Origin of the sequence: Janthinobacterium goodfellowi (assembly GCF_051380695.1) — a bacterium.
Lineage (GTDB): Bacteria > Pseudomonadota > Gammaproteobacteria > Burkholderiales > Burkholderiaceae_D > Janthinobacterium.
In genome coordinates this window covers 222235-277656 of the sequence record NZ_JBNYXN010000007.1, presented here as the reverse complement: position 1 = coordinate 277656, position 55422 = coordinate 222235, and the positions used below count along the sequence as shown (strand labels likewise).

Below are 55422 nucleotides of genomic sequence, written 5' to 3'. Positions count from 1 at the left end.
CTGCACAGGGACAGCCAATAAATGGAGGAAGGTAGCGCGCGGCGGCGCGGCGTAACGTTGGACATGGCATTCCCGACAATCAAAACGCCATGCTGGCCCTTGGGCCTTCATCTGTAAAATATCTTATTTATCTTGAAATGAGACTATATACATCTCATTGAGCAGCGGACCGCCGCAATTGCGCCAGCAGCCGTTCGCGCACGGCGGACGTGCGCTGCGGGTCCCACGCCATGTACAGGTCGAGCTGGCGCAAGGCCTCGGGCGCGCTGCTTGCCAGCGGCAGCATGACGACACCGGCCGGCGCGCACGCCGCCAGGCTCGCCGGCAGCAGGGCCACGCCAAAGCCGGCCGCCACCAGGCCCAGCACCGTTTGCAATCGGCGCGCCTGCTGCGCCACGTGCGGCACGAAACCCGCATGCAGGCACAGGCTGGCCAGCTGGTCATGAAAACCCTGGCCCAGCTCGCGCGGCGAGGCGACGAAATCGTCACCGGCCAGGTCCGCCAGGTCCACGCGCGCCTGCCCCGCGCAGCGGTGGTGCAACGGCAGCGCGATCACGATGTCTTCGCCGGACAGGCGCTCGAAGCGCAGGCCGGGCGTGCTGCGCCCGGGGGCGCGCAGCAGGGCGATATCGACCTCGCCCCGCTCCAGCCACTCGACCTGCTGCTGCGTCGACGCCTCGCGCAAGGTAAATTGCACGGCCGGCGAGGCGGCGCGGAAGGCGCGCAAGGCGTCCAGCACGTGGGCGTAGGGCGTAATGTGGATGAAACTGAGACGCAGATGGCCTTCGATACCCTGGGCCACGCGGCGCGTGGCGGCCACGCCCTCTTCCAGGCTGGCCAGCACCTGGCGCGCCGTGGCCAGGAAAGCATCCCCCGCCGGCGTCAGGCTGACCTTGCGGTTGGTGCGCTCGAATACGGGGTAGCCCAGCGCTTCTTCCAGCCGCAGGATCGCCTGCGACAGGGGCGGCTGCGCCATGTGCAGCCGTTCGGCCGCGCGCCGGAAATTGAGTTCCTCGGCGACGGCGATGAACTGGCGCAGCAGCCGCGTCTCGATCATGGGCCTTTTTTGGCCACTGCCAGGATATGCCGCGCGATGCCGCGCAGGATATTGACTTCTTCCGTCTCCAGCCCCGTGCGCGAAAACAGGCGTTTCAGACGGGGCATGAGCTTTTTCGGATTGTCCGCGTCGAGGAAATCGATGGCGACCAGCGCCTGTTCCAGGTGCGCATACATGCCGTCGACCTGCGCCAGGCTGGCCGCGTCGCCATGGAAGCCGACGGGGCTAGCCGCCTGGGTATCGCCGAGCGCCGCCACGCGGCACTCATAGGCGACGACCTGTGCCGCCTGCGACAGGTTCAGCGAGGAATACTCGGGATTGGCGGGGATGTTGATCAGCACATTGCACTGCTCGACGATCTCGTTGGGCAAGCCGAAACGCTCGTTGCCGAAGATGACGGCCGCGTGCAGGTCTTCGCTGGCCGCTAATTGCGCCGCGATGGCGCGCGGGGCCGTGACGGGCGGCGAGAATTCGCGCAGACGGGCCGACACGGCCGCCGCGTAATTGCAGCCTTCGAGCGCCTCGGCGATCGAGCCGACGATGCGCGCACCGGACAGAATATCCTGCGCGCCGCTGGCGAAGGCCACCGCTTCCGCATCCGTCAAGGCGTCGGGAAAACGGGGATTGACCAGCACCAGATCGGAAAAACCCATCGTTTTCATGGCGCGCGCGACGGCGCCAATGTTGCCAGAGCGACTAGTTTCGACAAGAATAAATCGCAGGCGTTTGAAAAGAGACGTGTTGATTTCGGGCAGATTCATTTAAAATAGCGCTATTGCGCGGTATCGATACAGGAAATTTCGGGGAAACGGAGTCACAAAACGCTGACTCCAGGCCGGGATTTTAACCACTTCGGCACCGCTCCGCTCTTTAATTCATTCTTGCACTCTATCGTACCGGCGCCGCAAGGCAGTCATGGGCGGTCGCGTGCTTTTAACGGAAGCTCACATGCACCCAATGCTCAACACGGCGATCAAAGCCGCCCGCCGCGGCGCCGCCGTCATCAATCGCGCCTCTTTTGACCTCGACCGCGTCGTCGTCACGGAAAAACAACATAACGATTTCGTCACCGACGTCGACCAGGCGGCCGAACAAGCCATCATCGAGGTGCTGTCCAAGGCCTACCCGGACCACGCGTTCCTGGCCGAGGAATCGGGAGCTTCCGCCAACTCGCACGACGAGAATGAATATCAGTGGATCATCGACCCGATCGATGGCACCACCAACTTTATCCACGGCTTCCCGCAATACTGCATCTCGATCGCCCTCGCGCATCGCGGCGTCGTCACGCAAGCCGTCATCTACGATCCGGTGCGCAACGACCTGTTCACGGCCACCAAGGGCGCCGGCGCCTACCTGAACGAAAAACGCATCCGCGTCACCAAGCTGGACCGCATTTCGAATGCCATGCTGGGCACCGGTCACGGCGCCGGCCCGCGCGCGCTCGACGAATACCTGAAGATGTACCAGATCATGGCCGAACGCAGCCAGGGCGTGCGCAGTGCCGGTTCGGCCGCGCTGGACCTGGCCAACGTCGCTTGCGGCCGTCTGGACGGCTTCTACGAAAAAGGCTTGAAGCCTTGGGATATCGCCGCCGGCGCCCTGATGATCACGGAATCGGGCGGCATCGTCGGTGAATTTTCCGGCGAATCGGACTACCTGTACAAGGGCGACGTCATCGCCGCCAGCCCGAAGATCTTCGGCCAGATGATCACGCTGCTGGCGCCTTTCGCCTGATAGCGCAGGCTTGTCGGATTACGCTACGCTAATCCGACCTACGTACAGCGCGAGCGGCACCCACAAAAAAACCGGCCTTGGCCGGTTTTTTTGCATTCAGGAGCCGAACTGCCCCGCCACCACAAACCCCAGGGTCATGGCCACCACCATCGCCGCACCCGTGGGCGTGGGTGGCGTGGGCGACGGCAGGTCGAACCAGCGGCATACCGCGCCCACCAGCAATCCCAGCACCGAGCCGGCCAGCATGACGTTCATGGCGCCTCCCGTTTTTCTGCCTGCTCGCGGCGCTGCAGGTACAGCCCCGTGAGCCAGTAGCCGCAGCTGGTCAGGAACACCAGCAGCGCGGCGCCGAGCACGGGCGGCGCCGGCACGGGAATGCGCGCCAGCTGGCACACGAAGCCCACGACAAAGGCCAGCAGCAGGCCCAGGATGACTTTCTTGCAGCGCATGATCCTCTCCTCTTTCAGAAAGCGAAGCAGCTGCAGCCCAGCGTGCCCCAGAAACCGGAAAAGTCACTGATTGGCACGGCCGACTTGCGCGCCCGGTCGTGCGCATGCGCATGCACGCCGCAGGCACCCGCGCACTGGTGCGGCAGCATGGCTTGTGCCGGTTTGGCCGCGGGCCGGTAATGGCCGGGCACCGTGCGCACGGGCGACCACTCGGGCAGCACGGGAATCGGTGGCGGCGCCAGCGCCGTGAATTCTCCCTGGCCATAGACAACCTTGCCGCCCACCATGGTCAGCACGGACTCGATCGACTTGATCGATTCTTCCGGCACCGTAAAGTAATCAGCCGACAGCACGCTCAAATCGGCCAGCATGCCCTCGCGGATGCGCCCCTTCTTGCCTTGCTCGCTCGAGAACCAGGCGCTGCCCGCCGTCCACAGTTCCAGCGCCGTGTCGCGCGACAACCTGCCCGCCGCATCCGTCAAGGCCAGGCCGCCCACGGTGCGCCCCGATACCAGCCAGTACAGCGCCGTCCACGGGTTGTAGCTGGCGACCCTGGTCGCATCCGTGCCGCCGCCCACGGGCACGCCCGCGTCCAGCATGCGCTGCACGGGCGGCGTGGCCTTGGCCGCGTCGGCACCATAGCGCTCGACGAAGTACTCGCCCTGGAAAGCCATGCGGTGCTGGATGGCCAGGCCGCCGCCCAGCGCTTTCACGCGGTCGATATTTTTCGGGCTGATGGTTTCCGCATGGTCGAACAGCCAGTGCAAGCCGCCGAACGGCGTGTCGCGGTTGACCTTGTCAAACACGTCGAGCATGCGGCCGATCGATTCGTCATAGGTGGCGTGCAGGCGGAACGGCCAGCGCTGCTCGACCAGGTGGCGCACGACCTTTTCCAGCTCATCCTCCATGCCAGCCGCCAGCTCGGGGCGCGGCTCGAGGAAATCCTCGAAGTCGGCGGCGGAAAACACCAGCATTTCGCCGGCGCCGTTGTGGCGGTAAAAGTCGGTGCCGTCGCCGGGTTTCACCATGCCCGTCCATTTCTGGAAGTCCTGCAATTCCGCGCCCTTGTTTTGCGTGAACAGGTTGTAGGCGATGCGGATGGTCAGCTGCTCCTTTTGCGCCAGTTCCTCGACCACCGCGTAGTCTTCCGGATAATTCTGGAAGCCGCCGCCCGCATCGATGGCGCTGGTCAGCCCCAAGCGATTGAGTTCGCGCATGAACTGGCGCGTGGAGTTCACCTGCAATTCCAGCGGCAGCTTCGGGCCTTTCGCCAGGGTCGCATACAGGATCATGGCGTTCGGCCGGGCGATCAGCAAACCCGTGGGGTTGCCGGCCGCGTCGCGCACGATTTCGCCGCCGGGCGGATTCGGTGTGTTCTTGTCGTAGCCGACGGCGCGCAGGGCGGCCCGGTTCAAGAGGGCGCGGTCGTACAGGTGCAGGATGAAGACGGGCGTGTCGGGCGCGGCCGCGTTGATTTCATCGAGCGTGGGCATGCGCTTTTCCGCGAACTGGAATTCCGTCCAGCCGCCCACCACACGTACCCATTGGGGGTTCGGCGTGCGCAAGGCTTGCTCCTTGAGCATGCGCAAGGCGTCGGCCAGCGAGGGCACGCCTTCCCAGCGCAGTTCCAGGTTGTAGTTCAAACCGCCGCGGATCAGGTGCAGGTGCGAGTCGTTCAGGCCGGGAATGACGGTGCGGCCAGCCAGGTCGATCAGCTGCGTGGCGGGACCGCGATGGCGCATCACGTCTTCGACGTCGCCCACGGCGAGGAATTTGCCATCGGCGATGGCGACGGCGGACGCCAGCGGCTGCGTCCGGTCGACCGTGTGGAAACGGCCATTGAGCAAGATCGTGTTTGCGTGCATGAGAACTCCAGAATCAAATGAAAACACGGCCCCGCCGGCGGGCGGCGGAGCCGGAGTCAGTGAAAAATCAATGGCCTTCGCTGGCGTTGAACATGGATTTGGCGTAGATCAAGCCCAGGCCATAGCCGCCGCCGTGCGCCACGGCCGTCGCCACCGTCTCGTTGTAGGTCTCGCCGCGAGCCCAGTCGCGCTGCAGTTCCAGCAGGTATTGCACGGACGTCATCGGCTGCGCGCCCGCCTGTATCATGCGCTGCATGGCCATCGCATGGGCTTCGTCGGAGACGTCGCCGCTGGCGTCGGCGATCACGTACACTTCGAAGCCCTGCTCCAGCGCCGACAAGGCTGGCCCCACGATGCAGACGGAGGTCCACAGGCCGGCCAGCACGATCTTGCCCTTGCCGTAGCCGTTCACCTTGTCGGCGATGCGCGCGTCTTCCCAGGTATTCATGCTGGTGCGGTCGATCGGCGCCTGCTCGGGGAAGACGGACTGGATTTCGTCGAAGATAGGGCCGGAGAAGGATTTGGCGGCCACCGTCGTCAGAATCGTCGGCACCTTGAATTCCGCCGCCGCCTTGGCCACCAGGGCCGCGTTGTTGCGCAGCAGGGCCAGGTCGATCGAGCGGGTGGCGAACGCCATCTGCGACTGGTGGTCGATCATGATCAGGGTATGGTCGTTCGGGGTCAGCAGTTTTTGGGCGGCTTGGGCGGTGGCGATAGGCATGATGTTTTTCTTAGTGAAAATAATTGAATATGAAAAAAGCGAGGTCCTTGTACGGTGTTTCTGCTCCTGCCCTTGCGTCACGCTGTGTGTGCCGGGCCAGTGCTATGCAGTATGGACGAGATACTTTGAAAACAAAAACGGAAAGAATGCCAAGCTATATGCAATTTTTTCGATGATATAAAATAAGCGCACCGGCATACGCACAAGGGGAAGAACATGGGATTTGAATTCAGGATCACGGCCAGCCTGGCGCAGGACCAGCGCCAGCACATCGCGCAGTTGCTCGAAGCGTCGGCGCCGCGCGCGCCCGGCGCCGCCATGCCCGACACCGACGCCAGGCTGACGGACGCGGGCCTGTATATATGCCAGTACCTGCGCCCCGACCCGTGGCACGGCCTGGATGCCGTGCGCGGCTACCTCGATGCCCAGAGCGTGCGCTACGCCGTCGACGAGATCGACGACTAGCCACCCTTTTCTTTACTTGCGGCATTGCAAACCTGAAACAAAACAGGCGCGTTTTTGCCAGGCTGTTATACTTCGCGTGTGCGGCACATATGACCAGTCCCCTTGCCGCTGTCTTTCGACCCCTAATCTGATTGCCTGCGACTGGCGCCCCACGATGGCGACAGGCCGATCTCACAATAAAGTTACCATGTCCTTTTCCTCCCTCGGATTGTCCGACGCTATCGTACGTGCCGTTACCGAACACGGCTACACCGTGCCGACCCCGATCCAGTCGCAGGCGATTCCCGCCGTGCTGGCTGGCGGCGACTTGCTGGCCGGTGCACAAACCGGTACCGGCAAGACGGCCGGCTTCACGCTGCCCGTGCTGCACCGCCTGTCGACCGACACGAATGGCGCTGCCATCACCAGCAACACCTCGACGCGCCCGATCCGCGCCCTGATCCTGGCACCGACGCGCGAACTCGCCGCGCAGGTCGAGGAAAGCGTGCGCGCCTACAGCAAGTACACCAAATTGAACTCCACCGTGATCTTCGGCGGCGTCGGCATCAACCCGCAAATCAAGCAGCTCAAGCACGGCGTCGACATTCTCGTCGCCACGCCGGGCCGCTTGCTGGACCACATGGGTCAGGGCACCGTCGACCTGTCGAAAGTGGAAATCCTCATTCTCGATGAAGCCGACCGCATGCTCGACATGGGCTTCATCCGCGACATCAAGAAAGTGCTGGCCGTGCTGCCGCCGAAACGCCAGAACCTGCTGTTCTCGGCCACGTTCTCGGAAGAGATCAAGGCCCTGGCCGACGGCTTGCTGAACAAGCCGGCCATGATCGAAGTGGCGCGCCGCAATTCGACCGTGGAAGTGATCAAGCAAAAGATCCATCCCGTCGACCGCGACAAGAAGCACCCGATGCTGTCCTACCTGATCAAGTCGAACAACTGGACGCAAGTACTGGTATTTACGCGCACCAAGCATGGCGCGAACAAGCTGGTCGAGCAGCTGGGCGCGGACGGCATCGGCGCCCTGGCCATCCACGGCAACAAGAGCCAGTCGGCACGCACGCGCGCCCTGTCCGAGTTCAAGGACAACACCCTGCAAGTGCTGGTCGCCACCGACATCGCCGCGCGCGGCATCGATATCGACCAGTTGCCGCACGTCGTCAACTACGACTTGCCGAACATTCCGGAAGACTATGTGCACCGTATCGGCCGCACGGGCCGTGCCGGCGCCAAGGGCGAAGCCGTGTCGCTGGTCTGCGTGGACGAGCACGAAATGTTGAAAGACATCGAAAAGCTGATCAAGCAAACCTTGCCGCGTGAAGTCATCCCAGGCTTCGAGCCGGACCTGAACGCCCGCGCCCAGCCTGTGCAATTGCGCAGCGGCACCGGTGGTCACCGCAACAACAGCCGCGCGCCAGCAGGCGCCGTGGTGCGCGTGAAAACGGGCGGCAGCGGCGCCAAGCCACGCAGCGCCGGCCCATCGGGCGGCGGTGGCGGCGGCAACCGTTCCGGCAATGCGCCGCGTTCGGCAGCGTCGCATCGCTCCGGCGGCCGCGGCCGCTAAAACGCGGCCTTAAAGCTACTGCGCGGGGCGCTATTGCGTTTGCGTTGCTCGCCGTACTTCGGTACGGCTGCGCGACTCGACGCAATATCACTCCCGCTCGCTACGCTTTCAGGCGGCGTTTGTCTGTGTCAAAAAGACGACAAAACCGTTCCAGGACTTGCTTCTGGAACGGTTTTTTCATGCACGCCACCTTTTGCCGATTTGGGCTAGGATAGTGTCCATCTTCCACACCTGCGTGCCGCCATGCCGAACTTCGCTGCCAATCTCAGCATGATGTTTACCGAACTGCCCTTCCTGGACCGCTTTGCCGCCGCCAGGGAAGCGGGCTTCGATGCCGTCGAGTTTCTATTTCCCTATGCCGTTGAGGCGCGGCAGATCGCCATGCGGCTGGAACGCCACCATCTGCAGCTGGCCGTCTTCAACTTTCCGCCCGGCGACTGGGAACACGGCGAGCGGGGCATCGCCTGCGACCCGCGCCGAAACGAGGAATTCCGCAGCAACGTGCAGCTGGCGCTCAACTATGCACTGGCGCTGGGGGCGAAACAGCTGCACTGCATGTCCGGCATCGTGCCACCCGGCATGAGCCTGGAGCGGGCGCGGCAAAGCCTGATCGGCAACCTGCAGTTTGCGGCCGACGTCTGCCGTCCGCACGGCATCAACGTGCTGATCGAGCCGATCAACCGTTACGACATGCCCGGTTACTTTCTGAACCATAGCCAGCAGGCGGCCGACATCATCGCCGACTGCCAGCGCAGCAATATCTTCCTGCAGTACGACATTTATCACATGCAGCGCATGGAGGGCGAACTGAGCAATACCATCCGCGCCCTGCTGCCCCTGATCCGCCACATCCAGATCGCCGACACGCCAGGCCGCCACGAACCGGGCACGGGCGAGATCAATTACCGCCACCTGTTCAAGCTGCTCGACCAGGTCGGCTACGCGGGCTGGGTCGGCTGCGAATACCGTCCCGCCAGCGACACCGCGGCCGGACTGGGCTGGCGCGAGCAATTGACGAGCACAACGGGCACGATGGGCGCCTGATCGCAGCGCGCTTGCGCCCGCACAAGGCGGGCAGCGCAGGCCGGCACGACAATACCTTTCCATACAGTACTCCCTGTCGAGAGGTGACGTGTCCGCCCTGCCCGCCCGCCTTCGCCGCACCCTTTGCCCTAGCCTCGGCCTGCACCTCTGCCTGGCCATGCTGCTGTGCGGCTGCGCCAGCCCGCGCACCGACCTGGCGCAAGTGCGCGCCCTGGCCGCCCGCGCCGATGCCTTGACCGCCTTTGGCGAACTGTCGCAGCGCCACGTGGACAGCTACCAGCGCGCCCGCCCCTATCTGTCGCCCGCCGAAGATGCGCGCGAACGCCTGCTCGATGCGCAGCGCCGCGCCGCGCAAGCGGACGTCGCGCGCCTGACGCAAGCCGTGCGCCTGTACCTGCAGGCGCTGGGCCGGCTGGCGAATGCCGATGCATATGACGTGCAGCCGGAACTGGCCGGCGCCGGCGCCGCCATCCGCGCCTGGCCGGGCAGCGGCATCGACGACCGCCATGTCAGCGCCTACACCGTATTGCTGCAGCAACTGTCGCGCCTGGGCGGGGCGGCCAGCCAGCAGGCGCACCTGGCGCAAGTGCTGCACGACGGCGACGCGCCGCTGCAAGCCCTGCTGGCAGCGCTCGACAGCTTGCTGGCGCTGTACGACAAAAGCGGCGATAACGAGCGCGACATGGTGCTCGGCCTGCTCGACGTGGAAATCGCGTATGCCGATACGCCGCAGCAGCGCCTGCTGGCCGTGCTGGCGAAAACCCTGCAGCAAAGCAAAACCGAAGAATACCGGCTGCTTGGCCTGCGCCACACCCTGGCGCGCCGGCAACTGGCGGCATTGGCGCGCGACCACGCACAGCTGGCCGCCGCCCTCACCACCACGGAGGCAAGATGGACGGATCGGTAGGCAGGAGCAGCAGCGAACGCCGCGAAGCAGCTCTCAGCAGCGCCATGCGCGTCGAACAACTGGCCGACAGCCTGTCGCAGGCGGCGGTCACCCTGCACGGCGCCGTCATGCGCGCCATCCGCAAGCGCGCCAGCCAGGGAGAAAACGGCATCAGCCACAGCCAGGCACAGGCTGTCTTCGCCCTGGAAGTGGCCTTGCGCCAGCAAGCCAACCAGCTGTATGCCGATGCCGCCGGCCATACGGTGGCGGGACTGGAAACGGCGCAGCGCCAGCTCAGCGGCCTGCTCGACATGGTGCGGCTGCGCATCGCCCGCAACGACGACGTGCGGCACTGGATCAGCCTGGCGACGAGTTTGTTGCACCTGGGCAGCGCCGTCCTCGCCGGCAATCCCGAGCGCATCCTCAGTACCTTGGGCAAGGTGCGTGAGCGGCTGCAAGTGATGACGCCGGACTGATTGAAATCGGCCGGCGAGCGCCTATACTGGGACGTCCCCGCCTGGCAATCGTGCCGGCGGGACCACCAGAGGAGGCCAATATGCGTATCGAACCGTATTTGCAATTCAGTGGAAATTGCGCGCAAGCACTGGAATACTACCGGCAGCACCTGCATGGCACGGACCTGTGCCTGATGCCGTTCCGCGGCTCGCCGGGCCAGGAGCAAGTCAAGGAAGACTGGTACGACAAGATCATGCACGGCTCCGTGCAGCTGGGCCCCACCATGCTGATGGGCTCGGACGGCGGCTGCCAGGAAGATGGCGCCAAGGGCATGAGCGGCAGTTCGATCTGCCTGACCGTCGATACGCCGGAAGAAGCGGAACGGGTCTTCGCCGCGCTGGCGCGTGACGGCACCATCCAGATGCCGCTGGAAGAAACGTTCTGGGCCAAACGCTTCGGCATGTTGAAAGACCAGTTCGGCGTGGCCTGGATGGTCAACTGCCTGAAAGAGCCAGCATAGAACGGCCCGCGCCTGCCTGCGCCGCATCAAACGCGGCGCGGGTAGTAGCGCAAGCAGAGGCGCCCATCCTGGACTACCATAGAGGAGAAACTCCTATCGGGGACAGCCATGAATGGATTGCCGCAAGACCAGCTACAGCGCCTGCAAGGCGTGCTGGAGCAACGCAAGCTGGCGTTGCTGGAACAGATCGAGAACGAAGCGGCCGAAGCGGACGCGCGCGCCTCGCTGCTCAATGAAATCGAAGCCTCGCCGGCCGACAACGCCAGCGTGCGCACCTTGAACGCCCTCGTCAGCGAAGCGGCCGAGCACAATCAGGCGCAGCTGGCCATCATCAAGCACGCGCTGGCCAAGTTTGCCGACGGCAGCTACGGCCTGTGCGACAACTGCGGCGAAGCCATCGGCCTGTCGCGCCTGAACGCCCGCCCCGAAGCGCGGCTGTGCATCGATTGCCAGACGCGGCTGGAAAAAGCCCGGCGCCCGGTACCATGACGGCAGCATGACGGCGGCACAACAACAAAGGGAAGGCATCGCTGCCCTGCCCCCTGTTTTCCAGCGTGACGACCATACTGCCTGCCGTCCTCCGCCAGCGTCTATGCGCCGGCTGGGTGGACGGGTCTCCTCTACTGCCATTGCCCTGCTTCAATTATCCAGCTGCACGCCCCATCAACTCATGTGCTGTCCGCCATTGATGGCGATGTTGGCGCCCGTGACGAATGCCGCCTCGTCGGAGGCCAGATAAGCCACCAGGGCCGCCACCTCGTCCGGCTCGCCCAGGCGGCCCAGGGGAATCTGCGGCAGGATCTTCGTTTCCAGGATGTCGGCCGGCACGGCCGTCACCATCTGCGTGCGCAAATAGCCGGGCGACACCGTGTTGACGGTGATGCCGTGGCGCGCCACTTCCAGCGCCAGCGCCTTGCTGAAGCCATGCACGCCCGCCTTGGCGGCCGCGTAGTTGCACTGGCCAAACGCGCCCTTCTGGCCATTCACGGAAGAAATGTTGATGATGCGGCCCCATTTCTTTTCCAGCATGGGTTCCAGCACCTGCTTGCTCATGTTGAACAGGCTGTCGAGATTGGTCCGCATGACCTCGGACCAGTGCGGCAATTCCATCTTGCGCATGCTCTGGTCGCGCGTGATGCCGGCGTTGTTGACCAGCACGTCGATGCGGCCGAACTGCGCCAGTACCTTGCCGACGGCTTCGCTGCAGGCAGCGAAGTCCGTCACATCGAGTGCCAGCGGGTGAAAATAATACTGCTGCGCCTGCTGCTCGTCGAGCCAGCTTTCCACCCGTGTATTGCCCGGCGTATGCGCCGCCACGACGGCAAAGCCCGCCGCATGCAGGCGACGACACAAGGCCGTGCCCAGGCCGCCCATGCCGCCCGTCACCAGCGCTACCTTTTGCTCTTTCATTGCTGTCTCTCCCCGCTTGTTATGGTTGTTCTGCGTGGGATCAAGTGTAGGTGGCACTTTTGAAGCTGGCATTGCGCCAGATCAAAGGCTCGGCCTGCTTATAGCCGCGTTCGTCTGCGCTGTGTCCATATGTAAAAAATTATCAAAATTACACTCATCAAAGAGGTGATGGCACCTCGGCAGGCAAGGCGGACAGTCCTTGCCTGATGGCATGATCCAAAGGAGAACGCGATGGAAATCCAGGACGACACAGAAGCATTGAGGGACTTGTTCAACGAGATCAATCCCGGCATGAGCGACGTGGAATCGCTGCATCAGGCGGAACTCGATCCCCACCATGCGCTGGCCCTGATGGCCAACCCGAAGGCGGCGCTGAAGGCCATGGGCATCCCCGTCAGCGACGCCTCGCAAGTGCAGGTGACGATGAAGAACCGCGCCGACCGCGCCATGATGGAGGTGGCGCAGCGGGCTGCGCAATTGCGGCGCATCATCATTATCGTGATTCATTACCGCAACTGCGACGCCGACATCATCATCATTGGCATGAGCTGAAACGCCAGGCGCCGGCCGCACGCGTGCGCGGCCGGCGCCCCGGACTGTGCCAGAATAGGGCTTACTCCACAGCGAGAGGCCAGGCCATGACGTACAAGACCGTATTGCTCCACATCGACGACAGCGCCGGGCGCGCAGCGCGCATCGAAGCGGCGGCCAGCATCGCCCAGGCATGCGGCGGCCACCTGACGGGCGTGGCACTGACGGGCGTGTCGCGCCTGCTGTACCAGCACCAGCCCGACCTTGATGCCGACCCGAACCTGAGCTTGCATCTGAGCTTCCTGCGTGACCGTGCCACGCGCGCCCTCGACGGTTTCGAAGCGCAGGTGCGGGCGGCCGGCGTCGCCTCGTTCGAACAGCGCGTGCTCGACGACGAGGCGGCGGGCGGCATCAGCCTGCTGGCGCGCTATGCGGACCTGGTCGTCATCAGCCAATACAATGCCAAGGATAAATCGCCGTCCGTGATGCGCGACTTTCCCGCCTATGTGCTGCTGCATTCGGGCCGTCCCGTACTGATCGTGCCGTATGCGCCGCCGCTGCCCCTGCTGGCGCCGCCGGCAGCGGCGCGCAATGTGCTCATTTCCTGGAACGCCAGCAAGGAAGCGAGCCGCGCCGTGACCGCCGCCCTGCCCCTGCTGCAGCGCGCCGGGCAAGTCCACGTCGCCATCTTCGACGCCCAGGTGCATGCCGCCGAGCACGGCGAGCAGCCGGGCGCCGAACTGGTGCACTACCTGGCGCGCCACGGCGTGGAAGCGCGGCTGCATTTGCTCGATGGCGGGGGCGTACGGCGCGGCGATATCGGCGAGGCGCTGCTGTCGCATGCCGCCGACCTGTCGGCCGACTTGCTGGTGATGGGAGCGTATGGCCATTCGCGCCTGCGCGAAACCATCCTGGGCGGCGTCACGCGCACGATTTTGCAGAGCATGACGATCCCCGTGCTGATGGCGCACTAGGCCTTTGGCAAGACGACAGGGCTAGCCGCCCTGCCAGGGCTGGCTGCGGATCTTCGCCACCTGGCGCTGCGCCAGCCATTGCCACAGCTGCAGCGCGTCGTCCTGCGGCAGGGCCGACATGTGGCGCGGACTGGCCAGGGCGATTTCGCAATCGCGGTCCGACCATTCCTCGAAAGTGACTTCGCCTCCGCTAGCGACTTCGACCTGATACATCAAGCCATCGTCGTAGCCAAAGCGCAACAAGACGGCGGCCGGACTGCCATCCGGCGTGACGGCGCCGCCGCGGTACACCTCGGCCAGCGCATCGGCCAGCTGTGCCGGCGAGGGCGCGCAGATGTCGCGCCCGTCGGCCCGTGTCAGAATGAACCATGCCTGTGTCATGACGCGCCCTCCTATCCATACTCGTTAGCATGCGAGGCAAGTACTACGGGCAGTCACCTTGGTCCAGTGTCACTTCGGGCACGCGGAAACTATCCCTGTCGGCATTGTTTACCAATAATTACTAATACTAACAAGGATCATACCTAAATTTCGTGCAGCGCGGAATTTATGCATATGGCACCACAGAGGGGTTGATTCACGCCACCAGCACGGGAATACTGAGCGGATCGAAGTCATGCCAGTCGCCATTGGCGATCGTGCCTTCCGCTTCCTCGATATGCTCGGCGCCCAGCCGGTGCAGTGTCTCGAGCGCCCGTTCACGCTCCTCGAGGCCGCCCAGCGCGACGGCGATCAGCATGCCCGGATGCCGCGGCTGGCGGCGGTTTTCACCGTTGTTTTCGCCATTCTTCTCGGCTTCACCCGCCTCCTTCATCTTGTTGAAACTGTAGAGCGAGCCCACGTGGGCGCCCACCAGCGCGCCCACCACCGGGCCCAGCGGCCCCGTTGCCAGGGTAGTGGCCGCGCCGATGCCGGCACCGACGGCCGCCCCGACGGCCACGCCCTCGACCACGCCTTCCGGCGTCTCCTTGGCGCCGGGCGAGATGTCGCGGTCGCCGCCAAGCGCATGCAAGTCATGCTGGCCCGGCTGGTTGACAAAGAAGGCGCTGATGCGGCTGTCAGGAAAGCCCGCCTGGTTCAGCGCGGCGCGCGCGGCGTCTATCTGCTCCTGCAACTGAAAATGACCTGCGATGATGCGTGACATGATATGGCCCTCCTGGTCGGCTGCGGGCGCCCCGTGCGCCCCCCAATAGCGTGCGCCGGACGGCGCCAACAGACCGTTCGCTTGCGCACACAGCCACACCATCATGCGCTCATTCATGCGCTCGCGCTGAACGGGCTGCGGATATCGGCCAAGAATTGCTGTGCGCGTGCATGTTGCGGCCGCACAAAGAACTCCTCGGGCGTGGCCCGTTCCAGCACTTGCCCGTGATCCATGAACCAGACACGGTCCGCCACTTCGCGCGCGAAACCCATCTCGTGCGTCACGCACACCATCGTCATGCCGCCGTGCGCCAGGTCGCGCATCACTTGCAGCACCTCGCCCACCATTTCCGGGTCCAGCGCGCTGGTCGGCTCGTCGAACAGCATCAGCGGCGGCTGCATGGCCAGCGCGCGGGCAATCGCCACCCTCTGCTGCTGCCCGCCCGACAAGGCCGCCGGCATGGCGCCCGCCTTGTGGGCCAGCCCCACCCGCTCCAGCAGGGCCAGCGCCCGCTCCTCCGCTTCGCGCCGGGTGAGGCCGCGCAAGCGCTGCGGCGCCAGCGCGCAATTGTCCAGCACGGACAAATGCGGAAACAGGTTGAATTGCTGGAACACAAAACCGATATGCGAGCGGAAGGCATTCACGTCCAGCCCCGGTGCGTGAATATCCTGGCCCGCCACCGTGATGCGGCCCGAGGCGATCGCCTCCAGGCGGTTGATGGTGCGGATCAGGGTCGACTTGCCGGAGCCGGACGGCCCGCACACGACCAGCACCTCGCCCTTGGCGACGTGTTCATTGATCTCGCGCAAGGCGTGATAGTCGCCATAATATTTGTTGACGTTGTCAAAGGTAATCATGCTGCCGCTTTCAAAAGACGCGCCTGGCGCCGCTCGAGCCAGAAGGCGGCGCGCGACAGGCTGAAACACAAGACAAAATACGTCATGCCCAGCAGGAAATACACTTGCACGGGCTTGGTCAGCACGAGGCCGTTCACTTGCGAAGCGATGAACGACACCTCGGCCAGGCCGATGATGTAACCGAGCGAGGTTTCCTTGATGGTCGAGACGAACTGGTTGACCAGCGAGGGCAGCATGTGGCGCAGCGCCTGCGGCAGCACCACCGAGCGCATGCTGTCCAGATAATTCAAGCCCAGCGAGCGGGCCGCCTCCACCTGCCCGCGCGGCACGGCTTGCACGCCGGCGCGCACGATTTCCGCCAGATAAATGCCGTCGAAGATGACGAGGGCCGCCAGCATGGTGCTGAATTGCCCGCTTTCATGTCCCGTGATGCTGGGCAGGAAGAAATACGCCCAGAAGATGACGAGCAGCAAGGGAATCCCCCGCACCACGTGGATCAGTACGGCGACGGGCCAGCGCAGCAGCCGCCAGGGACTCAGGCGTGCCAGGCCCAGCAGCAAGCCGAACGGCAGACTCAGCACCAGCGCCAGGCTGGCCAGCACGACCGTCAGCGCCAGGCCGCCCAGCGGCCCCTCGGGATAGCGTCCCACGAGAAAATACAGCCAGTAATCATGGAGGAGTTCCAGCATCAGGACACCTTCCTTTGCAGCAAGGCCGCCAGGCCCGCGATCAGCAGGGAGACGGCCAGGTAGGCCGCGCTGGCAAAGACGAAGGCATCGACGCTGCGGAACGAGGCCGCTTCCACGCGCTGCGTCTGGTACATCAGCTCGGCCACGCCGATGACGGTGGCGATGCTGGTGTTTTGCCACAGGGTCAGGGTTTGCGACAGCAGCGGCGGCGCGGCCAGCCGCAGCGCCTGCGGCACGATGCACAGGCGCATGGTGGCGAGAAAGCTGAAACCCAGCGCCCGGCCCGCCTCGAATTGCTGGGCGGGGATGGCGCGGATGCCGCTGCGGATGTCTTCCGCCATGTAGGCGGCCGTATATAAAGTCAGGGCCGTGACGGCGCTGGCGGCTTCGATATTGCCGGCATACAAGCGCTCCTTCCACGCATCGGGCAGCAATTCGGGCGCGCCGAAATACCAGAACAGGAAGTGGGCCAGCAAGGGCACGTTGCGGATCAGCTCGACATACGCGGCGCCCAGGCCATTGAGCAGGCGCGACGGGGCGAGGCGCAGCATGGCCACGCCGCAGGCCAGCGGCAAAGACAGGAGCAAGGTGATGCCCATCAGTTGCAAGGACAGCAGCAAGCCGGAAACGAGCCAGTCGCGATAGTCGCCGGACAGCAAAAAGGTCAGATCAAACATGCGGCAGCATCAACCGAGGTTCAGGCGTCGATCTTGTCTGACTCAATCTTGAAATTGCGCTTCTGAAATTTCACATTGCTCGTCGGGCCATACCATTTGAAGAACAGTTTTTCCGCCTCGCCCGATTTTTCCAGCCCGCGCAGCACCTGGTCGACGGCTGTTTTCACGCCCGTCTCGCCCTTGCGGATGCCGAAGGCAAACACTTCCTGGCTGATGTTTTGCGGCAGCACAAGGTAATCGTGTTGCGCGGCGCCCAGCTTGGCGTAATTGTTGAGCAGCGAGACTTCATCGTCGACATAGCCAACGCCCTTGCCTTGCTGCAAGCCCAGATAAGCCTGGCCCGCCGTCTCGAACGTCACCACCTCCACGCCGGGCACGGCCTTGCGGATATTCGGTTCCTGCGTGCCGCCCTTGACGGTCAGCACTTTCTTGCCGGCCAGGCCAGCGACCGTCGTGATATGGCTGCTTTTTTTCACCAGCACGCGCTGGCCCGTGTAAAACGTGGACAGGGAAAAATCGACGAGCGCCTCGCGCTCCTTGTTGTGCGTCAGGGACGCCGTCAGGATATCGACGCGGCCCTGCTGCAATTCGGGAATGCGGGCAGCCACGGCCAGTTGCTTGATCACCGGTTTGACGCCCAGGCCCTGGGCGATGGCGCGGCACAGATCCACTTCATAGCCAACCAGCTGGCGCGACTTGGCATCGATGAAACTGTTCGGTTCGTCCGTGCCCAGGGTGCCGCAGACCAGCTCGCCCTTCGCCTTGATGGCGGCCAGCTGGTCCGCTTGCGCCACCTGCGTGAAGGCGATGCTGGTGAATAACAGGGCGGCGAAATGAAGGCGGGTCTGCATGGGATTCCTCTGGTGGATAACGAATGCCGCCATTAAACCGCAGCGCCCTTATTTCCAAAAAGGAATCTTTTCAGCCTTGCTTATAAAGAATTCATCTAAGGCGTCGTCTAAGGTGCCAGCGCCTTCGTCTCGCCGCCCAAGCGAATGATCGCCGCCCTGGCGCCCACGGCGCCCGGATAGCGGGGATCGAGCTGCAATGCCTGGCGGTAAGCCTCGACGGCCTGCGGGCGCAAGCCTTGCCCCACATAAAACTCGGCCAGGCTATCGTGCAGATTCGCGTCGCGCGGATGCAGGCTGACAGCCGCCTGCAGCACGGCCATGCCTTGCGTCACGGCGCCGCAGCCTTTCAAACGATAGGCTTCCTGGTTCAGCGCCGCCGGGCTGGCCGCGCCCAGCGGGTCGCGGGCCAGAGACACGCGCAGGGCAGCGAGAGCCGGTTCTGTCTTGCCGGCGCGCAGCAAGGTCAAGCCCTGGAGCGCATGCGCGCCGTCGCTGAGCGGATACAAGGCCACGGCCAGGCGGCCGGCCGCCAGCGCTGTATCTGTCTCTCCGCGCACGGCCGACGCTTGCGCCAGCTCAAGCAGCTCGGGCACGAAATCGGGATACGCGCGCTGGCCGCGGAAGGCCGCGCGCAGCTGGCTATCGAGTGCAGAAATGGACGCGGAGGCGGGTGCGGCCTGCCAGGCGATGGCAGCCGTGCGGTCCCAGCTGGCCGCCAGGGCCACGATGGCGTGCTCGAAGGCGGGATCGAAGCGGGGCATGGTGCCGGCCGTCGCGCCTTGCGACAACACGATATAGTCGCGCGCAAACGCCAGCGCGCCGCCGCGCGAGTATTGATGCAGGTCGGCGCCCGATGCGCGCAGCGCCTCGGCCATGCTGGCGCCGGCCGTGAGGAATACGCGGCCGCCGGCGGGATGGCGGGCCGCCTCGATGTAGGGGCGCGCCGCCTGGGCGTCCGGCGCCAGCGCTTGCAGGTTGATCTGCGTGAAGGCCGCGCGCGTGGCGGCCGCACCGGCATAGGGTTCATGCGTGCGCTCGGCATGGGCGCGTCCCTCCTCGAACAAGCCTAGCGCCACCTGGTAGGCACGCTGCGCGCCCGCATCGGCGATATACGTCTTCAGCTGCCACGCTTCGCCCGTGACCACCTCGAACAGGCGCTGCACGAAGCCTTGCGGATTGACGCGCTCGAGATTGGCGGCGACGGCGATGGTGAGCTTGCGCGAGGGGAAACTGTACAAATAGGTGACGGTTTCCGGCTGCTGGCCGCCGTGGGCGATGGCGTAGCGCCCGCCCGTGGGCAGGATTTCCCAGCCCATGCCATAGTCGGTCAAGCGGCCGGCGCGCGTGGCCATCGGCTGCACCATGGCGGCCACGCTGGCTGGCGACAGGATCTTGCCTGCATGGATGCCCCTGCCGAAGGCCAGCATGTCGGGCACGCTGGCGCGCGTGCCGCCGGCGGAAAAGCGGCTGCTGATGTCGACGAATTCCGAGTTTTTCAAGGCCTGACCGTCGAGCCGGTAGCCGCGCACGCGGTGGGCGATCACGGCGTCCGGGTCGTCCATCACGGTGGCGTCCATGCCCAGCGGCCCCCACACGTGGCGCCGCATGTAGCCGCCATAGCTTTCGCCCGACGCGCCCTCGATGACGGCGCCCAGCAGGTTGTAGCCATAGCTCGTGTAGCGGAAGCGCGTGCCCGGTTCGGCGATCAGGTCGAACTGCTCGAAGACGGCGAGGGACTGGCGCGTATCCTTGTGTTCCTTGAAATGCTGTTCCGCCTGGCTGTTGCGGTAGGCATCGATGCCGCCCAGGTGGCCCAGCAGCTGGCGCACCGTCACGGGAAACGGCTTGACGGGAAAATACGGCACATAGGTTTGCACGGGCGCATCCAGGTCGACCTTGCCCTGCTCGACCAGCTGCAGGACGGCCACCGCCGTCATGGGCTTGGTGACGGACGCCAGCCGGTAGCTGGAGCTGGCCATGGCCGGTACGCGGTTTTCCAGGTCCGCATAGCCATAGCCTTTTACCCATTCCACGTCGCCCTGGCTGAAGCCGACGGTCACGCCCGGGATGCGCTGCATGGCCATACGCCGGGCCACCCAGCCATCGAAATCGGCCAGGCGCGCGGCCAGCGCGGGAGCGGGAGCGGGAGCGGCCTGCGCCACGCCGCACAGCAGCGCCAGCACGCCGGCGAAATATATCTTGCCTTGCATAGTCGTTATTCCATGGTGAGGCCGCGTCCACCACGCGGCGCTGATGCATGATAAGCATCATGACAGCGCCATAGGCGGCCGGTGCACGAAATGCACGCGGACTGCATGAACGGCACCGGAGAGCATGAAAATGTTGCAAAAGAGCAGCTACAATGCCCGCCATGCCCTCCTTCTTCCGCTACCTGCCGCGGTATTGCCTCGCTTGCTGCCTGGCCTGGCCCTGTTTCGCCATGGGCATGGACAGGCTATCGCTGGGCGAAGGCTGGCGCGCCTGCGGCGCGGGTCCCTCCGCGCCCGCCGCCGCGCTGCACCAGTTGCTCCGGCCGGGCCAGCTGCTGTGCATCGAGCGCGAACTGGTCCTGGCCGCCACGCCGTCGTCGACGCAGCTGCTGGTACTGTCGGCGCTCGCCTCCAGCGAACTGTGGCTGGATGGCAACTTGATCGGCAACAATGGTCAGCCGGCCCGCCAGGCTGTCGATGACAGGCCGGGCGACATCGATTTCGCCATCCACCTGACGCCACAGCAGTTGACCGCAGGCAAGCACCACCTGCGCTTGCTGCTGTCGACGCAGCAGGCGCCGGCCCGCCTGGCGTCGCCATTCTATGCGCTGTACCTGGTCGACCGGCAAGACTACCGCGCGGCGCTGGCCTGGTACCGGCTGCCGCCGCTGCTGCTGGCCGGCGCGCTGGGCGCCGTCGCCCTGCTCTTCCTCGCCTTGACGGTGCTGTACCAGCGGCAGCGGCACTGGGCCATGTTTGCCGCGCTGTGCCTGGTGGCGGCGCTGCTGCTGGTGGTGGAACTCTGGCGCAGCGTTAGCGGCTACGCCTACCCCTGGCACTTGCCGCGCCTGTATGCCGTCAGCGCCCTGACCTGGCTGTTTTCCGCCCTGCTGCCCCTGTATTTTTATACGGCCTGGCGCCTGCCCCGTTGGCCGCTGGCGGCGGCGGTGTTGCTGGCGTGCATAGCACTGGCCGGCGCGCTGCCCGCGCATTTCGATGCCCGCTGCTGGCTGATGTTTCTGACGGGCCTGGCAGCGAGCCTGCTGCTCAACCTGGGCGCCCTGTGGCGCCGCTTGCCGGGCAGCCGCGGCGGCACCTTGATCGCGCTGGCCTCGTGCGTCCTGTTCCTGCTGACGGGCAGCCAGTTTGCCGAGGGCGGCTTCGCCCTCGTCGTGTGCTTCTTGCTGCTGCCCCTGTGCGCGCAATTGCTGGCGCAGCTGCTGCAGGAACGCAGCAAGGCGGCGCGCGCCCGGCAGCTGGAAAACCAGCTCTTGCGCAAAAGCATGCAACCGCATTTCCTGATGAACTCCTTGAGCCTGATCGGCGAACTCAACGCGCAATCGCCGCAGGCGGCCGAAACCTTCATCGAGGCGCTGGGGGCCGAGTTGCGCATGCTCAATGAATTTGCGCAGCAGCCAAGCATTGCCCTGACGCAGGAACTGGCCCTGTGCCAGAATTACCTGAGCATCATGGGCACGCGGCTGCAGCAGCCGTGCAGCCTGCAGCTCGATGGGGAGGCAGCGGGCATCACCGTTCCGCCCGCCATCTTGCTGACGGCGCTGGAAAATGGGTTCAGCCACAACCGCTACCGCCACGGCGCGGCCTTTATCCTGCGCATCGCAAAACATGCGCAAACGCACGTGCTCACTTTGCTGATGCCCGAGGGCGAAGCGCGCCCGCACGCGGGCAGCGGCGTGGGCGAACAGTACATCCGCGCCAGCCTGCATGCCGTGTTTGGCGAGAGCGCCCGCTATGACATTGAGCAACAGCAACAAGGCTGGCTCGTCACCTTCACCCTGCCGGCGGTCCCATGAACGTATTGATACTGGAAGATGAACCGCTGATCGCACAAGGCCTGGAACGCGAGGTGCGCGCGCATTTCGGCGCGCGCCTGGCAACGCTGGCATTGCACGACAATGTGCCGCAAGCGCTGGCCGCCCTGGCACAGGACAAGATCGACTTGCTGCTGCTGGACTTGAACCTGCATGGCGCGGACGGCTATGACCTGCTGCGCCTGGCCCAACAAGCCCCGTTCCAGACCATCATCGTCTCGGCCCACGCGGAACGCTCGATCACGGCCTTCGAGTTCGGCGTGCTCGACTTCGTTGCCAAGCCCTTCAGCCGCGAACGGCTGCACAAGGCGCTGCAACGCTATACGGGGCGGCATGCGCAAGCGGCCTCGCTGGCCGTCAAGAAACGCGGGGCGCTGGAATGGATCGCCATGGCCGAGATCGACCACGTGCAAGCCGATGGCCACTACAGCAACATCGTGCTGCGCAGCGGCGAACAGTGCTTTCACGACTTGCCGATCGACAAGCTCATGGCCCTGCTGCCGCCCCACTTCCTGCGCGTGCACCGCTCCTACATCGTCAACAGCCTGGGCTTCAGGCGGCTGCAGATCGCCGCGGGCGGAAAATACGCGCTCGATACGCAAACCAGCACGGGCATTCCCGTCTCGCGCAGCAGCTATCCCGCGCTGAAACAGCGGCTGCTGGGCTGAAGCCCCCGCTTACCAGTGGGGCGCGTAATTGGGAAACGGCGAGGCCATGTGTTCGGCTTCCACGGGTGGCGCCATCCAGTCGCGCGGATCGACCTTGTAGTACTGTAAAAATTGCGCATACAGTTCTTCGTGGTGCTCGGCCATCTGGTACGGCTTTTCAAAGAAGGTTTCCGTGGCCACGGCAAAGAATTCGGCGGGATTGGTGGCGCCGTAATGGTCCATCACGCTGTGCTGCTGATAGATGGCGTCGTGGCGCAGGTTATCGAAGTCGCGCGACAGCACGGTGGCCCAGCTGCGGTAGCTCGATACGCTGGGCAGGTAGGGCGCGCCATTCGCGGCGCCCGATTCGCTGTCGAGCTGGTGGGCGAATTCATGCAGCACGACGTTGTGGCCATCGGTCCAGTCTGCCGCGCCGCGCTGCACGTGGTCCCAGGCCAGCACCACGCGGCCATCGCCCCAGGATTCGCCCAATAAACCATTGGCCGATGGCGTGACCACGCCGCCCGGGCCCACTTCATTGCGCGTGACGATGAATTCTGTGGGATACACGAGGATGGTGTCGAGCTCCGGATACACCTGGGTCTGGCGATTGAGCAGCAGCAAGCACGCCTGGCCGGCGATGGTGTAGCGCATCTCGTCCGTGATTTCCAGGCCGCCGCAACCGACGAATTTCTTCTGGTACAGGAATTGCACGACCAGACGGCGCAATTGCTGCTGCAGCGGCGCCGGCATGCGCGGATACACGGGAATATTTTTTTCCAGCACGGCCAGACCTTCCGGCGGCAAGGGCCTGGACAGGGCACGCTTCAAGCGCCAGCGGGGGAACCATAATGAAAAGACGATGGCGACCGTGACGAGGGCGATCCACAGCAGCGGGTTCATGCGGCGACCCGTTTCAGGCAACGCAATGGCGGGAACGATAACAGGGCGGCGTAGGCAGACAAGGACAAGCTCTTTCAAGTGAACCCGCGCGTTGCGGGCAGCAGTCCAGCCCACATGGGGTTGATTAACATCTTTTCAATCCGCCAAGATGAACGGGAGAGCACCAACGCCAAAAGCCGGGTCGCAACCCGGCTTTCATTACAACATCACAGCGCCCGACAACGATGTCGGGTGCTACTCGGCCGACTTTTGCTGCGGCGCACCGAACAAGGCGGCGACCAGCGGATCGCGCGTCACGGGACCGCGGTTGACGCGGATGGCGTAATGCGTGTCATCGGCCAGGATGTGGAAGTGGCGGCCGCTGCCTGCCATGCTTTGCTCGCGCAGGCCGGGACGGTCCTTGCGCGGTGGCGCACCTTCGCGTTTCGGCTGGACGATGGCGGCCAGGAAGGCGCGCACGCGCTCAGGATCCGGCGTCAGCTGGTACACTGCCTTGCCCAGGTAGGTGGCGGTGCCTTCGATGTAGCGGGCCAGTTCGATCACGCCCGCTTCGCGCAGGTCGCGGATATATTTGCGGGCGCCCGATGGCGAAAACTTGAGGAACCAGGCGATTTCATCGGCCAGCATCTCGTGCAGCGACAATTCGCCGATCAGCTTTTGCATGTTTTCGATGCGGCGCAGGGTGGCCGACGTCGAACGCACGCGCTCGATCGGTGCCATGGAAATGGGATTCATGCGTTCCGGGGGGATGGGTGCTGCGCGTTCGACCATTTGCGAGCCTTTTTCGGGGCTACGAAGTTCCTGGTGCGCTGCCTTTAATTCGCTCTTCACGTGAGACTGAGTCATTGCATGCATTTGAATACTCCTTTTAAACGATTGCCGGTAGCCCGGATTGTTAAGTTCTTGGCAATTTTTATACCAAGACATCACGAATCCTGAGCGTCTGGGCACAGAATGCCATCCTGCTCCTCACTGGTCTGTGCGTTAACGAACATTAGAAGCAAGAAAGTGAAAAATATTGCCTTGCTGAATTATTTCCCTCGGGACATCTATAAAAGACATCTCACAATGCCGTACTCCCATGCGCGCACAAAGTGAAATGGCGAACAGAAGCGTCGGCATTCTTGCAATAAATTCAAGCTTCGCGCGCGGCACCCGCCGTCCGCATCGCGCCAATCTTGATACTTTGCAAAGGAACCATCATGAACATGCCTACTCTGCTGGCCGCCGCTGCCCTGGTCACCCTGTCCGCCTGCAAAAAACCGGCCGAGGCGCCGCTGCCTGAAACGGCGCCCAACCCCGCTTCCGCCCCGCAGGTACTGCCCGCCCCCGTCACGCCGCCCACGCCGGAAACGGGCCCGGGCAGCACGACGCCGCCTGCCCCGCTGACCGATCCGGCCACCGCGCCGGCCCTGCCGCCCGCCACGGCGCCGAAATAAGGCCGTCAAAGCCCACCGATCAGGCGCCCGCGCGGCGCCGTCCCTACTCCACGGGGGAGTTACGCGTTGCCAGCCTGTTTGCAACGCGTTTTTTTACGATTGGAGTCGGCCGCGCCATTTAGGTTCACCCGCATGCGCGGCGCCGGCCAGCATCGAATCGCTCCTCCCAAAATGCGGTAATCCGCACAGCTTTTCCCTGCGCCGTGCGGAAAAGCGGAATCTCACCATTTCCCACTTTCAATAGATTCAAATTAAACCTTTATAAACAATCACTTGCAATAAACGCCAAAATGCGCTCCACTGGCACGGAAGATGCTTTTATATTTTCATAACCGCCACCAGAGCGGCAGCCTTACCCAATATAAAAACCATCTACCTTTTTTGGAGACAACAGCATGGCAAGCACCTTCCGCATCTCGTCCTTCCTGAACACCAAGGCACTGGCCGTGGCCGTCGCACTGGCCGCGCAATTCCCGCTGGCCGTCCATGCGGCCGACCTGGTCCGCCTGGGCAACCTGAAATTCGCCCATTACGGCGCCGTCGCCTACATGAAGGAAATCGCACCGAAATACGACTTGAAGATCGAAGAGCGCATCTTTGCCAAGGGCCTCGACATCGTGCCGGCCATGATCGCCGGCGAAATCGACGTCTCCGCCAGCGCGCTGGAAGCGGCCATCACGGGCCGCGCCACGGGCTTGCCCGTGTACCTGGTGGGCGGCTTCGCCAAGGGCGGCGTGCAGATCGTCGGGCGTCCCGACCTGAACATCAAGGATATTGCTGGCCTGAAAGGCAAGAAAGTCGGCGTCACGCGCGGCGGCCCGCAGGAAATCCTGCTGTTTGCCGAATTGACCAAGGCCAAGCTGACCTGGTCCGACAAGCCGGGCAAGGACGTGCAGATCCTGTACATGGGCTACCCTGACCTGAACCAGGCGCTGCTGACCAAGGATATCGACGTCATGAGCCAGTCCGAACCGTATTCGACGCAGGCGATCCACAAGAAATACGGCGCGGCCATCATCAAGCCCTACGACACGCCGCTGGGCGAGCCCGTGCGCGCCCTCGTGATGACGGAAAAGATGTACAAGGAAAAGCCGGCCGTGGCGCAGCGCTTCATGGATTGCTTCGTCGCCGCCACGCGGGCGTTTTTGGCCGACCCGAAACTGGCGGAAAAATACGTGCGCGAATCGATGTTCAAGAACCAGATCACGAGCGAGGATTACCGCGATGCCATCGACAACGCCATCTTCACGGAAGACATCACGCAAAGCCACGTGCAGCTGACCACCGACTACATGATGAAATTCGGCGTGGGCCGCATGGCCAAGGCGCCCGCGGCACAGGATTGGGTCAAGCTGGATCTGCTGGAAAAAGCCAAGAAATCCTACGCACCTCGCTAATCTGAAAGTGTCACGATGAATATTCAAATGATGAAACGCTTCGCGCACGGCGCCGCCGTGCCCGCTGCTGCATTGCTTCTTTGGCAAGCCATGTCGACCTTCGGCTGGATCAACCCGCAAATCCTGCCCTCGCCCGTGGCCGTGCTGGTGAAGTGGTATGAATACCTGATGCCGATGCAAGCCTACACGCCCGAAGCGGGCAGCTACCTGGTATGGATGTTCTCCGGCGAATTGCCGCATGACGCCTGGGCCAGCCTGTCGCGCGTGCTGGGCGGCTTCGCCATCGGCGCCGGCCTGGCCTTGCCGCTGGGTCTGCTGATGGGCACCAACAAGACCATCTATAAACTGTTCGACCCGCTGGTGCAGGTGCTGCGCCCGATTCCGCCGATCGCCTACATTCCGCTGGCGATCCTGTGGTTCGGCCTGGGCAACCCGCCCGCCTTCTTCCTGATCAGCATCGGTTCCTTCTTCCCCGTACTGATGAATACCATCGCCGGCGTGCGCCAGGTCGACGGCATCTATATCCGCGCCGCGCGCAACCTGGGCGCCAGCCAGATGACCATGTTCCGCCGCGTCATCCTGCCGGCGGCCACGCCGTATATCCTGGCCGGCGCGCGCATCGGCATGGGCACGGCCTTCATCGTCGTGATCGTGGCGGAGATGATCGCCGTCAACAGCGGCCTCGGTTTCCGCATCCTGGAAGCGCGCGAGTATTTCTGGTCTGACAAGATTATCGCCGGCATGTTCACCATCGGCCTGTTCGGCCTGGCCATCGATATGGCCATGAATGCCCTGAATAATCATTTGCTGCAGTGGCACCGCGGCCTGGAACACTGAGAGGAACGGCCATGACCACGATCAATATCAATGCAGTCAATAAAATCTTCACCACGGGCGGCGCGGACGTCATCGCCCTGAAGGATATCAACCTGGAAATCGCCAGCGGCGAGTTCATCTGCCTGCTGGGGCCGTCCGGCTGCGGCAAGTCGACCCTGTTGAACGCCATCGCCGGCTTTTCACAGCCGACGTCGGGCCAGATCCTGGCCGGCGGCAAGCTGATCACCGAGCCTGGTCCCGACCGCGGCATGGTGTTCCAGGAATACGCGCTGTTCCCATGGATGACGATTGAAAGCAATATCGCCTTCGGCCTGGAAATCGCCGGCAAGACGCCTGCCGAGATCAAGGAACGGGTCGACATGCTGCTGAGCATGCTGGGCTTGACGGAATTCCGTGCCCGCTACCCGAAAGACTTGTCCGGCGGCATGCGCCAGCGCGTGGCGATTGCCCGCGTGCTGGCCCTCGATTCACCGATCATGCTGATGGACGAGCCGTTCGGCGCGCTGGACGCCTTGACGCGGCGCAACCTGCAAGATGAATTGCTGAAAATCTGGAAAGTCTTCGGCACCACCATCGTCTTCGTCACGCACTCGATCGAGGAATCGATCTACCTGGCCGACCGCACCATCGTCATGACCTACCGTCCCGGCACCGTCAAGCGCGACGTGGCCATCGAACTGCCCCGCCCGCGCGACCCGAGCGACCCCGAGTTCAACCGCCTGAAGCGCATGCTGGGCGAGATGGTGATGGAAGAGCAGCAAAGGCACCATAACGCGGAAACCATGGCCAGCACTGCTGATTAATCACCGCGCAAGCTAACCCGAAAGCAAGTGCCGGGGTCGGACCTTAAGGTCCGACCCCAGTCTTTGACTTGCGGGTTTCAGCCTTACAATACCGTCGTAATTAACCCGACACACGGAGCACCATGGCATTCGGCAAATGGACCCTGAGACCCGCGCTCGGCCCCCTGCTGGCCGTGGGCTCGCTGGTCGTGCTGACGTGGGCCTCGTATGCCTGGGTCAAGCAGCGCCAGCTCGATGAATTGCACCGCACGCTAGATTCGCGCGCGGAACTGTATGCGGCGTCCATCGGCGGCGCCCTGAACAAATACGAATTCCTGCCCCTGGCCGTGGCCCAGAGCGATGCCGTGGCGCAATTGCTGGAGCAGCCCAGCGCCGATAAAGTCACGCAGATCAACGCCTACCTGGTCGACATGAACCGCCGCGCGGGCGCCTTTGCCGTCTACGTGCTCGACGACAAGGGCACGACCCTGGCGTCGAGCAACTGGCAAGACCGCAGCTCGTACGTGGGCGTCAATTACGGCTTCCGTCCGTATTTCAAGAACGCCATCGCGGGCGGCATCGGCCGCTTCTACGGCATCGGCTTTTCCACCTTCGAAGCCGGCTATTTCATTTCGCAGCCCGTGCAGCGCGACGGGCGCATCATCGGCATCGTCGCCGCCAAGGTCAACCTGGACTGGATCGAGCAATCGTGGCGCACGCCGGGCGCGGGCGAACAGATCTGGGTCAAGGATGCGAATGGCGTGATCATCCTGGCCACCACCCCCGCCTTCAAGTTCAAGACCCTGGCCCCGCTGTCGCCGGACGCCAAGAAAGACATCAGCGAACAGCGCCAGTTCCTGCAAGAAAATCTACCCATCCTGCCGCACAAGGTGCAGCGCCAGTTCGCCGATGGCGCCAGCGTGATGACGCTGGAACGCCCGCAGACGAGTGACTCCCCCGCCCTGTCCGGCAATGCCGACTACCTGGCCGTGAACCGCGCGCTGGGCCCGCTGCAATGGCAGATCACCGTGCTGGCCGAGCTCGACCAGGTCAACGAGGCGGCGCGCAACGCGGCCATCGCCGCCGCGCTGGGCTGGGCCTTGCTGCTGCTGGCCCTGATGTATGCGCGCCAGCGCCGGCGCCGCATCGCCGACAAGCTCAATGCACAACAGACGCTGGCCCGCGCCTACGAACAGCTGGAAATCAAGGTCGAGCAGCGCACGGCCGACCTCGTGCACGCGAACGGCCGCCTGCAGGCGGAAGTGGCCGAGCGTGAACGGGCCGAGCAGACCTTGCGCTACGCCCAGGCGGAACTGGTGCAAAGCGGCAAGCTGGCGGCCATCGGCCAGATGGCGGCCGGCGTCACGCACGAGCTGAACCAGCCGCTGGCGGCCCTGCAAACGTTTTCCGACAATGCCAAGGTCTTTCTGGCACGCGGCCAGATCGATGACGCGCTCGACAATCTGTCGACCATTTCCGACCTCGTCAAGCGTCTCGGCTATGTGACGTCGCAATTGAAAGGCTTTGCGCGGCGCAGCGACGATGCCCGCAAGCCCGTCAGCGTGCGCCAGGCGTTTGCGCAAACCATGCTGCAGATCCGCACGCGCAAAGGCTCGCAGCGCCTGACCCTGCATGAAAGCTGGCTTGAGGACGACATCATCGTGCTGTGCAACGCCATCGGCCTGGAACAGGTGTTTACCAACCTGATCACGAACGCCATGGATGCCGTGCCGGAAAGCGAGCCCGTGCAGATATGGTTCCAGGTGCGCCGCGAAGGCGGCCTCGCCGTGCTGCATATCACCGATAATGGCCCCGGCATCCCGCTGGCCTCGCTCGACAAGATCTTCGACCCTTTCTATACCACCAAGGAACACGGGCTGGGCTTGGGATTATCGATCAGCGCTGGCATACTGCGCGCGGCCGGCAGCGCCCTGGCCGTGCGCAACCGCAGCGCGCAGGAAGGGGGCGGCGCGCAATTTACCATCACCCTGAGCTGCGACCCGGGAGTGAGAGACAAGGAAACATCTGATGCACGAGAATAATTTTGAAGGCATGCAAGTGCTGCTGGTGGAAGACGACGCCGTCGTGCGCAAGGGCGCCCGGCAATCGCTGGAACTGGCGGGCCTGCAAGTGACGGCCGTGGCCACGGCCGAGGAAGCGCTGCCCTACCTGGTGCCCGAATTTGCCGGCATTTTATTGAGCGACATCAAGCTGCCCGGCATGGATGGCTTGAAACTGCTCGATATCGCCGTGGCGCAGGATGCCAGCCTGCCCGTGATCCTCGTCACGGGCCACGGCGACGTATCGATGGCGGTGGGCGCCATGCGCCGCGGCGCCTACGATTTCATCGAAAAACCGTTTTCCGCCGACCTGCTGGTGGAAGTGTGCCGCCGCGCTCTGGATAAACGCCACCTGGTGCTGGAAAACATGAACTTGCGCCGCCAGCTCGAACAGCGCGTCGGCATCGAGGCGCGCATCGTGGGCCGCAGCGCGGCCATGGCCAAGGTGCGCCAGCTGGTGCTGAACCTGGCGCCGAAATCGGCCGACATCATCATCCTCGGTGAAACGGGGACCGGCAAGGAGCTGATCGCGCGCTGCCTGCACGACTTCAGCGAGCGGCGCGACCACCCGTTCGTGGCGATCAACTGCGGCGCCCTGCCCGAATCGATCTTCGAATCGGAACTGTTCGGCCACGAGGAAGGCGCGTTTACGGGCGCGCAGCGCCAGCGCATCGGCAAGATCGAGTACGCGAACGGCGGCACCCTGTTCCTCGATGAAATCGAAAGCATGCCGCTGGCCCTGCAGGTGAAACTGCTGCGCGTGCTGCAGGAGCGCCAGGTGGAACGGCTCGGTTCCAACAAATTGATATCCGTCAATTTCCGCGTGATCGCCGCCGCCAAGGAAGACCTCAATGTGCTGGCCGAACAGGGCAAGTTCCGGCCCGACCTGTATTACCGCCTGAACGTGGCCAGCCTCACGCTCCCCGCCCTGCGCAACCGGCGCGAGGATATCCCGCTGCTGTTCGAGTTTTTCGTGCTGCAGGCGGCCCTGCGCTATGGCCAGCCGGCCGCCCTCGTCAGCGGCGAACTGATCGCGTCATTGATGGCGCAGCGCTGGGCCGGCAATGTGCGCGAATTGCACAACGTGGCCGACCGCTTCGTGCTGGGCTTGCTGGACGAGACCCTGAGTCCCGCCGGCTGCCGCGAAGCGTCGCTGGCCGAGCAGGTGGACACCTTCGAGATTTCCATCATCGAGGAAGCCTTGCGCCGCCACAATGGCAACGTCATCGACGCGGCCGCCAGCTTGAATATCCCGAAGAAAACCCTGTACGACAAGCTCAAGCGCTTTGATATCTCGACGGAGCAGTTCCGATAATCAGTAGCAAGTAGCCGACACAGCCATGCGGCGGCGTCCTACCCGTGCGGGCGATCTCCTGTGTGAGAATGCAAGCTCTTATTCATTTCTGCACAGGACACCGCCATGAAAACCGCCGCTCTCTTGCTGGCCGCCACCCTGATGACCATCGGCGGCGCCTGGGTGCAAGCCCAGTCGACGACGAATGTGAACCAGACGGGCAACCACACCAATAATCCCAACGATCCGGGCCAGAAATCGGACCAGTCCGACAAGCTTGATAACAAAGGCAAGCTGGTTCATGACGGCAAGGCCACCAAATCGCGAACGGACAAGCGCACGCGGCGCGGGAAGCCGACGGCGCCGCCAGCGTCCACACCCGCTGTGCCCAGCATCCCTGTCGCCCCTGCAAAATAAGATCAGCGCTGCGCCACATTGCTCCAAGGCACGCTATCATCGCGCCTTTACAAGATAGCCGGGATGACAATGAAAGCAGCATGGCAAGTGTTGGTGGCGGCAGGCGTATTGGCGGCCGCGGGCGTACAGGCGGCTCCCACGGTGGGCGAGTGCATGGAACTGACGACGGGCGTCAAGTTCAGCAAGAACAATGGCGACGCGCAAGTCAACGTCGAGGAAGTCTTCGAAGGCAAGAAACTCAAGGGTATCCAGCTGATCCTCGACGGCGGCGTGCTGCTGGCCACGTCCTACCAGGACATCCGCGACGGCCAGGTATTCCTGACGGGCACGGTCCATTACAACGAAGACGGCACTGTGCGCAGCAAGAACGTCTACGCGCCGCAGTCCGCCATCCCCGCCAAAATGCGCCCGGGCCAGGAAGTGCGCGTGCAGTTCACGGACACGCAAACGAGCACCCACTACCCGCTGGCGGGCCTGTCCGACAAGATCACCACCTCCACGCGCACCGATCAACGCGATTTCTCGATCACCTTCCTGGGCTGGGAACGCCTGAAACTGGGCGGGCGCCGCTTCCCCGACGCCTGCAAGTTCGAACTGCGCGACGTCGGTGGCAAGAGCAAAGGCAAGAGCGGCGAATACGTGTGGTACGCGCAAGGTTACGGCGTGATCATGACGGACAAGCTGGACAAGGATGGCGACGTGCAGCCCGCGTATCGCATTGCGCTGACGAAGATCCTCAGCGCGCCTTGACGATTTCTGGGGGAGCCAGACCACTGCTCCACCGCCTGGTGCCCAGCGCCCCTTCCGTCATGCTCATGCGGCGGCCAGAGGCTGTGCTGGACGTAATTCCACGACCTTTCCTGCTTGCAATCCAACGACGCGTTCGGCAGCGTCGATCGTTTCACGACGGTGCGCCACCATGATGCGCGTGAGCCGCATCTGGCTTAGTACGTGATTGACCTTGCGTTCATTATTCATGTCCAGATGGCTGGTTGCCTCATCCAGTGCCAATATGCGCGGCTGCTTATACAAGGCCCTGGCCAGCAATATGCGCTGCTTCTGCCCGCCAGACAGGCTGCTTCCCATGTCCCCAATCAGGGTCTGATAACCCATCGGCATCTGCGCAATTTCATCATGGACTGCCGCCTGTCTTGCGCAGCGCTCCACGACGTCGCGCTCGGCGCGGGCATCAAAGAACGCGATATTGTCTTGTAACGATCCGGCCAGTAACACATCGTCCTGCATCACCGTGCCTACCAGTTGACGGTATGCACGCAGCCCGATCTGTGTAATGGGAACATTGTCGATCAAGACTTCACCCTCGCTGGGCGCCAACAAGCCGAGAATAATCTTGCATAAGGTCGTCTTGCCGCAGCCGCTGGGACCGACCAAGGCCAGGCTCTGGCCGGCAGGGATATGCAAGTCGATGCCATCGAGTATCCAGGGCTCGCCTTCCGCATAGCGAAAGCGGATATTCTTCAGGGTCAGGCTGCAATCAAAACGATGCAAATCCGTTTCCTGCTCATGCAGCGCTTCGACTGGTTCAAGCACAATGTCGGCCAAACGCTCGGCATGCAAACTCAGCATCTTCAAGTTGACCAGCAAATCGACCAGACTGAACAGCCGCGAGGAAAAAGTTCCCGCGTAGCTGGAAAAAGCCATCAGCATGCCTATCGTCAGCGCATTCTTCATGACCAGTTCGGCCCCGACATAGAATAGGGCCAGCCCCTGCACGCTGAAAATGGTGGTGCTGCTTACCTTGAACAGGATGCTCAATTTCTGCGTCTTGACGTCACGATTGATCACATCCTGCTTCAGGTTTTGCCAACGTACCCGCCGCTCCGCTTCCTGCCCAAACAGTTTCAACGGCATGATGGCACGAATGGTTTCCAGGAAGTGACTGCTTTCTTTTGCCGACAAGATCAAGCGTTCCTGGGATGCCTCGCGCAACGGCTGATAAAAGGCCCAACGCAGCAACACATACAACAGGACGGCGGCTAACACCAGGAACGATAACTTGGGGCTATACATGAACATCATGCCCAAGGCCAGCATGGCCATCAACCCATCGAGCGCACTTTCAACAAACAGGCTGGTCAGTGTCCCCTGTATCGAGGCGATACTGCCAAAACGCGAAACGACATCGCCCAGATGCCGCTTCTCGAAGAAAGACAACGGCAGGCGCGTCAGATGGGCAAAGATACGCACTGACCATTGCAACCCTATATCCATGCTCCAGCGCATCAAAAACCAGCTACGTGCCAGGCCGATCGCCGTCTGCGTCACAATCAACAACGCAAAACCACACACCAGCACCTTCAGCAAGTCCTGATCACCGCTGACGATCACTTCATCAATGACGAACTGATTGAACAAAGGGGAAGCAATCGCAAAAATCTCCAGCGCAAGCGCAAGCGCCAGTATCTGCACCAGCGCACGACGCAATCCAAGTACATGTCCAGTCAAATCACGTATGGCAACTTTGCGGCGCTCATCGGCCACGACAAAATCTGCATTCGGCGCCAGCTCCATGGCCACACCTGTGAAATGCTTCGAGACAACGCCCAGCGGCAAACGGCGTTCGCCGATAGCAGGATCGAGCAGCGTCACCATGGTCACGCCGCGCCACGTCTTGCTGACTTTTTTCAGGACAACGAAGTGATTGAGATTCCAATGCAAAATACAGGGAACCTGCAACTTCGACAACTCATCAAGCTCGAGACGCAGCGGACGCGCCGCCAACTGCATCGATGCGGCATGGCGCATGAGTTGCTCCAGCGTGACCCCTTTCAAGCTGATGGGAAAGCGGCGGCGCAATTCGGCCAGGTCCGTGTGATGGCCATAATGGCTGGCCACCATGGCAAGGCAGGCCAGCCCACATTCGCTGGACTCCGTTTGTAGAACAGTGTGCATAAATTGGATAATGAGGAACAGGGCTTGCCGCAGACAAGCCCGAAAAAAGACGCGCGACGCCTGACCCCTTCGACAACTAGCCTTCGTCGAAAACCGATGTTGCGAATGGGATGAGAAATACACTACCTGGCGGCATGATCAATGAATCAGCCCGGCGCGATCGGCAAGAATGGTTCTATGCTGGCGAATATTCCTTGCTAGAATTCATGGCGATCAAACAGCCATATGCCATCTCTCTTCACAAATACAAAGGTATCACGATGAACGCCGGCATCAGGCGGCATGCCGCGGAAATCCACGGTCAAGGAAATAGTTTGCGAATCATGCACCACCCAATTCCACATTTTTTTCGATATATAATAATTTATGTTATCTATTTTGGGAGGAAATCGCATCTGCTTGATCCCGTTACTTGTAGCAAGCGCGGAAAATGATGCCTGTGTTGCTCGAACCTGGCTATAAACCTGGAAAAAGTCCATTACTTGGTTAATAGATTCTTTCACCACAGCCAAATCTTCGGCAGTCTTAATTTCGGACAGATCTACCCTGTTTTTTATCTTTCGATTAGGTGGCTCTTTCATGAAGCCAAAATCCAATGCTCTGACATTGACTGTTCTTTCCGCAGCACCTACTATTTTCTCGGCAGCTTGCCCTGGCAGCATCATTGTCCCGAACCCCAAAAAAACAACGATAAAATAAAATTTCAGCAACTGAATCTCCACAAAATTATTTCTGCAATTTATTTCTCAGCATAAAAAAAAGGGGCAGTATTTTTCATACCCCTTCTCCAGGCCACGGACTCTAATTACATTTCGTCATTGATTATTTCAGAAAGATACTTAGAACCGGTGATGCCACCATTTGACCCACCACTCGATCCACCATTGCCCTCGTAAAAGGCGCCGCCAAACAAGGATACGCCGGCGCCATAAATTTCCGCCATCACGTTGCATCCGAACGAATCGTTATAATTTGTCGCGCAAATATTGTGCATATCTGCCTTGAACATCGAGTCAGCGTCTGCCCGGCTTACCATGGAACCTGCGGAATAGTTATCATCGTGCCGATCACAGGCGCTCCGGAAATCATAGCCAAACGGTGCGTCCGGCACCAAGGTGCAACCGTCGCCGCCACCCGCTACCACGGCCAATTCTTTTAATACAATCATGCGCATTTTTGTTATCCTGTTTCAAGGTTGAGTTGACCATCCGGAAAGATGGTTTGATACCGCCGGTCAGCGTGCTGTCACACGCTGACCGGTTCTTAGCAAAAGCAGAGCGGATGGGATTATGTCCCGTTCGTTCTGCTCCCTACTAACACTTGCTATCGCGCCAAGGCGCGACTGCCGAGATGATTAAAACAACATTGGCGACGCCGCATGACGGCGGCCTAACTCGTCATGGCCAGCAATGGTTCCGCAATCCATTCCCATATTTTTCGCTTGTCCTGTATTACATCCGCTTCCAGCGTCATTCCTGGCTTGAGTGCCTGCACTTGCCCATAAGCGTCTATCGTCTGGCGCTCGAGCTTGACCTTGATGCGATATAACGCTTCATTGCCATTAAATCCGGCAATGTTTTGCTGGGCATTGGAGAGGATGGTGCTGGCAATATTCTGTGGCAATTCGGCAGGCGCAAACGGCGTCTTGCTCACATCAGTCACGATGCCGCGCTGCAAGCCAAACTTTTGATAGGGATAGGCTTGATAGCGAATCTGCACAAGCTGCCCAATCGCAACGAACCCTGCGGTACGGCTCGGCGCATACAGGTGTACTTCCAGAGCGGGGCCCTGCTGCTGTAAGCTAGGTCCGGAGGCAAGCGATGTTGCTTGTGGAATCAAGGTTGCCAGCGCCTGGCCAGCATTGACAGCCTGGCCCGGTTGATAGGTGATGGTGGTAATGGTTCCTGGCTGCGGTGCAGTGATCAGACTCGCCTTACGGTTGCTGTTCTCCGCAACCTCTTGCTTTAATACGGCCTGCGCCCTTTGCAGTTGAGCAAGATCGGTGGACAAGGTATTCGACAAGGCCGCCAGCTCAGCCTCGAGGTTGAGTCGGTTAGCCTGCAACTGGAGACGGGTTCTGGTCAGGCTGGAGACGCGCACACCCAGATCAATGAGATCTTCCTGCTTTTGCTGGGTTTGTGCTGGAGAAACGTAGCCATTTGCCTGCAAGGTTTCATATTTTTTTAAACTCTCTTGCGACAAACTATAACGCCGCTCTGCCAGCTCGATTTCCTGTGCAAGCTGCAACATCTCTGTTTCCTGATTTTTCAAGCGGACAACAATTTCCGCTCTTTTATCATCATGCTGTGCAATACGAACGCGTTGTTCAGCATCAAGGCTTTGCTGCCTGCTGGCTAATTGTTGAGCGATTAATACCGTCAACTCACCACTGCTGCTTTGACGCTCTGTCGATAATTCGAACAATGTCTGGCCAGCGAATACTCGTTCGCCTTCACGCACCAGGCTGCGAATTAAAATACCTTCATTGGGTGCATGAATTCCAAGACTTCCCGTATCCGGAACCAATATCCCAGCCGTGCGTGCTTTTTTTGTCACGCTCCCCATCACAACAAAAACAATCAATGCACCTGCAATCATGATCGAAAAACCTGCGATTAACCAGCTGGATAAAGGCTGCGCCAATCGAATGGCGCCCAAGCATTGTTGATTTGACGAGGCAACAACTTCCGACCGAAATAAGGGTAATTCGACTTCATTATTCATCGACATAGGAATGCGGAAAATCTAGCGGTCTTGGACCAGAAGACAGCGAGAATATACTTTCCCAGTGGAAATGTAAATATTTTTTGCTAACTTTTTTTAAAACCTTTTATCTACATATTTCCGCCGATATTTTTACTTTGCTATTCCAGCGACTATTCCGATAAAGACAGCATCCACGACAGGCGCAGCGCCTCATTTTTTCTGACAAAATGGATAAATGCGCATGATTCAAACAGCAGGACAAGCGAATGGCAGCCGCAACACCTCGGAACTAATACAGCTGCGCCAGCGCATTCCCCCGCACCTGGAACGCCACCTGCGCCACCGTCTTGCCCGCGTCATTGACGAGGGCCAGCGCGTGCTTGCCCGGCACGGGGCGCCAGCTGATGCTTTCCGCCGCGCCGCCCAGGTCCTTGCCGTCGAGCACCCAGCGCAAGGCGTGGCTGCCTTGGGCCTGGAAGAAGACGCGCTGCAGGGCGGGCGGGATGTCGGGGTCGATGGCGAGGATGCTGTCCTCGGCCGGATACACGATGGCGGGCGGCTTCACGGTGTCGCCCAGCACGGCGATGACGGGGCTTTCCGTGCCAGCAATAAACCATTCGCGGCGCGGCGCTTCCAGCGCGGGCTGGTACGCCACCATCTGCTGCAGCACGCCGGGCGGCGCTTTCGGGGCATGGCTGGGCACGTTCCTGTGCAGATAATCCATCACGTCGCGCCACACGGGCGCGGCGCCCGTCACGCCCGACACGTCCCACATGGGCTTGCCATCGAAATTGCCCACCCACACGCCCACCGTGTAGCGTTCCGAGTAGCCCATGCACCAGTTGTCGCGCATGTCCTTGCTCGTGCCCGTCTTGACGGCGCTCCAGAAATTCGTCCCCAGCTCGTTGCGCAAGCCAAACGTCATGCTGCGCGCGGCGCGATCGGCCAGGATATCGCCGACGATGAAGGCGGCGCCCGCTTCCATCACGCGGCGCCTGTCCTTGCCAGCCTGCCCCGGCTGCAGGCTGGCCGTGCTGTACAGCCCGCCGTTGGCCAGCGCACGGTAGGCGTTGGCCAGTTCCAGCAGGGTCACTTCGGATGAGCCCAGCGCCAGCGAAGGGCCGTAGTATTCGGCCGGTTCCGTCAGGCTAGCCAGGCCCACGTCCTTGAGGCGGTTATAAAAACCGTCCTGCCCCGTCAGCAGCACCGTGCGCACGGCGGGAATGTTGAGGGAACTGGCCAGGCTGGTGCGGGCGCTGACGTACCCCTTGAAATTGCGGTCGTAGTTTTGCGGCGCATACATGCCCGACGCCGTGGCGACGTCGAGCGGCGAGTCGTCCATGACGGAGGCGGCCGTCATCAGCCGGCGCTCGATGGCCAGTTCATATAAAAACGGTTTCAAGGTGGAACCGGCCTGGCGCAGGGCCGTCACGCCATCGACGTGGCTGCCGCCCGCATTGCCGACATAGGCGAGGATCTCGCCGCTGCGGTTATCTAGCACGATGATGGCGCCATCGTTGACATTGCGCTCGCGCAAAGATCCCAACTGCTGGCGCAGGTTTTCCTGCGCGAAGCGCTGCAAAGGGCCGTCCAGGGTGCTGGCGACCTGGGCGCCCGGCTGTTTCAGCAGTTGCTGTGCCACTTGCGGCGCCGGCGCCAGCTCCGCATACAGCGCGTTGCGCTGCAAGGCCGTCTGCACGCGCTGGCCGATCAGCTGGCAACTGCTGTCCATGCGCCACTCCTTCGCCAGCGCGCAAGCACGGCGCGTGACGGTGGCCGGCGGCGCATTCGGCGCGCGCACCAGGCTGGCCAGGATGATGCCATCGGTCTGGTTCAGGCCCGACGGCGCCTTGCCGAACAGGCTGTACGAGGCGGAGGCGATGCCTTGCAGTTCTCCCCGGAACGACACGAGGTTCAAATAGGCTTCGAAAATCTGCGCCTTGCTCCAACTGGATTCTAACGCTTGCGCGGCGCGCATCTGGTCCCATTTCTGGCGCAGGCTGCGCCCTCCCGAGGACGCCTGCAAATCCGCATCGAGCTGGCCTGCCAGCTGCATGGTGATGGTCGAGGCGCCCCGGGGCTTTTTCGAAAACAGATTATCCCAGGCGGCCGTGGCCAGCGCGGACACATCCACGCCGCCATGGCGCATGAAGCGCTGGTCTTCCGCCAGCAGCACGGCCTGCTGCACGGCGGGAGAGATATCGGCCAGCGGCACCCACGGCAAGCGCCGCACCTTCATGTCCACGCGTAACGATTGCAGCGGTGCGCCGCCCCTGTCCAGCAATTGCGCTTCCGAACTGCGGTAGGCCGCCTGCACCTGGGCCGGCGTCAGGACCGCCTCGGCGAAGACCGGGCCGGACAGCAGGCAGCTCATGGCAAAGATGGCACTCCTCACTGCCCCACCTTCACGTTCGCGTTCGGCGACTCGCCAAACATTTCGGGCGAATACATGGCCTCGATGCGCGTGGCCGGCAGGCTGAAATCTCCGGCATTGTTCAGGCGCACCGTGTATTCCACGCTCCAGTTACCTTTCGGCACGAAGGCGTAATACGCGCGGAAAGCGTCAAACGCGCGCTCCTCGAACGTGGGCCAGACCCAGCCCGTGGATTTCTCGCCGGCCGTCAGCAGCTGCGAATCGCGGCCCAGGCCGTTGCCCAGTACCGTGGCGCTGGCGGGTATCGGGTCGTCGACCACCACCCAGCTCATGTCCGCCTGCGCCGACAACTCCAGGCGCACGCGGTAGACGTCGCCGCGCGACCAGGCGCCCGCCGTCTTCTGCTCCACGGGCGTGATGGTTTTCCTGATCGTGTAACCGCTGGACACGGGCGCCTTGAGCGGGATGGCCGCCAGGCTTTGCACGGTGGCCCACGGCTTGCCCGTGCCGCTGTGCGCCAGGCCCAGCGTATCCGTGCCCTTCGGCCACGCCTGCAGCACGGGGCCCACTTTCGCCGCGCCATTCCACACGAGCGCCTGCGTATCGCCGCCCAGCTTGACGGCGCTGGCGCCCGTCACCGGCGTCGATTCGAATTTGGCCGAGAATTTGGCAATCGCCAGGGTGCCCCAGGCGTTGGCCACCGTCGTATCCCAGCGGCCCTTCTTCTGGCGACCCATGCTGCCGCGCACGAGGCGGCCGATATCATCCTTCCACGCCGGGTCGTCCATCACGGCCAGTAATAAACGGTTGGCGTTGACGTCGCCGGAGACCATCAGCCACCACCAGTTATCCTTGCGCTCGGTGGAAAAGCCCATGGTCGTGCCCTGGAAATTCAGGCGCGAACGCAGAATCTGCTGCGCCTCGGCCAGCAGCGCATCGCGGCGCGCCAAGCCAGGCGTGCGTTGCAGCAACAAGCTCCAGTCGATGACGGCGGAAGTGGGCCACAAATTCGGGCTGATGCTGATGCTCTCCAGCGCATCGGGCGGCACTTTATTCGAACGCGACAGCGCTTCCAGCGCCGCCAGCTTGCGCACGGCCAGGTCGGTCGTGGCCAGCGCGGAACGGCGCACGATCTTGCCCTGCACAAAGGCAGTCAAGGCTGCTTCCATGCGGTTCTTCGTCTGTTCCGGAATCGCATAGCCCGCCTCTTTAGTTGCCGACAGCACGTAGGCCGTCAGGCTGTCGCTGCCTTGCTCCATGATGGGGAAGTATTTCAGCAAGCCGTCGCCGTCCAGGTAGGCGGGCAGGCTGGCGGCCAGCTTGTTCCACGCCTCCTGGTCTTGCAGGGCGATGGCCTTCGACGTGTTTTGCTCGAAGCAGGTGTACGGGTAGGCGGCCATGTACTCGCGCACGCCGGGCAGCTCGCCGCCCAGCTTGGCGACAAAGCTGGTCTGCAGGCCGCCCCGGCCCGGCAAGGCGCCGGCTGGCATTTGCACGGACATATTGATGGGCTTGTCGATCTGCTGCAAGGTGGCTTGATACGTGCGCACGGGCGTGGCCTGACCTACCTTTTGCGTGATTTTCAGTTTATCGGTATGGTTTCCCGCCTTCGCGACTATCTCCCACACGATATTCTGCGCGCCGAGCGGCACCTGGTAATCCCAGCCCGTTTCGCGCGCTTCGCCCGCCGCCAGGCTCAAGCTCTGGCGCGGCAGCGCCTTGCCGGCCGCGCTGGCATTGAGTTCCACGCTCAAGGGGGCGGCCGAGGTGTTGCGCACCGTGAATCCCGCGCGCAACTGGTCGCCTTCGCGCACGAGGGCCGGCAAGCCCGACATCAAAATCAAGTCTTGCGAGCTGCGGATATCCGTGCTGCCCGTGCCAAACAATTCCTTGCCGGCGCTGGCGATGGCGACGATGCGGAAGCCCGTCAAGGAATCGTTGAGCGGCACCTGCACCGTCGCTTCGCCCTTGGCGTCGAGCTTGACGGTGCCTTTCCAGAACAGCAGGGTGTCGAACAGTTCGCGGCTGGCGCCCTTGCCGCCGCCACCGCCGGCTGGGAAGGCCTTGCGGCCGAAATGGCGCTTGCCGATCACCTGCATCTGCGCCGTCGCCGTTTCCACCTGCAGGCTGCGCTGCGCCATCATGGTGTCGAGCAACTTCCAGCTATCGTTGGGCATCAGTTCCAGCAGCCCCGTGTCCACGGCCGCCAGCGCCACTTCGGCGCCCGCCGGCAGCGGCTTGCCATCGGCGCGGCGCACGCGCACGGACACCTCCGCCTTGTCGCGCATTTGATACACTTCCTTGTCGGACACGACCATGACGTTCAGTTCATGCGCCTGCCACCCCACGTTCAGCGGCGCGATGCCCATCTTGTAGGCTGGCTTGCCCAGGTCGACCAGGGCCGTCGGCTGCACGCCATCGACACGCCCCCGCACGACAAACACGGACACATACACATTCGGTGCGTAATTCGGTTTGACCGGAATGGCCACCACCGGTTCCCGGCCATTGAGCTGGCGCACATAGGTGTCGAGGATGCCTTCGCGCTCGACCGTGATCAGCGCCGTGCCCGAACGGAATGGCATGCGTACCTGCAGGCTGGCCTCCTGGCCCGGCTCATAGCGTTTCTTTTCCGGCAGCACGTCGATGCGGTCATTGTCGCTGGCATTGAACCACCAGTCGCCGCTGCCGGCCACCCAGGTTTCGCGGTTGGCGACGGCCGTGTTGCCGGACGCATCCTGCGTGCGGGCGCGCAACACCAGATTGCCGCTGGCCGGTGCCTTCACGTCGCAGATCAACAGGCCTTTATTATCCGTCTTGCCATTGCAAGCGGGACCGAGCTTGACCACTTCGCTGCTGTTTTCATACGCATAGAAGCCGCCGATCAGGCGCCGGCGGTGCGAATAGCTGTTGCGCTGGAAGAAGTCGACGGCGACCGGGGCGTTCGCCACGGGCTTGCCATTGGTGCCCAGCACGGCCACCGTGAACTTGAAGGCATCCTTGCTCAAGGCCCAGGCGTCGGGCTTGATGCCGATCACATAGTTTGACGGCCACAGCGGCACGCGCGTGGCAACCGAGGCCGTCTCGCCATTTGCATCCTGGAAAGCCATTTCCGCCACCAGGTCGCGCGGCACGGACAGCTGCGGCAACTGGTCGATGACGATGCGCGCGCCGCCCGCCTTGTCCAGGGTCAAGCTTTGCGTGCGCGCAGCCGTCGCGCCAGGCCCGGCTGCTCCGCCACGGCCTTCGTCCTGCCACTCGCCCTCATCGTCGTCATAGCCCGTGCCCTGTTTCACCAGGCCTTCCTTCACGTCGCCATTGCTGAAGCTATAGTCGGGATAGTCGGCAAACGTCACGCTCTTGTCTTGCAGTACCGTGCGCAGCTTGACGGGCGCGTTGGTGGCCGCGCCGCCGGCAAGATACGTGATTTGCGCATCGAGGGCCAGCTGCTTTGCCTGCACGGCGGGCGCCTTTGGTCCCTGCAGCACGGCTTTCATGGTCGGCACGCGGAACGCTTCCACGCGGAAACTGCCGGATGGACGGCCCGCCATCGTTACGCTGTATTCGCCCTGCTTGGCGTCGGCGGGGATGACCCAGTCGCTTTCCGCCGTGCCGCTGGCGGACCAGCGCAGCGGTAACTGGTAGTTCTGGTCGCTGCCCTGGTGCGTGATGACGATGGAGGTGGCGCTGCCGGGACCGTTGTTCTTGTCGACCAGGCTCATGCCTTCGGCCGTGTGCTTGCGGATGAAATGCTTCATGTGCACGGTTTCGCCGGCGCGCAGCAAGGTGCGGTCGAAAACCGTGGCCAGCAGGGTGTTGTCGGCGCGCGTGTCATCCGTGGGCAGGTTGAAACGCCAGGCTTCGATGCCGCCCACCCAGTCCGACAGGGTGAACGTCATGTCGCCGCCGCTACGCGCACTGATAAAGTAGCGGCCATTGTTCTTGCAGCTGGAATTGGCCAGCTCGCCGGGAATGTGCGCCACACCGTCCGCGCCCGTGGCGCCTTGCCACAGCAGCTTGCCGGCGCAGTCGCGCACGGCCACTTGCGCTTTCGCAACAGGTGCGCCCTTGTCCAGCGACGTCACCCACACGAGCGACGATTGCGCGCCATGCTTGAAGTGGGCCGCCAGGTTCGTTACCAGCGCGGCCGTGCGGATATACGCGGTCGTCGGTTTGCCCAGCAACGCCTTGCCGAGGATGGGGCTGGCCAGCTCGACGACATAAAAGCCCGGTTTCAGCAAAGGAATGCCGATCACTTCAAAGGATTTCTTGCCATCGGGACGCGGCAGGCTGATGGGGCGCGTGCCGGCGGCGTCCGCCAGCACGGATTTGCCCATGTTGCCCGCATATTGGGCGTACGGCTGCCAGTATTCGCCGCCGTCGCCATTGCCGGCCAGGCGCTGCATCCACTCGATGATGAACTTGTCGTCATTGTCGGGCACGCGCAAGGTGGCGCCCGTGGCGGCAGCCGAGGCTTGCGCGACTTCCTTGCCCGACAGCACGGGCTCAATATTGCGCACGGTGACGGGCAGCAAGCCGTCGCCCTTCGCTTCGATGATGCCGAACGGGGCCGGGAACTTCAGCAGCGGCGGCTGTTCGCCCGTGCGCACCGTCATGGGGAAGCGCGCGCGGTTGAGCAAGGCGCGGCCCGCATCGTCCTTCAAGCCCGGCGGCAAGCTCAGCACAAAACTGGCCTGCACGGGAAATGGACCATTGAAGACGGCACCATACAGGAATTCCGCCTTTTCTTCCTCTTTTGAAATCGTCGGCGCATAGGTCTTGCCGCCGCCCTTCAGGGTCATGGCGCGCACCAGCGACGCGCTGACGGGCGCGGAAAACTGTACGCGCATGGGCAGGAAGGGGATGCACTGCTCCTTCGGATTGCTGCGCTCGCAGCTGAACTTGGCCGTGAAATCGGGACGCGTCTTGAACTGCAGGGTTTGCGCCTTGTCCGTGGCGATGCCGCTGGCGCTGGCAATGCCCTCGCCCCACACGAGCGACACCTTGGCGTTGGCGGGGAAGCTGCGCTTGCATTGCAGCACGGTGACGGGCAGCGGCGGCGCGCCCTTGCTGGCGACGGGCATGCCCGCTTTCCAGAGCGTGCCCCGCTTCTTGAAGTACACGGTCAGGTAGCGGTCGAGAAAACTCTTGCGCAGAGTCAATACCTGCTCCAGTTCCTTGCCTTTGAGCAGGCGCACGGGAATCTTTTCATTGATGCCATCGGCGCGGCAATACGCATTCGCGGCCACGCTGGCCTCGTTCGGCGCGGCGTCCAGGCCCAGCACGAAGATCTGGTTTTCATCGATGTACGGCTGGCCGTCATACGGTACGGCCTCGACGATGGCCGGGCCGCCCGTGGAAAAGCGGTATGCCGCCGTGCCCTGCAAGGCCTGGCCCGCCAGGTCCTTCAGCCCCGGCTTCAAGGTAAAGCTGCACGCCACGCCGGCCGGCAAGTCGCGCTCGAAATCGAAGTTCCAGTTGCGCTCGTCGGCCCAGCGCCCCGCGCCTGCCACCACGGCCGGCTCGGCCTTGCCGCAATCGATGGCGAACGGCGCGGGCAAGCCCATGTCGCCGAACGGCACCATCGGCGTGGCGAACTGGGCCCGCACCTGGCGCACGGCCTTGACCGTGCCGCTGGGCGAAAACAGGGACACGCCGCTATCGGCCCAGACCGGCGCCGCCAGGCCCAGCGACAGCAGCAGGCACAGCGGGCCCAGCTTGCCAGGCAGCGGGGAAGTAAGAACACGGGACAGGTCAGGCACGGGTAACTCCTTGATGAAAAGTGGCGGAGCTGGCTGCGGCGCGCAAAAGTTGCCTGGCGGAAGCACTGAAAAGCAACAGAACGCGGCAGGAATACAACATCAATGTAATATTAGTTATCAAGCTCATCATTGTTGCTAATATACAGTGGCATGCAGGTAACAAGTCGTACGATTGCCTCTTGCCGCGGCGCCAGAAATGGCCGTAAAAGTTTCACCAAGCAAATTAGTTTTTTTCAACACCAAAGTATTTGTCGTGAATCTGCAACACTATTGATATACCACAATGCTTTGTGCGCCAGCGCACCGACCACCTGAACCTGCAACCGTATTCTCTAGTCCAACAGCAGTGCATTTATCGCAAGAAAGCGCACCTGGAAGTGTGGTCTATCTCTAGCAATAGCACGTGTAGCAAGATGTCGTTTTGATGCTGTAGAGAAAATCTCTTATCAACGTTGGGAGTTACTTGTGAATAATCTAAAAAAAATCGCCGTTGCCGCCGCAGTCCTGTGCTCCGCCCTCGGCGCACAGGCCCAGGAAATCAATCCCTCCTGGTATATTCAACCTAGCATCAACGCACTCAAGCCAGATTCCGACTTTTCCGCGGATAAAACCGGCTATGGCGCAGGCTTGCGCTTCGGTAAGCCTGTTTCTCAGGACTGGGATATCCAGCTGGGTACCACGTATGCCCGCTCCAAGGATAACGGTCAGCGCTACCAGCAAAACACGCTGGGCGTAGACGGCTTGTACATGTTCTCGCGCAAAGCCTTCCGCCCCTTCCTGCTGGTCGGTGCCGGCATGCAGCGCGACAAGGACACCAGCTTCGCCTTCGGTGAACGCAGCAAGAGCTCGCCGTACGCCAGCCTGGGCCTGGGTTTCCAGTCCAGCATCACGGATCAGCTGTCCATCCAGGCCGACGTGCGCAATGTGCACGGCTTCCTGCGCGGCAATACCTTCGATCCTAACAGCAAGAACAACAACTACTACGTCACCGTGGGCCTGAACTACGCGTTCGACAAACCGCCTGCACCAGCTGCGCCACCGCCTCCGCCGCCACCGCGCGAGGAAGTCGTCGTAGTCGTGCCGCCGCCACCACCGCCACCGCCGCCAGCACGCTTTGAAAAAGTGACGATGTCGGCAACGGAACTGTTCGCGTTCGACAGCGCCAAGCTGGGTCCGACACAGACCAAGCTCGACGAAATCGCCCGCGTGCTGAACGCATCGCCGGACGTCAACAACGTCGTCATCAGTGGTTATGCCGACCGCATCGGTTCGCCCAAGTACAACCTGAAACTGTCGCAGCAGCGCGCTGATGCAGTCAAGGAATACCTGGTCGCCCACGGTGTGGCAGCCAACCGCCTGACGGCCGAAGGCAAGGGCTCCACCAATCCGGTCGTGGAATGCAACAACAAGAAACGTGCCGACCTGATCAAGTGCCTGGAACCTAACCGCCGCGTTGAAGTGGAACAGATCACCATCGAACGCCGCGTGCAGTAAGCTCGACAGTGGTACGCCACTTGTGAATAAAAAAAAGGGGCGCGAGCCCCTTTTTTGCATTGAAAGCCACCATGAATTTCTCTACCCGCTATCCCATACTGGCCGGCCTGGCGCCGTTCAGCAAGCAGATGCGCAGTGTCATCGTCTGCTCCGTCACCGAATGGCTGGAGCACCGCGCCTCGAGCAAGGGCGCCGCCCTCGCCTATTACACCCTGTTTTCCATCGCCCCCATCCTCGTGCTGGTGATCGCCATCGCCGGCTTTTTCTATGGCCCCGCCGCCGCGCGCGGCGAGCTGATGGGGCAATTGCAGGGTTTGCTGGGCACGCAGGGCGCCGAAGCCATCCAGCTGGTGCTGGCCGGCGCGAAAAACCATGAACAGGGCCGCATCGCCACCCTGATCGCCAGCGCCCTGCTGCTGTTTGGCGCCACCAGCGTGTTTGCCGAGCTGAAGGCCAGCCTCGACGAAATCTGGCAAGTGCCGCCCCTGAAGGAAGCGGGCGCCTGGGATATGGTGCGCACGCGCTTGCTGTCGTTCGGCCTGGTACTGGTGCTGGCCTTCCTGCTGATGGTGTCGCTGGTGGTCAACGCCGCCATGGCCATCCTCGCCAACTTCTGGGAAGGCGTGTGGAAGGACACGGCCGTGCTGTTTACCATCCTGTCGAACCTGATCGGCTTTGCCGTCATCGCCAGCCTGTTTGCCGTCATCTATAAGATGCTGCCGCGCGTGCGCCTGTCCTGGCGCGACGTGGTGATCGGCGCCGTGGGCACGGCTTTCATGTTTTCACTGGGGAAATATGCGATTGGCGTGTATATCGGCAACAGCGGCGTGGCCAGCAGCTATGGCGCGGCCGGTTCGCTGGTCGCCCTGCTGCTGTGGGTATATTACTCAGCGCAAATTTTCTTCCTGGGCGCCGAGTTTACGCGCCAGTTCGCCCTGCAACTGGGCAGCATGAAGGATATGCCAAAGACGGACGACGGCGACGTGCAAGTGAAGATCCTGAAACGCCACCAGTCGTAAATCGGCGTTCCGGATGCAACAACGGCGCCCGCGGGCGCCGTTGTTCTTGGCATTGCCGCAAGCTATTCGCCCAGCAGTTCCGCCACCACTTCCATGCCTTGTACGCGCTCGGCCACGACCTTCACGATGACGATGATGGGCACGCCCAGCAGCAAGCCCCAGACGCCCCACAGCCAGCCCCAGAACAGCAGACTGACGAACACGGCGGTGGGATTCATGCGCGCGATGCGCCCCGTCATCCAGGTGGTGACGAAGGTGCCCACCAGGGTGGCGATGGCCATCGACGTACCCGTCACCAGCAAGACCATTTCCAGCGATTCGAACTGCAGGAAGGCGACCAGCCCCGTGGCGATGGTGATGAGCAAGGGGCCGAAGTACGGCATGATGTGCAGCAAGCCGGCCACGATGGCCCAGGCGCCCGCGTTTTCCAGGCCGATCACGCGCAGGGCGATCCACATCAGGACGGCCAGCAAGACATTCGTGACGAGCAGCATGAACATATAGTTCTGGATCGAGGTATTGATGTCTTCCAGGATGTGCACGGTGACCTTCTTGCGGCTCAGCGACGGTCCCGTCAGCTTGACGAGCTTGCGCTTGAAGGTGTCGCCCGACAGCAGCAGGAAAAACACGAGGAAGATGACCATGGTCGCCTGGCTGAGAAAGCCCACCAGGCCCAGCGACCCGGCCCAGACCCAGTCCATGATCTTGAAGTTGGGCGCCTCGGCGGCGGCGGCGCGGCGGTTGTTGCGGCGCGCTTCGGCGCCGGCGGCCACTTGCTCGATTTCATTGGCCACGGCCTGCATTTTCTGGAAGGTGCTGTTCTTGCCGCCCGTATTGGCGGCGATCAGCCGCGACAATTTATGCGTGGCAGCCGGCAACTCTTCCACGATGGATTCGAATTCGCCCTGCACGCGTTCGACCACGACGATGGAACCGAACAGTATCAGGGCCGTGACGGCCGTGGCGCCGATGGCGCGCGGCAGGCGCAACTTTTCCAGCCAGGCGACGACGGGATTGAGGGTATAGGCAATGAAAATGCCGAAGATGACGGGAATGAGGAATTTCTGTGCCCACTGCAGCGCATAAATGAAGCTGACGGTGGCGATGATGCCCAGGGCCATGCCACGCGCATTGACGTGCAGCGGCAAACGCAAGGTTGAGTCTGGCTGCTCCACGGGCGCGCCGGGAGGTGGCCCGACAGGCTCGGTGGAGGCAGCCGCCACCGGCTCGGGCGGGGTATCTGTAGGCTGGATATGCATGCGATTCCCGCGACGGTCGGTGGAGGGCCGCAGTGCCAGCCGTGGGGCTGGCCGCTGCGGCAGGTCAGGCCATTACTTGACGCGGATGTCGTTTTTTACCGACTTCACGCCCTTGACGCCACGGGCAACTTCACCCGCTTTGGCGGCATCGGCTGGCTGGGCCACGAAGCCGCTCAGCTGAACCACGCCCTTGAAGGTTTCAACGTTGATTTCCGTCGATTTCAGGGTAGGCTCGTTGAAGATGCTGGCTTTCACCTTGGTGGTGATGGCCGCGTCGTCGATGTACTCGCCCGTGCCTTCTTTGGTTGGGGTCGATGCGCAGCCTGCAACGGCGAACAGGGAAGCGACGAAAAGGCCAGTAGCGATAGATTTAGTGAATTTCATGGTTTTTTCCTTAGGAGTGGTCAATCAATGTGCTCACAATGAGCTTCTTATACCAGTGTGGTGACTGCGCGCCGGACGGAGCTCAGTAGCCAAACTGGGTTTTTGCAGCCTTGATACAGTCATCCTTGGCTGCGCCGGCTAATGCATCGCATTTTTCTGTCGCGACCTTGTACTCGGCTTTTCTTTTTGCTTCACGCGCATCGCTGCGCGCTTCGATGACTTTCTTGTCTGCCTTGGCATCGGCCAGGGCCGCCACCTTGGTGGACTTGGCCAGCTTGACGCAGACATCCTTGTCGTTGCCCGTCAACGCATTGCAGCGGGCCAGGTCGACGTCGTAATTGGCATCGGCAATCTTGATGCGCGCCTTGGTGTAGGCACGCAGGGTATTCGTGTATTGCGCCTGCGCCACTGCTTCATCGTAGGCGCGCACGGCCTTCGCTTCGGCGATGCAGACATCCTTCGGGTTGCCCGTGATTTTTTCGCACTCGGCATGCGCCAGCTTGTAATTCAGGCCCGCCTGTTCATTGGCCGCCTTGTAGGCTGCTTTCGCTTCCGGCGTGGCAGCCACGGCCTGGCCGCCCCAGGCGGCACATGCCAGGCTGACGACGATGGCGGTGAAAAGCTTATTCTTGTTCATGTTGTATTTCTCCCTGGTGGTACCAAGCATGTCTGCTTGGCATGACTACCGTTTTACGTGGATCGTCTCCGTTCTTCTGTACGCTGCCGTACACAAGCAATTTATTTTGAAACAAGCAGGCAAGTAGGGGGAAATAACAACGCTTGTGCAGAAATCCGGCCATGCAGCGATCGCGCCGGCAGCAAATAAGTACGTGCGGCAGCGTACAGACCAGGGACAGGGCCGTGACTAAGATGGCACTACACCCTCACCTCGTCAGGAGAATAAAATGAAAACCAACGCCACCTTGGCTGCACTGATGCTTGCCGCCACCGCCGTATTGAGCGGTTGCGCCACCGGTCCTTCACAGTCACAACAGTATTACCCGGCCAACCAGCCTGAGTCCGCCATGTACGGCACCGTCGATTCCATCCAGATCGTGCAGGGTGGCGGTCAAACCAGCGGCGCCGGCGCCGTGGTCGGCGGCATCGCCGGCGCCCTGCTGGGCAATACCATCGGCTCGGGCGGCGGACGCACGGCCGCCACCGTCGCGGGCGCCGTCGCCGGCGGCGTGGTGGGCAACCAGGTGGAAGGCCGCAGGCAGCAAGCCCAGGCCTACCAGATCAGCGTACGTCTCGACAACGGCGAATACCGCACCGTGGTGCAGGACAACGCGAACGATTTGCGCCCAGGTAACCGCGTGCGCGTCGTCGACGGCCGCGTCTACCGCTATTAATCCCCTGGCCAGGCTTGTCCGCAAGCCTGCGCCGGACCATGCACCAACTAGGAGATACCATGGGCACCATCATTCTGATCATCTTGATCCTGGCCCTGGTCGGCGTCCTGCCTACCTGGCCGCATAGCCGCAACTGGGGTTACGGCCCCAGCGGCATCGCCGGCCTGGTCGTAGTGATACTGATCCTGCTATTACTGACGGGCAGGTTGTAAAAAAAGGCGCTGCGGCGCCTTTTTTATTTCAAGGAGGAAATATCATGACTATCCACAACACACTCTTGGCCACCCTGTTCGCCTGCAGCGTGGCGCCGCTGGCATTGGCACAGACGGCCACGCCGCAGCCGGGCGATCCGCAACGCTGGTACCAGGAAGACAGCACGGCGCAAGCCCAGCTGCGCACCCTGCGCAAGGAAATCACCGCCGCCCTGGCCGAGGCCAAAAAAGCATGTCGTTCGGAACCGTCCGCCACGCGCGCCACCTGCCTGAAGGACGCGCAAGATACTTACCGGCAAGACATGGCGAACGCGGAAAAACTGCGTGTAGCGGCGCATCCGCAGCAGTAATCTATGGCAACGCGGCCTGATCAGGCCGCGTCGCGTTCGTATGGCGGCAACTCGTGCACCACGAGCGGCGTGTCTTCCGTGACAAAGGCCAGCCAGCCGGCCGCCTTGATCGCGCGCAAGCCATCCTGGTAGCCCTGCTCCCAGCGCCACTCGATGGAGCCCTTGGAGAAATTGATATCCTTGGCCGCCATGTGCCAGTCGCGCCCCGCATACGGCAGGCGCACGATGTGCATGGTGCTGTCGCAGCCGAGCGCCGCCAGTTCTTCGGCCTGGCGCTGGCTGTGCGCGTCCTCGGGCAGGCGGGCATACAGTTCGCGCAGCTTGTGCTGCATGGTATGCATGTTGACGTAGTCCTCGATATGGCGCTTCGAACGCGAGGCGAAGGTGACGTCCTTTTGCCGCGTCTGCACTTCATCGAGGGTGGTCGGTTCCGGCCCTTCGGAGCTCCACAAGTCCACCATGAAGACCAGGGTGTCGACGTGGGGCGTGTCGTCGAGCACGGTTTCCAGCGGCGTGTTCGAGTACAGGCCGCCATCCCAATATAAATCGCCCTCGACGCGCACGCCGGCAAAGCCGGGCGGCAAGGCGCCGCTGGCGCGGATATGGTCCGCCGTCAGCGGCTGCCGCTGGCTGTCGAAACTGGTGAGGCTGCCGCATTTGACGCGCAGGGCGTTGACCGTCAGGCGCATGCCGCCGGGCTGGTTCAGGTAATCGAAATCGACCAGCTCCTCGAGGGTGCTGGCCAGCTCGCTGGTGTCATAAAAGCTGGCCTCTTCCGGCTTGACGGCGATTCCCGCCGAGAACAGGCTGAAGATGCGCGGCTTGAAGAAGCCGGGCACGCCGCGCAGCACGGTATCGAGCGTGGCCAGCCAGATGTTCGAACGGCGCTGCTGGTCCGAAACGAGGTTCATGTCGACGCTGTCGCGGTGCGCCACGCGCTGCCAGAACTGTTTCAGACGCACGAGCCTGTCCTCGTGCTTGTTGCCGGCCAAAATGGCGGCATTGATGGCGCCGATCGAGGTGCCTACCACCCAGTCGGGCGCCAGGCCATGTTCGTGCAGCGCATGGTAGACGCCGGCCTGGTAGGCGCCCAGCGCACCGCCGCCCTGCAGCACCAGCACGATGCGCAGGCGCGAGGGATTTAACTGATTGATCGGTGTCTTTGAATTCGTCATCAAGATGGTCCCTCTATCCGCCGCGCGAAGTACGGCGTGAATCATTGTAAGGGATTGCGCCTGCCCGTGCCGGACGTTGGGCACGGGCAAAAAAAACGCCGTCAATGACGGCGTTCCTGTGCTACACGGCTGGCGTTCAGCGCTTGCGGCGCAGCCAGCTGGCGGCAACGGCGGCCACGGCCACGAGGACCAGGGCCGGCTTGACCAGCTTCTTGCGTCCGATAAACGATAGCGCCGTCAGCACGTAAGGCATGGCGCCTTGCAAACGCATGCCGCCCGGCGCCAGCAGGGACTCGACGCGGTGGCCGGCAAAGCCGACCGCCGTTTCGACCACGCCCTGCAGCAGCGATTCGGGACGCAGGGCATAGCCCACGTTGGCGCGCGCATGCACGATGCCCACGCGATACATCTCGCCCTGGGCGATCAGCATGCGCTTGCGGGCGGCTTGCACCGCCATTTTGTCGTTTTCCGACATGAATTCTCCTCGTAAGGCCGCTTACATCAGCATGTCGCGGTCAGCCTTCAATTCCGCCATGGTGGCGGGCATGGACAGCTTGCCTTGACGCAGCATGGCGCGCGCATACATGACCAGGATGATGGCCAGCAGTACGAACACGACCGTCATGATCGCCAGGATCTTCCAGCCCAGGCTATCCCAGGCCAGGAAGACGACCAGTACGCTGCCGTAAGCGATGGCAAACAAGCCCGCCACCGTCGCCAGCGCGAAAATGACCACCAGCTGCAGCATGTGATTGCGCACTTCCGACAGTTCGATGGTGGCCAGTTCCAGCCGCGACAACATCAGTCCGACGGCGTTCTTGGCCAGGCCGGCGACCGAGCCGATCAATCCCGGCCCCTGGTGAGACGAAGCAGACTTGTCCATATCGCTCCTGACAATGGATTACTTGCGGCCCAGGATGAAGCCGACCAGTACGCCGACGCCAGCGGCGACGGCTACCGTGCGCCATGGGTTTTCCTTGACATAACCGTCCGCCTGCGAGGCGAGCTGCTTGGTAGCGACGATGGCCGACGCTTGCGCTTCGTGCGCCTTGGCCAGGGCCGCGTCCAGGGTTTTCATGCCCTTGATGCGCACTTCGTCGGCTTTTTCGCCCGTCAGGGCGGCAGCGGCGCTGAACAGGGCTTGCGCATCCTTGACCAGGGTTTTGACATCGTTATTGACGGTGGTGATATTGTTTTCCAACATGGTTTAGCTCCTTAGCTGTGGATGAATGTAGTTACTATACCTACTTTACTCAAAAACACTATTCCATTAGATCGCGCATATCATCGGCGTGCTCTTCCTCGACAGCCATGATTTTGATCAACAAATGGCGTGTGGTCGGGTCCTTGTCGCCGATTTTGACGATCATCTGGCGATACGACTCGATCGCTACCCGTTCCGCGATCAGATTGGCACGCACCATGCTTTGCACGTCTTCGGAGTCATCATACTCGGCATGGCTGCGCGCAAGCAATGTTGCAGGATTAAAATCTGGCTTGCCATTCAATTGCACGATGCGTTCGGCCAGCCAGTCGGCGTGCTCTTGCTCCTGTTGCGCATGCTCAAGGAACTCGGCCTTGATGGTGCCATTGTCGCGCCCGCTCACGGTGTAGTAATGGCGTTTATAGCGCGCAATACACACCAGTTCGGTGGCCAGCGCCCCATTCAACAGGGTGATCAACTCCTGGCGGTCGCCCTGGTAGCCGGCCGTCACGGCGCCGTCGTCCAGGTTTTTGGCGGCAGCGCGGATGGCGGCCGTATCGATGCCAGCTGGAATCTCAACAGATGTTTGGGTCATGATGCTTCCTTTCAAGTATTGCATGGGTATCCACCGGCCAACTTTCGGCCGGTGCTGCCTTTCTACTGCCGCGTCAACTGGCGCGGCTTAGCGGCGGGCGGGAATGGCCGTGTTGTCCTCCGACAAGACGATTTCCACACGGCGATTCAGCTGGCGGTTTGCCGCCGTATCGTTGCCGGCGGCCGGATAGGCGGCGCCATAGCCTTTCGTGGCGATGCGGTCGCGGCTGATGCCTTGCTCCAGCAGCGCATTGCGCACGGATTCGGCGCGGCGTTGCGACAATTCCAGGTTGTGCGCGGAACCGCCCGTGCTATCCGTAAAGCCTTCGATCAGCACGGTACGCTGCGGGTTGTTTTTCAGCACGTCGGCCAGCTTGCGCGCCGTATTCATGCCATCGGCCGTCAGGTTCGCCTTGTCCGTGCCAAACAGCACGTCGCCCAGGGTAATGACCATGCCGCGTTCGGTTTTCTTGGCGGCCAGGTCGGCCAGCTGCGCTTCGAGTCCGGCGGCGCGCGCTTGCGCATCGCGGGCCGATGCTTCGGCAGCCTGAGCCTGGGCCTTGGCCGCTTCCGCATCCGCTTGCGCCGCCTGGGCGCGGGCCGTAGCCTGGTCAGCCTGCTGCGTGCGCGCATCGAGGCGCAACTGGTCGCGCTGCTTGCCGGCGTTGGCGATATCGGCTTCAGCCGCTTTCTGCTTGGCGACTTCTTGCGCCGTGGCTATTTTTTGCTTGGCCAGGTAGGCCAGCTTGTCGACTTTTTCGCTATCTTCCTGGCGCGTGGCGGCCGCGTTTGCCGCTTCCAGCGCAGCGCTCGCTTCGCGGAATTCGCGCGGCGCATAGGTCGATACCATCGGGTTCGATTGCGCCGCCATGTAGTCGCCGCGCGTCTGGTCGAGCAGGCTGGTGGTGGTCGGTG

57 protein-coding genes (2 of these 57 cut by a window edge) are annotated in these 55422 nt (G+C 62.4%); 25 read left to right on the top strand and 32 right to left on the bottom strand.

Going from position 1 to position 55422, the window contains the following annotated elements:
- The 3 genes from ACQ4WQ_RS24480 to ACQ4WQ_RS24470 all read right to left on the bottom strand — a co-directional run.
- A protein-coding gene (locus ACQ4WQ_RS24480) for an MFS transporter (RefSeq protein ID WP_436500651.1) crosses the window boundary here: on the bottom strand, nt 1-65 show its 5' end (the start). The gene continues 1129 nt to the left of window position 1, outside the view; only the first 65 of its 1194 coding nucleotides appear in the window; it begins with the start codon at nt 63-65; the stop codon falls past the left edge of the window.
- A gap of 89 nt (nt 66-154) precedes the next feature.
- The gene (locus tag ACQ4WQ_RS24475) at nt 155-1057 is read right to left on the bottom strand and encodes a LysR substrate-binding domain-containing protein (protein WP_436500649.1); all 903 of its coding nucleotides are present in this window, start codon (nt 1055-1057) and stop codon (nt 155-157) included.
- Nucleotides 1054-1818 (bottom strand): RNA methyltransferase, encoded by a 765-nt coding sequence (locus tag ACQ4WQ_RS24470; RefSeq protein WP_326457264.1) that lies wholly within the window; start codon nt 1816-1818, stop codon nt 1054-1056. The genes ACQ4WQ_RS24475 and ACQ4WQ_RS24470 overlap by 4 nt, the downstream gene beginning before the upstream one ends.
- 196 nt (nt 1819-2014) lie before the next feature.
- On the opposite strand from ACQ4WQ_RS24470, the gene ACQ4WQ_RS24465 reads away from it, so the two are divergent.
- Entirely contained in the window at nt 2015-2794 is a 780-nt protein-coding gene (locus ACQ4WQ_RS24465; protein WP_326457276.1) for an inositol monophosphatase family protein, read from the top strand.
- A 96-nt stretch (nt 2795-2890) separates the two neighbouring features.
- Here the strand turns inward: ACQ4WQ_RS24465 and ACQ4WQ_RS24460 are convergent, their stop codons facing one another.
- The 4 genes from ACQ4WQ_RS24460 to ACQ4WQ_RS24445 form a co-directional block, all read right to left on the bottom strand.
- Entirely contained in the window at nt 2891-3049 is a 159-nt protein-coding gene (locus tag ACQ4WQ_RS24460) for a XapX domain-containing protein (RefSeq protein ID WP_436500647.1), read from the bottom strand.
- A complete protein-coding gene (locus tag ACQ4WQ_RS24455; protein ID WP_102296730.1) occupies nt 3046-3243 on the bottom strand; it encodes a DUF1427 family protein in 198 nt (65 codons plus the stop codon). Before ACQ4WQ_RS24455 ends, ACQ4WQ_RS24460 begins: the two co-directional genes overlap by 4 nt.
- A gap of 14 nt (nt 3244-3257) precedes the next feature.
- Nucleotides 3258-5108, bottom strand: a complete 1851-nt coding sequence (locus tag ACQ4WQ_RS24450; RefSeq protein ID WP_436500645.1) for an amidohydrolase — start codon at nt 5106-5108, stop codon at nt 3258-3260.
- A gap of 67 nt (nt 5109-5175) precedes the next feature.
- Nucleotides 5176-5829, bottom strand: coding sequence for a hydrolase (locus ACQ4WQ_RS24445; RefSeq protein ID WP_092718713.1), 654 nt, complete (start codon nt 5827-5829; stop codon nt 5176-5178).
- 216 nt (nt 5830-6045) lie between these two features.
- Here ACQ4WQ_RS24445 and ACQ4WQ_RS24440 point away from each other — a divergent pair, with 216 nt between their 5' ends.
- The 7 genes from ACQ4WQ_RS24440 to ACQ4WQ_RS24410 all read left to right on the top strand — a co-directional run bounded on the left by ACQ4WQ_RS24440 (nt 6046) and on the right by ACQ4WQ_RS24410 (nt 11247).
- Nucleotides 6046-6294: a hypothetical protein gene (locus ACQ4WQ_RS24440; protein ID WP_436500642.1), complete on the top strand. Its 249-nt coding sequence runs from the start codon at nt 6046-6048 to the stop codon at nt 6292-6294.
- Between the two features lie 187 nt (nt 6295-6481).
- The gene (locus tag ACQ4WQ_RS24435; protein ID WP_326457270.1) at nt 6482-7852 is read left to right on the top strand and encodes a DEAD/DEAH box helicase; all 1371 of its coding nucleotides are present in this window, start codon (nt 6482-6484) and stop codon (nt 7850-7852) included.
- A 243-nt stretch (nt 7853-8095) separates the two neighbouring features.
- Nucleotides 8096-8896 carry a 2-oxo-tetronate isomerase gene (gene otnI, locus ACQ4WQ_RS24430; protein ID WP_436500640.1) on the top strand — a complete coding sequence of 267 codons (801 nt, stop codon included), beginning with the start codon at nt 8096-8098 and terminating at the stop codon, nt 8894-8896.
- Nucleotides 8897-8984: 88 nt separating this feature from the next.
- Entirely contained in the window at nt 8985-9803 is an 819-nt protein-coding gene (locus tag ACQ4WQ_RS24425) for a hypothetical protein (protein ID WP_436500638.1), read from the top strand.
- Nucleotides 9788-10258 (top strand): hypothetical protein, encoded by a 471-nt coding sequence (locus tag ACQ4WQ_RS24420; RefSeq protein ID WP_436500636.1) that lies wholly within the window; start codon nt 9788-9790, stop codon nt 10256-10258. The genes ACQ4WQ_RS24425 and ACQ4WQ_RS24420 overlap by 16 nt, the downstream gene beginning before the upstream one ends.
- Nucleotides 10259-10338: 80 nt before the next feature.
- Entirely contained in the window at nt 10339-10758 is a 420-nt protein-coding gene (locus ACQ4WQ_RS24415) for a VOC family protein (protein WP_326457274.1), read from the top strand.
- A 108-nt stretch (nt 10759-10866) separates the two neighbouring features.
- Nucleotides 10867-11247 carry a TraR/DksA family transcriptional regulator gene (locus ACQ4WQ_RS24410; protein WP_034759509.1) on the top strand — a complete coding sequence of 127 codons (381 nt, stop codon included), beginning with the start codon at nt 10867-10869 and terminating at the stop codon, nt 11245-11247.
- 174 nt (nt 11248-11421) lie between these two features.
- On the opposite strand, the gene phbB is transcribed toward ACQ4WQ_RS24410, so the two are convergent.
- Entirely contained in the window at nt 11422-12168 is a 747-nt protein-coding gene (gene phbB / locus ACQ4WQ_RS24405; RefSeq protein ID WP_070224945.1) for an acetoacetyl-CoA reductase, read from the bottom strand.
- A 231-nt stretch (nt 12169-12399) separates the two neighbouring features.
- Between phbB and ACQ4WQ_RS24400 the strand changes: the two genes are divergently transcribed.
- Nucleotides 12400-12720, top strand: coding sequence for a hypothetical protein (locus ACQ4WQ_RS24400; RefSeq protein ID WP_076570384.1), 321 nt, complete (start codon nt 12400-12402; stop codon nt 12718-12720).
- 86 nt (nt 12721-12806) lie between these two features.
- Nucleotides 12807-13673, top strand: coding sequence for a universal stress protein (locus ACQ4WQ_RS24395; protein ID WP_326460033.1), 867 nt, complete (start codon nt 12807-12809; stop codon nt 13671-13673).
- A 21-nt stretch (nt 13674-13694) separates the two neighbouring features.
- Here ACQ4WQ_RS24395 and ACQ4WQ_RS24390 read toward each other — a convergent pair whose 3' ends face one another.
- The 7 genes from ACQ4WQ_RS24390 to ACQ4WQ_RS24360 form a co-directional block, all read right to left on the bottom strand.
- Nucleotides 13695-14054, bottom strand: a complete 360-nt coding sequence (locus ACQ4WQ_RS24390) for a hypothetical protein (RefSeq protein ID WP_070224943.1) — start codon at nt 14052-14054, stop codon at nt 13695-13697.
- A gap of 196 nt (nt 14055-14250) precedes the next feature.
- Nucleotides 14251-14817 carry a glycine zipper domain-containing protein gene (locus ACQ4WQ_RS24385; RefSeq protein ID WP_326460034.1) on the bottom strand — a complete coding sequence of 189 codons (567 nt, stop codon included), beginning with the start codon at nt 14815-14817 and terminating at the stop codon, nt 14251-14253.
- A 113-nt stretch (nt 14818-14930) separates the two neighbouring features.
- Nucleotides 14931-15674 (bottom strand): amino acid ABC transporter ATP-binding protein, encoded by a 744-nt coding sequence (locus tag ACQ4WQ_RS24380; protein ID WP_436500632.1) that lies wholly within the window; start codon nt 15672-15674, stop codon nt 14931-14933.
- Entirely contained in the window at nt 15671-16363 is a 693-nt protein-coding gene (locus ACQ4WQ_RS24375; protein WP_326460036.1) for an amino acid ABC transporter permease, read from the bottom strand. Before ACQ4WQ_RS24375 ends, ACQ4WQ_RS24380 begins: the two co-directional genes overlap by 4 nt.
- Nucleotides 16363-17040 (bottom strand): amino acid ABC transporter permease, encoded by a 678-nt coding sequence (locus tag ACQ4WQ_RS24370; protein ID WP_436500629.1) that lies wholly within the window; start codon nt 17038-17040, stop codon nt 16363-16365. Before ACQ4WQ_RS24370 ends, ACQ4WQ_RS24375 begins: the two co-directional genes overlap by 1 nt.
- 20 nt (nt 17041-17060) lie before the next feature.
- Nucleotides 17061-17891: a transporter substrate-binding domain-containing protein gene (locus ACQ4WQ_RS24365; RefSeq protein ID WP_326460038.1), complete on the bottom strand. Its 831-nt coding sequence runs from the start codon at nt 17889-17891 to the stop codon at nt 17061-17063.
- A gap of 107 nt (nt 17892-17998) precedes the next feature.
- A complete protein-coding gene (locus tag ACQ4WQ_RS24360) occupies nt 17999-20101 on the bottom strand; it encodes a serine hydrolase domain-containing protein (RefSeq protein ID WP_436500627.1) in 2103 nt (700 codons plus the stop codon).
- 152 nt (nt 20102-20253) lie between these two features.
- On the opposite strand from ACQ4WQ_RS24360, the gene ACQ4WQ_RS24355 reads away from it, so the two are divergent.
- Nucleotides 20254-21915 carry a histidine kinase gene (locus ACQ4WQ_RS24355; protein ID WP_436500626.1) on the top strand — a complete coding sequence of 554 codons (1662 nt, stop codon included), beginning with the start codon at nt 20254-20256 and terminating at the stop codon, nt 21913-21915.
- On the top strand, nt 21912-22601 hold the full coding sequence (locus tag ACQ4WQ_RS24350; RefSeq protein ID WP_436500624.1) for a LytR/AlgR family response regulator transcription factor: 690 nt from the start codon (nt 21912-21914) through the stop codon (nt 22599-22601). Before ACQ4WQ_RS24355 ends, ACQ4WQ_RS24350 begins: the two co-directional genes overlap by 4 nt.
- A gap of 9 nt (nt 22602-22610) precedes the next feature.
- Here the strand turns inward: ACQ4WQ_RS24350 and ACQ4WQ_RS24345 are convergent, their stop codons facing one another.
- On the bottom strand, nt 22611-23483 hold the full coding sequence (locus ACQ4WQ_RS24345; RefSeq protein WP_326459434.1) for a M90 family metallopeptidase: 873 nt from the start codon (nt 23481-23483) through the stop codon (nt 22611-22613).
- Between the two features lie 234 nt (nt 23484-23717).
- Nucleotides 23718-24254: a winged helix-turn-helix domain-containing protein gene (locus tag ACQ4WQ_RS24340; RefSeq protein ID WP_080698807.1), complete on the bottom strand. Its 537-nt coding sequence runs from the start codon at nt 24252-24254 to the stop codon at nt 23718-23720.
- A gap of 431 nt (nt 24255-24685) precedes the next feature.
- Between ACQ4WQ_RS24340 and ACQ4WQ_RS24335 the strand changes: the two genes are divergently transcribed.
- The 8 genes from ACQ4WQ_RS24335 (at nt 24686) to ACQ4WQ_RS24300 (ending at nt 32459) form a co-directional block, all read left to right on the top strand.
- On the top strand, nt 24686-24922 hold the full coding sequence (locus ACQ4WQ_RS24335) for a hypothetical protein (protein WP_326459435.1): 237 nt from the start codon (nt 24686-24688) through the stop codon (nt 24920-24922).
- A 395-nt stretch (nt 24923-25317) separates the two neighbouring features.
- On the top strand, nt 25318-26319 hold the full coding sequence (locus ACQ4WQ_RS24330; RefSeq protein WP_326459436.1) for an ABC transporter substrate-binding protein: 1002 nt from the start codon (nt 25318-25320) through the stop codon (nt 26317-26319).
- 27 nt (nt 26320-26346) lie between these two features.
- Entirely contained in the window at nt 26347-27156 is an 810-nt protein-coding gene (locus ACQ4WQ_RS24325; protein WP_436500620.1) for an ABC transporter permease, read from the top strand.
- 11 nt (nt 27157-27167) lie between these two features.
- Nucleotides 27168-27959 (top strand): ABC transporter ATP-binding protein, encoded by a 792-nt coding sequence (locus ACQ4WQ_RS24320; RefSeq protein ID WP_436500618.1) that lies wholly within the window; start codon nt 27168-27170, stop codon nt 27957-27959.
- A 122-nt stretch (nt 27960-28081) separates the two neighbouring features.
- Complete coding sequence (locus ACQ4WQ_RS24315) at nt 28082-29980, top strand: sensor histidine kinase (protein ID WP_436500616.1); 1899 nt, start codon at nt 28082-28084, stop codon at nt 29978-29980.
- Nucleotides 29967-31313 carry a sigma-54-dependent transcriptional regulator gene (locus ACQ4WQ_RS24310; protein ID WP_436500614.1) on the top strand — a complete coding sequence of 449 codons (1347 nt, stop codon included), beginning with the start codon at nt 29967-29969 and terminating at the stop codon, nt 31311-31313. Before ACQ4WQ_RS24315 ends, ACQ4WQ_RS24310 begins: the two co-directional genes overlap by 14 nt.
- A gap of 105 nt (nt 31314-31418) precedes the next feature.
- Nucleotides 31419-31709, top strand: coding sequence for a hypothetical protein (locus ACQ4WQ_RS24305; RefSeq protein ID WP_436500612.1), 291 nt, complete (start codon nt 31419-31421; stop codon nt 31707-31709).
- 63 nt (nt 31710-31772) lie between these two features.
- The gene (locus tag ACQ4WQ_RS24300; protein WP_436500610.1) at nt 31773-32459 is read left to right on the top strand and encodes a hypothetical protein; all 687 of its coding nucleotides are present in this window, start codon (nt 31773-31775) and stop codon (nt 32457-32459) included.
- A gap of 63 nt (nt 32460-32522) precedes the next feature.
- Here ACQ4WQ_RS24300 and ACQ4WQ_RS24295 read toward each other — a convergent pair whose 3' ends face one another.
- The 6 genes from ACQ4WQ_RS24295 to ACQ4WQ_RS24270 form a co-directional block, all read right to left on the bottom strand.
- A complete protein-coding gene (locus ACQ4WQ_RS24295; RefSeq protein ID WP_436500608.1) occupies nt 32523-34622 on the bottom strand; it encodes a peptidase domain-containing ABC transporter in 2100 nt (699 codons plus the stop codon).
- A gap of 197 nt (nt 34623-34819) precedes the next feature.
- Nucleotides 34820-35332, bottom strand: a complete 513-nt coding sequence (locus tag ACQ4WQ_RS24290) for a hypothetical protein (protein ID WP_436500606.1) — start codon at nt 35330-35332, stop codon at nt 34820-34822.
- A gap of 95 nt (nt 35333-35427) precedes the next feature.
- Nucleotides 35428-35796: a phospholipase A2 gene (locus ACQ4WQ_RS24285; protein WP_436500604.1), complete on the bottom strand. Its 369-nt coding sequence runs from the start codon at nt 35794-35796 to the stop codon at nt 35428-35430.
- A 215-nt stretch (nt 35797-36011) separates the two neighbouring features.
- Nucleotides 36012-37352: an HlyD family secretion protein gene (locus ACQ4WQ_RS24280; protein WP_436500602.1), complete on the bottom strand. Its 1341-nt coding sequence runs from the start codon at nt 37350-37352 to the stop codon at nt 36012-36014.
- Between the two features lie 265 nt (nt 37353-37617).
- Nucleotides 37618-39702: a penicillin-binding protein 1C gene (pbpC, locus tag ACQ4WQ_RS24275; protein WP_436500600.1), complete on the bottom strand. Its 2085-nt coding sequence runs from the start codon at nt 39700-39702 to the stop codon at nt 37618-37620.
- Nucleotides 39703-39719: 17 nt separating this feature from the next.
- Nucleotides 39720-45464 carry an alpha-2-macroglobulin family protein gene (locus tag ACQ4WQ_RS24270; RefSeq protein WP_436500598.1) on the bottom strand — a complete coding sequence of 1915 codons (5745 nt, stop codon included), beginning with the start codon at nt 45462-45464 and terminating at the stop codon, nt 39720-39722.
- Nucleotides 45465-45929: 465 nt separating this feature from the next.
- Here ACQ4WQ_RS24270 and ACQ4WQ_RS24265 point away from each other — a divergent pair, with 465 nt between their 5' ends.
- Both ACQ4WQ_RS24265 and ACQ4WQ_RS24260 read left to right on the top strand, forming a co-directional pair.
- Entirely contained in the window at nt 45930-46958 is a 1029-nt protein-coding gene (locus ACQ4WQ_RS24265) for an OmpA family protein (protein ID WP_326455905.1), read from the top strand.
- Between the two features lie 71 nt (nt 46959-47029).
- A complete protein-coding gene (locus ACQ4WQ_RS24260; protein ID WP_436500596.1) occupies nt 47030-47977 on the top strand; it encodes a YihY/virulence factor BrkB family protein in 948 nt (315 codons plus the stop codon).
- Between the two features lie 62 nt (nt 47978-48039).
- Here the strand turns inward: ACQ4WQ_RS24260 and ACQ4WQ_RS24255 are convergent, their stop codons facing one another.
- The 3 genes from ACQ4WQ_RS24255 to ACQ4WQ_RS24245 form a co-directional block, all read right to left on the bottom strand.
- Nucleotides 48040-49236, bottom strand: coding sequence for an AI-2E family transporter (locus ACQ4WQ_RS24255; RefSeq protein ID WP_414654659.1), 1197 nt, complete (start codon nt 49234-49236; stop codon nt 48040-48042).
- Between the two features lie 72 nt (nt 49237-49308).
- The gene (locus ACQ4WQ_RS24250; protein ID WP_034758914.1) at nt 49309-49620 is read right to left on the bottom strand and encodes a BON domain-containing protein; all 312 of its coding nucleotides are present in this window, start codon (nt 49618-49620) and stop codon (nt 49309-49311) included.
- Nucleotides 49621-49702: 82 nt separating this feature from the next.
- Complete coding sequence (locus tag ACQ4WQ_RS24245) at nt 49703-50257, bottom strand: hypothetical protein (protein WP_071078642.1); 555 nt, start codon at nt 50255-50257, stop codon at nt 49703-49705.
- 268 nt (nt 50258-50525) lie between these two features.
- Here ACQ4WQ_RS24245 and ACQ4WQ_RS24240 point away from each other — a divergent pair, with 268 nt between their 5' ends.
- From ACQ4WQ_RS24240 to ACQ4WQ_RS24230, 3 genes are read left to right on the top strand one after another with little or no spacing between them, the layout of a single operon-like run.
- Nucleotides 50526-50972, top strand: coding sequence for an outer membrane lipoprotein (locus tag ACQ4WQ_RS24240; RefSeq protein ID WP_070278587.1), 447 nt, complete (start codon nt 50526-50528; stop codon nt 50970-50972).
- A gap of 59 nt (nt 50973-51031) precedes the next feature.
- Nucleotides 51032-51184 (top strand): DUF3309 family protein, encoded by a 153-nt coding sequence (locus ACQ4WQ_RS24235; RefSeq protein WP_010396415.1) that lies wholly within the window; start codon nt 51032-51034, stop codon nt 51182-51184.
- A gap of 44 nt (nt 51185-51228) precedes the next feature.
- Nucleotides 51229-51534, top strand: a complete 306-nt coding sequence (locus tag ACQ4WQ_RS24230) for a hypothetical protein (protein WP_436500593.1) — start codon at nt 51229-51231, stop codon at nt 51532-51534.
- A gap of 20 nt (nt 51535-51554) precedes the next feature.
- Here ACQ4WQ_RS24230 and ACQ4WQ_RS24225 read toward each other — a convergent pair whose 3' ends face one another.
- The 6 genes from ACQ4WQ_RS24225 to ACQ4WQ_RS24200 form a co-directional block, all read right to left on the bottom strand.
- Nucleotides 51555-52709 carry a patatin-like phospholipase family protein gene (locus ACQ4WQ_RS24225; protein ID WP_436500767.1) on the bottom strand — a complete coding sequence of 385 codons (1155 nt, stop codon included), beginning with the start codon at nt 52707-52709 and terminating at the stop codon, nt 51555-51557.
- Between the two features lie 136 nt (nt 52710-52845).
- A complete protein-coding gene (locus ACQ4WQ_RS24220; protein ID WP_436500591.1) occupies nt 52846-53184 on the bottom strand; it encodes a hypothetical protein in 339 nt (112 codons plus the stop codon).
- A 21-nt stretch (nt 53185-53205) separates the two neighbouring features.
- Entirely contained in the window at nt 53206-53592 is a 387-nt protein-coding gene (locus tag ACQ4WQ_RS24215; RefSeq protein WP_326455910.1) for a phage holin family protein, read from the bottom strand.
- A gap of 18 nt (nt 53593-53610) precedes the next feature.
- Nucleotides 53611-53913, bottom strand: coding sequence for an ElaB/YgaM/YqjD family protein (locus ACQ4WQ_RS24210; RefSeq protein ID WP_070224914.1), 303 nt, complete (start codon nt 53911-53913; stop codon nt 53611-53613).
- A gap of 58 nt (nt 53914-53971) precedes the next feature.
- Nucleotides 53972-54508 carry a ferritin-like domain-containing protein gene (locus ACQ4WQ_RS24205; protein WP_070224913.1) on the bottom strand — a complete coding sequence of 179 codons (537 nt, stop codon included), beginning with the start codon at nt 54506-54508 and terminating at the stop codon, nt 53972-53974.
- 87 nt (nt 54509-54595) lie between these two features.
- Nucleotides 54596-55422, bottom strand: partial view of an OmpA family protein gene (locus ACQ4WQ_RS24200; RefSeq protein WP_326455911.1) — the 3' portion only. Its footprint extends 73 nt past the window's final position; 827 of the gene's 900 nt are visible here — the last part of the coding sequence; the start codon falls outside the window, past its right edge; the stop codon is at nt 54596-54598.

What these genes read in the sequence shown, in the direction of transcription:
- ACQ4WQ_RS24475 (WP_436500649.1), bottom strand. Translation starts at nt 1,057, where the DNA reads ATGATCGAGACGCGGCTGCTGCGCCAGTTCATCGCCGTCGCCGAGGAA.
- ACQ4WQ_RS24470 (WP_326457264.1), bottom strand. Translation starts at nt 1,818, where the DNA reads ATGAATCTGCCCGAAATCAACACGTCTCTTTTCAAACGCCTGCGATTT.
- ACQ4WQ_RS24465 (WP_326457276.1), top strand. Translation starts at nt 2,015, where the DNA reads ATGCTCAACACGGCGATCAAAGCCGCCCGCCGCGGCGCCGCCGTCATC.
- ACQ4WQ_RS24460 (WP_436500647.1), bottom strand. Translation starts at nt 3,049, where the DNA reads ATGAACGTCATGCTGGCCGGCTCGGTGCTGGGATTGCTGGTGGGCGCG.
- ACQ4WQ_RS24455 (WP_102296730.1), bottom strand. Translation starts at nt 3,243, where the DNA reads ATGCGCTGCAAGAAAGTCATCCTGGGCCTGCTGCTGGCCTTTGTCGTG.
- ACQ4WQ_RS24450 (WP_436500645.1), bottom strand. Translation starts at nt 5,108, where the DNA reads ATGCACGCAAACACGATCTTGCTCAATGGCCGTTTCCACACGGTCGAC.
- ACQ4WQ_RS24445 (WP_092718713.1), bottom strand. Translation starts at nt 5,829, where the DNA reads ATGCCTATCGCCACCGCCCAAGCCGCCCAAAAACTGCTGACCCCGAAC.
- ACQ4WQ_RS24440 (WP_436500642.1), top strand. Translation starts at nt 6,046, where the DNA reads ATGGGATTTGAATTCAGGATCACGGCCAGCCTGGCGCAGGACCAGCGC.
- ACQ4WQ_RS24435 (WP_326457270.1), top strand. Translation starts at nt 6,482, where the DNA reads ATGTCCTTTTCCTCCCTCGGATTGTCCGACGCTATCGTACGTGCCGTT.
- otnI (WP_436500640.1), top strand. Translation starts at nt 8,096, where the DNA reads ATGCCGAACTTCGCTGCCAATCTCAGCATGATGTTTACCGAACTGCCC.
- ACQ4WQ_RS24420 (WP_436500636.1), top strand. Translation starts at nt 9,788, where the DNA reads ATGGACGGATCGGTAGGCAGGAGCAGCAGCGAACGCCGCGAAGCAGCT.
- ACQ4WQ_RS24415 (WP_326457274.1), top strand. Translation starts at nt 10,339, where the DNA reads ATGCGTATCGAACCGTATTTGCAATTCAGTGGAAATTGCGCGCAAGCA.
- ACQ4WQ_RS24410 (WP_034759509.1), top strand. Translation starts at nt 10,867, where the DNA reads ATGAATGGATTGCCGCAAGACCAGCTACAGCGCCTGCAAGGCGTGCTG.
- phbB (WP_070224945.1), bottom strand. Translation starts at nt 12,168, where the DNA reads ATGAAAGAGCAAAAGGTAGCGCTGGTGACGGGCGGCATGGGCGGCCTG.
- ACQ4WQ_RS24400 (WP_076570384.1), top strand. Translation starts at nt 12,400, where the DNA reads ATGGAAATCCAGGACGACACAGAAGCATTGAGGGACTTGTTCAACGAG.
- ACQ4WQ_RS24395 (WP_326460033.1), top strand. Translation starts at nt 12,807, where the DNA reads ATGACGTACAAGACCGTATTGCTCCACATCGACGACAGCGCCGGGCGC.
- ACQ4WQ_RS24390 (WP_070224943.1), bottom strand. Translation starts at nt 14,054, where the DNA reads ATGACACAGGCATGGTTCATTCTGACACGGGCCGACGGGCGCGACATC.
- ACQ4WQ_RS24385 (WP_326460034.1), bottom strand. Translation starts at nt 14,817, where the DNA reads ATGTCACGCATCATCGCAGGTCATTTTCAGTTGCAGGAGCAGATAGAC.
- ACQ4WQ_RS24380 (WP_436500632.1), bottom strand. Translation starts at nt 15,674, where the DNA reads ATGATTACCTTTGACAACGTCAACAAATATTATGGCGACTATCACGCC.
- ACQ4WQ_RS24375 (WP_326460036.1), bottom strand. Translation starts at nt 16,363, where the DNA reads ATGCTGGAACTCCTCCATGATTACTGGCTGTATTTTCTCGTGGGACGC.
- ACQ4WQ_RS24370 (WP_436500629.1), bottom strand. Translation starts at nt 17,040, where the DNA reads ATGTTTGATCTGACCTTTTTGCTGTCCGGCGACTATCGCGACTGGCTC.
- ACQ4WQ_RS24365 (WP_326460038.1), bottom strand. Translation starts at nt 17,891, where the DNA reads ATGCAGACCCGCCTTCATTTCGCCGCCCTGTTATTCACCAGCATCGCC.
- ACQ4WQ_RS24360 (WP_436500627.1), bottom strand. Translation starts at nt 20,101, where the DNA reads ATGCAAGGCAAGATATATTTCGCCGGCGTGCTGGCGCTGCTGTGCGGC.
- ACQ4WQ_RS24355 (WP_436500626.1), top strand. Translation starts at nt 20,254, where the DNA reads ATGCCCGCCATGCCCTCCTTCTTCCGCTACCTGCCGCGGTATTGCCTC.
- ACQ4WQ_RS24350 (WP_436500624.1), top strand. Translation starts at nt 21,912, where the DNA reads ATGAACGTATTGATACTGGAAGATGAACCGCTGATCGCACAAGGCCTG.
- ACQ4WQ_RS24345 (WP_326459434.1), bottom strand. Translation starts at nt 23,483, where the DNA reads ATGAACCCGCTGCTGTGGATCGCCCTCGTCACGGTCGCCATCGTCTTT.
- ACQ4WQ_RS24340 (WP_080698807.1), bottom strand. Translation starts at nt 24,254, where the DNA reads ATGGTCGAACGCGCAGCACCCATCCCCCCGGAACGCATGAATCCCATT.
- ACQ4WQ_RS24335 (WP_326459435.1), top strand. Translation starts at nt 24,686, where the DNA reads ATGAACATGCCTACTCTGCTGGCCGCCGCTGCCCTGGTCACCCTGTCC.
- ACQ4WQ_RS24330 (WP_326459436.1), top strand. Translation starts at nt 25,318, where the DNA reads ATGGCAAGCACCTTCCGCATCTCGTCCTTCCTGAACACCAAGGCACTG.
- ACQ4WQ_RS24325 (WP_436500620.1), top strand. Translation starts at nt 26,347, where the DNA reads ATGATGAAACGCTTCGCGCACGGCGCCGCCGTGCCCGCTGCTGCATTG.
- ACQ4WQ_RS24320 (WP_436500618.1), top strand. Translation starts at nt 27,168, where the DNA reads ATGACCACGATCAATATCAATGCAGTCAATAAAATCTTCACCACGGGC.
- ACQ4WQ_RS24315 (WP_436500616.1), top strand. Translation starts at nt 28,082, where the DNA reads ATGGCATTCGGCAAATGGACCCTGAGACCCGCGCTCGGCCCCCTGCTG.
- ACQ4WQ_RS24310 (WP_436500614.1), top strand. Translation starts at nt 29,967, where the DNA reads ATGCACGAGAATAATTTTGAAGGCATGCAAGTGCTGCTGGTGGAAGAC.
- ACQ4WQ_RS24305 (WP_436500612.1), top strand. Translation starts at nt 31,419, where the DNA reads ATGAAAACCGCCGCTCTCTTGCTGGCCGCCACCCTGATGACCATCGGC.
- ACQ4WQ_RS24300 (WP_436500610.1), top strand. Translation starts at nt 31,773, where the DNA reads ATGACAATGAAAGCAGCATGGCAAGTGTTGGTGGCGGCAGGCGTATTG.
- ACQ4WQ_RS24295 (WP_436500608.1), bottom strand. Translation starts at nt 34,622, where the DNA reads ATGCACACTGTTCTACAAACGGAGTCCAGCGAATGTGGGCTGGCCTGC.
- ACQ4WQ_RS24285 (WP_436500604.1), bottom strand. Translation starts at nt 35,796, where the DNA reads ATGCGCATGATTGTATTAAAAGAATTGGCCGTGGTAGCGGGTGGCGGC.
- ACQ4WQ_RS24280 (WP_436500602.1), bottom strand. Translation starts at nt 37,352, where the DNA reads ATGTCGATGAATAATGAAGTCGAATTACCCTTATTTCGGTCGGAAGTT.
- pbpC (WP_436500600.1), bottom strand. Translation starts at nt 39,702, where the DNA reads ATGAGCTGCCTGCTGTCCGGCCCGGTCTTCGCCGAGGCGGTCCTGACG.
- ACQ4WQ_RS24260 (WP_436500596.1), top strand. Translation starts at nt 47,030, where the DNA reads ATGAATTTCTCTACCCGCTATCCCATACTGGCCGGCCTGGCGCCGTTC.
- ACQ4WQ_RS24255 (WP_414654659.1), bottom strand. Translation starts at nt 49,236, where the DNA reads ATGCATATCCAGCCTACAGATACCCCGCCCGAGCCGGTGGCGGCTGCC.
- ACQ4WQ_RS24250 (WP_034758914.1), bottom strand. Translation starts at nt 49,620, where the DNA reads ATGAAATTCACTAAATCTATCGCTACTGGCCTTTTCGTCGCTTCCCTG.
- ACQ4WQ_RS24245 (WP_071078642.1), bottom strand. Translation starts at nt 50,257, where the DNA reads ATGAACAAGAATAAGCTTTTCACCGCCATCGTCGTCAGCCTGGCATGT.
- ACQ4WQ_RS24240 (WP_070278587.1), top strand. Translation starts at nt 50,526, where the DNA reads ATGAAAACCAACGCCACCTTGGCTGCACTGATGCTTGCCGCCACCGCC.
- ACQ4WQ_RS24235 (WP_010396415.1), top strand. Translation starts at nt 51,032, where the DNA reads ATGGGCACCATCATTCTGATCATCTTGATCCTGGCCCTGGTCGGCGTC.
- ACQ4WQ_RS24230 (WP_436500593.1), top strand. Translation starts at nt 51,229, where the DNA reads ATGACTATCCACAACACACTCTTGGCCACCCTGTTCGCCTGCAGCGTG.
- ACQ4WQ_RS24225 (WP_436500767.1), bottom strand. Translation starts at nt 52,709, where the DNA reads ATGACGAATTCAAAGACACCGATCAATCAGTTAAATCCCTCGCGCCTG.
- ACQ4WQ_RS24220 (WP_436500591.1), bottom strand. Translation starts at nt 53,184, where the DNA reads ATGTCGGAAAACGACAAAATGGCGGTGCAAGCCGCCCGCAAGCGCATG.
- ACQ4WQ_RS24215 (WP_326455910.1), bottom strand. Translation starts at nt 53,592, where the DNA reads ATGGACAAGTCTGCTTCGTCTCACCAGGGGCCGGGATTGATCGGCTCG.
- ACQ4WQ_RS24210 (WP_070224914.1), bottom strand. Translation starts at nt 53,913, where the DNA reads ATGTTGGAAAACAATATCACCACCGTCAATAACGATGTCAAAACCCTG.
- ACQ4WQ_RS24205 (WP_070224913.1), bottom strand. Translation starts at nt 54,508, where the DNA reads ATGACCCAAACATCTGTTGAGATTCCAGCTGGCATCGATACGGCCGCC.